The sequence below is a fragment of the Rhizobium sp. NZLR1b genome (assembly GCF_019685155.1).
Taxonomy (GTDB): domain Bacteria; phylum Pseudomonadota; class Alphaproteobacteria; order Rhizobiales; family Rhizobiaceae; genus Rhizobium.
In genome coordinates, this window is the sequence record NZ_JABDWC010000023.1 from 1 (window position 1) to 56,820 (window position 56,820).

The window sequence follows — 56,820 nt, forward strand, 5'->3', positions numbered from 1 at the left end:
TCCGAACTCCTCTGTGATGCACGGCATCTATCCGCAGCAGATTCCGGCAGCCACGCAAGGTGAATGAAGCCGCTCCTAAAGACTGCTCTCCGCCCCTCCCCACTTCGGCTTGTGTGTTCCGGTCGATCCATTATGCGAGATGTTATACTGTAGCCGCAAAGTTAGAATGTCCTGTTTCCGCAAAGTTGGAATGTCACACTCCCCGCGTTTGATGACGCGGAGACGAGCAGATGGGATTGATAGCGATGAGCGAGCGCGATCTGCAGCGGATCGAGGTTCTGTCGAAGGTTATGGCCGGCCGGATGACGATGGTCTCGGCGGTTTCCACCACAGGAGCTTCGAGAGCCCTATCTTGGGCGCGACCAACTGCTGCGCGGGCGGTGGCTAACGCGGCGATACCGGCCAACGCTCCGTACTTGAGCACTTCGCGTCTGGTTCCGAAAGCTTGTAGATGTGGTCTCACTTGGGTCCCCTCGAATCTTCATGAACTGTCGAACTGATTAGACGGTTAAAATGAGTAGACTATCAAAAAATAGTACGCACAAGTATGTAATCGTAGTTCCCCAAAGTTGACGGCGAACAAGTCGAAAATCCTGCTCTGGATGGAGGAATTTGCTACTTAGCGAAAATCCAGCTGCGCCCGTGCAAGGGGCGGGGATCGTCGAACCACGCGGACGGCCGCCATTAAAAGCGGTCTCTACGGCAGCCTTTTCGACTGTCGAGAATGCCACAGAGCTTATTGGAAAATGGGCGTTGCAAACCCCAACCAGATATGTCTTTATACTCGTACGTCAGTTTTTAAAACTCTCCGATCAGAAAAGAATAATCGGGACGAATGGGGAGTGACTGAAGGGAGTCGAATTTTGTCCGAAATCATCCGCCTCGAAACCAGTTCCCGCTCTCGTGGATCACATCAAGCAGGGCCCAATCGAAACGGGCAGGTCGAAAGAATGTCCCCGATGACCGAGCAATCCCCGACCGAGCAATCGCAACACGCAGAGGAAATCCTTCGTGTTTCGAACGTCGAAAAGTCCTTTGGAACGCATCGGGTCCTGGAAGATATCAACTTTGCCATGAAGACGGGTGAGGTCGTTGCCATCATCGGCCCGAGCGGCTCTGGCAAAAGCACGCTTCTACGATGCCTCAATCAGCTCGAGCCGCCGACACAGGGCTCGATCCGCATCGCCGGCATCAGCGTTGATGCCAAGCGTCCTGCCACGAAAAAGCAACTGACCGAACTTCGCCGCGCCGCCGGCATGGTATTTCAATCGTTCAATCTTTTCCCGCACATGTCGGTGCTGGCCAATGTCAGCCTGCCGCAGCAGCGTGTACTCGGCCGTAGCAAGGCCGAAGCCGACAGGCGCTCGCTTGCCCTTCTCAAACGTGTCGGGCTGGAGAACAAAGGCGATCAGTATCCCGTGCGGTGTTCGGGTGGTCAGCAGCAGCGTATCGCGATTGCGCGCGCGCTTGCTCTCGACCCGAAAATCATGCTGTTCGACGAGCCGACCTCCGCACTCGACCCGGAACTCGGTCTGGAAGTCCTCGCCGTCATGAAGGAGCTTGCCGAGGGTGGAATGACCATGATCGTCGTCACCCACGAGATGCACTTTGCGGAAACGGTCTCCGATCGTGTGATCATCATGGCCGATGGCCGCATCCTCGAAGAGGGTCCGAGCGAATCGCTAATGCGCAACCCTCAGACGGAGCGGGCGAAACGCTTTCTACAAGCGGTCAAGAACCGATGAACGCAGAATCATTCGCTATCATTTTGAGTGGCATTCCCTGGACGATCGCCATCACGATCGGGGCGTTCATGTTCGGAGCGCTGCTTGGGCTCCCCCTCTGCGCCATGAAAGTGTCGGGGTCGTGGTTGCTTCGCGCGCTTGCAACCGCACTCATTTTGACCTTTCGGTCGATCCCGCCCATCGTATGCCTTTTCTTCCTCTATTTCGGCATTGGCTCGGGATACCTTCAGGTCGGCCCGGTCGAGTCTGCGATCGTTGCGCTGGGCGTCATCACTGGCGCGAACATGGCCGAGATCTATCGCGGCGCGTTGAAGAGCATCCATGTCGGGCAGTGGGAAGCCTCACACGCGCTGAACATGCCGCGTTGGTCGGTATTTTTCGACATCATGGCCCCACAGCTGATCCGGGTCATCCTTCCGTCAGCGACGAGCTACATTATTGGGCTCCTGAAGGATTCAGCCATTGCCTCGACGGTCGGCGTCACAGAAGTCGCCTTCCAGGCCAGTTTCGTGTCGCGCCGCAATTTCGAAGGTCTGGAGGTCTTTGCAGTCGCCGGCCTTCTTTACATTCTCATCAGTCTGCCTGTTGCGGCTCTCGCCCGCTACAGTGACGGCGTCATGCGTGCAAAGGTGGCCCGATGAGCGATCTTATCGATTTCTGGCAAGAAAACCTGCCAACGATGGTCGACGGGCTTCTTGTGAGCCTTGAGGTGACAGGGGTCGCCTTGTTCATCGGCATTCCGCTGGGATTGATTCTGGCATTGGGCGTTCAGACAAAATCAATGTTTACTCGCGCGATATCGATTTTCGTGGTGGAGATCGGCCGCGGTGCACCAGCACTCATCCTACTGCAATTTGCCTATTACGGCCTTCCAAGCACTGGCATCAGTCTGACATCCTTTGCCGCTGCCGCGGCTGCCTTATCCTGGACGACCGCGGCCTATACCAGCGAGATCATTCGGGCCGGACTGCAGGCCGTTCCCCACGGCCAGAAGGAAGCCGCCGTGGCCGTCGGTTTCACGTCACTCGATGCGCTTCGCTATGTGATCGTCCCGCAAGGACTTCGCGTGGCGGCCCCTGCCCTGCTGGGCTTTGCGATCCTTATGCTCCAGGCCACGTCGCTTTGCTTTGCGATCGCTCTGCCGGAACTGCTGTCGCAGGCCTATATGATCGGCACGACCACGTTCCAGTATCTGCCAATCCTTCTACTTGCGGGCCTGCTTTATGCGTCCATCTGTATTCCGGCAACAATTCTCGTGTCGTCGCTTGAAAGGCGGCTTGGCCGGCACACGGCCTAGACCCTGGGAACCACCTCTCGAGGTGGCCTTCGCTTCTCGGCGACGAGTCCAAACGGGCTCCAAGACCGTCGGGATATCGAATATGTTGCTTTTGCGTGCGTTGCCACATGCAATCCGCCCAATTTTTAATCCGATCAGTCCGAATCAATTGACTGATTGGTCAAAATTTTTGTAAGTTTGCGTTGCGCTAAGTGGTTAATCACGCCACTGCCGCGACAGCCGGAATCAAGCCAACCCATCCGAAACCATTTGAGCTGGCGACGATCATTAGAAATTGAGCACGAGGCAAATATGAATTTGAAAGTGCGGGAAGAGTTGAAAGCGAAAAAGCAAGCCTATGTTCAGGAGGAAATCCTGACTGCTGCTGCTACGCTTTTTGCGGAGACCGGCATTCGCGCTGTCACCATCGACGATATCGCAAAAAGCCTGGGCTACACAAAGTCCGTCGTCTACTATTATTTCAAGAACAAGAATCAGGTCCTGTGGGAAATCTTCCAGCGTATCCACGAAGCTTGGTGGCAGGATATGGTCGCCATCATCGAGACGGACTTGCCAGCTGACAAGCTTCTGGGTGCAATGATCCGCAAGCATGCGCTGAACGTCATGGGCCGCGCGGCTTGGACTGCGATCTATTTCCGCGATCAGGGTGAACTAACCGATGATCAGCAGAAAATCATCGTCAAGCGCAAGCGGGAATATGACCAGCTTTTCAAGAACGCTTACGTCAAAGGCGTGGAAGCAGGCATCTTCCGCGACATCCCGACCTATCTGATCGTCAGTTCGATCATCGGCATGTGCAATTTCACGCACGCGTGGTTCAAGCCGAAGGGACAGCTTTCACCGGACGACATCGCCAGCCATTATGTCGAGATCATTCTCAATGGCTGCAAGGCGTAGAAGCCAATCCACCAACTAGCCAAGCTTTGTTCAACGCCCTAAAGCAGCATATCTTTGGCCGACCCGCGTCACTGCATGTGCTTGAGTTCTGATGGCTCACAATCAAACAGGCTCCGCTTCGAACGACGAAAGCGGAGCCTCGATTGTCAGATCAAGCAGCAGCCTTTGAGTGGAACATGACCTTCCACTCGCCTTCTTGGCAAACGGTGCCTTCCTGATTGCGGACCTCGACCCAGAAGTTGACGATGCCACGCGCCGGGTTGCTGGTGGCGCGAACGCCGGCGACCTTTTGATAGACATGAATGGTGTCACCGATCTTGACGGGAGCCTTTAGGTTCCAGGTCATGCCGAGGAAGGCGATTGCGGTTCCTTCCTTCAAGCCCAGACGAAATTCAAGGCCGGTCGCGATCGCAAAGACTGCGGGCCCATGCAGAATGCGTGTGCCGAACGGTGTTGTCTTTGCAAATTCCTCGTCTGTGTGGACCGGGTTAAAGTCACCCGTCATACCCGCGAACATGACGATGTCGGCTTCGGTAATCGTGCGTCGCGGCGTGATCCAGTTCTGATCGACCTCGAAATCGTCGAAGAATTTTGCGTTCGGCCCTACGTTGAGTTCGCCAGTCATAACCTCTCCTTAAGATTAGAATACTTGTTAGTCTTTTTTTCGACCTATTGGTCAAAATAGTCAAGCTATTGTTCTGATTTGACTTATTAAACCCGACCTCGATAGCGATCTATCCAGGGCTCGGCCTCTTCTAGCCTGGCCGAGAGGCGCAGGAGCTCGGATTCCTTGCCGAAATGACCGATGAACTGGATCCCGACAGGAATACCGTCCTCTGTCCAGTATAGAGGAACATTGGTGGCCGGCTGACCGGAGGCGTTGATGATCGCCAGGAACGTCGTGTATTCACCGACACGGTTGCGGAACGTCCTGAAGTCGCTCTCCATCGTCATTATGCCGAGCTTGGCCGGAAGTTGCGTCAGCGTCGGCGACAATACGAAATCGTAACCGGACATGTAGACTTCCATTTGCCGGGCAAGCGCATGAAAGCGGTTGATGGCAAGCGCGTATGTCTCCGCGCTCAAGGTGGTGCCGATGTCGTAGGCGTCGACGATCGCCGGCTCAAGCTTTTCGCGCCAGGCCGCGTCCGGACTCGACCGCAGCTTGCCGTTGACGGTCAATGTAACACTTGCGGCAAGGACGTCCTGATGGGCGCGAAGAAAGCTCTTGTATTTGAGATCTGGAAGCGGAGCCGACACCACCTCGTGCCCCATGGATGCCAAGAGCCTTGCGGCTTGATCGACGGCCGCTATGCATTCATCCGCGACGGGGATGTCGTCGAAAGCCTGCGTCCACGTGGCGATCCTCAGCGGCCGGTCGAACGCGACATCAAGCAGGTCCAGATACTTTCCCGGAACCTCCGGGGCAGCATAGGGGGCGCCGATCTCCATACCGACAATGCCGTCCAAAGCGGCCGCGGTATCGCGCACCGTCCTGGTCAGGACGCCGTCGGCAGCAAGGCCGCCCCAGGCCTCTCCGCGCGATGGTCCGAGCGGCACCAGCCCGCGTGACGGCTTCAGACCAAAGACACCGCAGCAGGCGGCAGGAATGCGGATCGAACCGCCCCCGTCACTGCCATGGGCGATCGGAACAACACCCGTGCTGACTGCGACCGCAGCACCACCGCTCGATCCGCCCGCCGACCGCGTCTTGTCCCAGGGATTGAGCGTGGGACCCGAGTTCTGCACGGCCTCCGTTGTCGGCGCCATGCAGAATTCCGGAACCGTCGTGCGGCCGAAGGAGATAAACCCATCGGAAATGAACCGCTCGTTCAGCGTCGCGTTGATCGGTGATTTGAGCCCAGCAAACAATCGGGAGCCTACACTGAACGGCAAGGTCGTCGAAGCAAGCCCAGAATCCTTCAACAGGAACGGCAGGGCACCAAACTGCCCCCTAAGCTCGGACGTTTCCGCCTGCGCCAAAGCCTCTTCGGGTCTGACATAGCAAAGCGCATTAAATTCGTTGTCGCAGTCTTCGGCCAGGACCAGCGCACAGCGCATCAGTTCTGCAGAAGAGACTTGCCGGGAATGAAGCAAAGAGGCAAGGCTCAGGCCGTCAAGGGATCGATATTGCAAACGGTCCATCGCATCACTCCAAGGGGTCGATCACTGGCTAGTCAGCGAGCTGCCAAAAGCGGCTCGAAACGCTCTTTCAGAAGCTTCTTGTCGGTCTTTCCAGTCTTTCCCTGGGGCAGGACTGGCTCGAAGAAAATCGTGCGTGGCACCTTGAAGTCGGACAAAGTGGCTTCGACATGCGCAATGAGCTCGTCCTGCGTCACCTTCGATCCGTGACGGCGCACGACAATTGCGACTGGGATCTCCCCGAAGATGCGGTCAGTCGCCCCAATGACGGCCGCATCCTGGACACCTGGATGAGCGATCAATACCTTTTCAACCTCGGAGGGCGAGATATTCGCCCCGCCGCGAATGATGATCTCCTTAATGCGGCCGGTGATGTAGAAGAAGCCGTCTTCGTCGCGCTTGACGAGATCCCCTGTTCTAAAGAGGCCATCCGTCATAGAGGCCTGCGTCATCTCAGGATTTTTCAAATACCGCTTCATCGTGGCGGCCGCCTGCACAAGGAGCTCGCCGTCCTCGTCCACGGCGCACTCGCTTCCATCTGAGCGAACAACCTTGACGATCGCGCCGGGCGCCGCCCGACCGATCGAGCCATCAGGGAGAGCGTGCGCTTCATCAAAATACCGTCCGAAGACCGGGGTGCATTCGGTCAGCGCGTAGTAATTTTCCAGCGTTCGCGCAAACTTGCCGTCGAAACGGCGGGCCATTTCGTCCGAGAGGGGTGCGCCGGCGCAGATCAATTTGCGCACGCCGCTCAGATCGAACTTGAGACCACGTTGCTCGCAATATTCAAGCATCATGGAAAACATAGTCGGCACACCGTGGAATACCGAAACCTTGTGTTCGATGAAGGCTTCCAGGACGTCGCGCGGGTGGAAGCGGCGAAGAATGATCACTGTCCCACCTGCCTGCAATCCCGCTGCAGCGGCGGTCGAGAGTCCATAGAGATAGCCGAGCGGCAGCGCGACAAGCGTCCTGTCGGCCGACGTCACGCCCCACAGCCTTGCCAGGGCGATCGGGCAATTGATCTGCGCCTTGTGATCAAGAATGATTGCCTTCGGCGCTCCTGTTGAGCCGGACGTGTAAATGATCAAGAAGTCGTCGTCTGGCTCGACCGATGGCGCGGCGATTTCCGTTGCGGGCAGAACGTTTCCTAACCGGCTCATGGGGACGAGCGCCTCTGCAGCGACTGCGCCCTTGGCGGTATCGGCGACCAAGTCGTCGTAGATCAGGATTTTTGCGTCGCTGTGTCGGAAGCTATATTCGACTTCGCTTTGCGTCAGGTTTGGATTGAGCGGCACGAAGATTGCTCCCAATCTGGCCGCAGCATAGTAGCAATAGATCAGCTCAGGGCGGTTTTGCGCAAATGCGGCAACGGTTTCGCCTTTGCCTATACCGAGCGCTAGCAGATGGCGCGCCGTGTTGTCGACCTTCTCGAGCAATTGCCGGTAGCTCAGGGACTGATCTTCAAAAATAACAGCCACCTTGTCAGGGTTTGTCCGAACCGAAGCCTCAAGGGCTGCAAAGACGGATGGAATTGGCGCTGCGGAATTGTCTGTCACGTTCAAACCCTCGTTTGCGATATCAGCCATATCGCTTTTTGTCGCTGGCCCTGAGGACCTGTCAGAAGAAAGACTGTCTCGTCGCGCCCAATTCGGCGGGCGCAACTGGCGCTTGGGCAGGCTAAAGAGATCGCGCCCGCCAATGTCGGGCCGCATCTGCAACCGTCGAGAACGTCGTGCCCGATGTCGATTTCATGTGGTCTATCAGGCGCGACAGCATTGCCATGCGCGGGCCGCGGCCGATGATTTCGGGATGCATGGTCAAGGTGAATACCGAACCTTCGATCGTGACCGAGAAATCGAATTCTTCGCGCCAGAGCTCGTAGACCTCAGCCGGGGTTCGCATGCCGAGATAGAGCGGCTTGTTCAAAAACATGAAGTGCGGAAAGTCGTCGAGCTCCCAGGCAACCGGAATCTCGACCACCTTTGAGGCTGGACCTGCCTGGTATGCTTCTTCCGAGACTTGAAAGCCTCTCGAGGCCCAATATGGCTTGTAGTCGTCGGCCATCAGGCTGCTGTCGTAGACAATGCCCCGCTCTTCGAGCAGCGCGATTGAATTCTCCGACAGATCCCAGGCGGGCGAGCGGTATCCGACCGGCGTGAAATCCTGGCCGAGCGCATTGCGTAGTTTGGCGATCGCTCTATCCAGGAGGGATGCCTCATCGGACTTACTCAAGCCAACCGGCGTTTCGTGACAGTATCCGTGGATCCCGATCTCATGGCCGTCGTCCAGAATGCGCCTCGTCTCGGCGTTGAACGAGACCGCGGTGTGCGCCGGCACGAAAAAGGTTGCCTTCACGCCCTTTTCCAACAGGAGCGCCAAGACCCTGGGCAACCCGACCCTCGGAGCAAACTCGCCGCGCGACATCGGATTGGCCGTGGTCTGCTTCAGCGAACTGATCCATAGCGAGACGGCATCGAAATCGAAGGTGAGGCAAACGGTGGTCATGGCACAAGTCCGAGATAGGTCTGCTCTTCGTCGCCATTGATGCGGCGAGAGATGACGATCCGGTTGATGTCGTTCGTGCCTTCCCCGATCGTATAAAGTAACGCCTCGCGGTAAAGCCTTTCGACCGCATATTCCTGGATGTAGCCGGCGCCCCCATGAACCTTGACAGCGTCGTGAACGATCTCCACCGCCGCGTCGCTGGCGTACATTTTCGCCATTGCGCTGATCATGTCGCAACGCCCGCCGCGTTCCTTCATCCAGGCTGCTTCCATGGTGATCAAACGCGCGGTCACGAGTTTCGTCGCCATGTCGGCCAGCTTGAACTGGATTGCCTGGTGCTTGTCGATCGTCACGCCGAAGGTGACGCGCTCCGATGCGTAGCGCCTTGCTTCAGACAGTGAATTTGCGGCAAGACCGACCGCGCTGATGGCAATCGCAATCCGGCCGATCTCAAGAGAATCGAACAATTGATGGAAACCCTTGCCTTCGGCAGCACCGAGCAGGTTCGCTTTGGGAACGGCGACGTTGTCCATTTCGATTTGCACGGTATCGACCAAGCCAAAGGCCATCTTGTGGAACGTCGTGGTCACGGTCACGCCGGCGGCGGCTTTATCGACGAGAAGCAGGCTGAACTTCTGTTTTGCCTCCAGGATCTCCTTTGGATGCTTGACCAGCGTCAGCAGGAGCGTCGCCTTGTCGCCATTTGTCACGTAGGTTTTGCTCGCCGTCAGATCGTAGGCCTCTCCCCGGTCGACCGCGTTCGCGCGAATGGCCTGGAGATCAGATCCGCAGCCCGGTTCCGTCAGGCAAAGCGAGCCCCTGAAATCGCCCGTCGCTAGACCCGGCAGGTATTTTTCCTTTTGCTCGCCGGTTCCGTGCGACGCTATCGCATAGGCCACTGTCGAATGGCTGTTGATATAGGCTGCAAGTGTGGTCCAGCCGCGCGCGACGATCTCCATAACGGCGGCAAAGACCGGAAGCCTGAGGCCGAGACCCCCAAACTCTTCTGGAACCGCGATCCCGAACAGACCAAGCTCTTTCATCTCCTCGACAATGGCCTGCGGGTAGATGCGGTCCCTCTCAAAGACCATGACATCTGGCCGGACGCGCTCTTCGATGAACCGCTCCACGGTGGAGACGATTTCGTTTTCTTCGGGCGTAAATTGCTCGTAGTTCATCTGCCGTCCACTGCCTCCCTATGGGCGAACCTTGGCCGGAAACGCCTTGCCGAGGTCCCGGAGAATTTCACGTGCCGCATTGTGACCGGGCACGCCGTTAACGCCGCCGCCCGGGTGGCAGGCTGCGCCGCACATGTACATCCCAGAAATCGGTGTACGATAGTCGGCGTAGTGCTGGATCGGTCGGCGGAAGAACACTTGGTCGAGGCTCATCTCACCATGGTGAACATGACCGTCAACCATGGCAAACATCTCCTCGATGTCCTTCGGCGTCAGGATCTGGGCGTGCAGGACTTCTTTTTCGAAACCCGGCGCATAGCGGCAAATCTGATCGATGACGATGTCGAGAAGTTCCTTTTTCGTCGTCTCGTCCCACTCACGTCCGTTGAGCTTGTAGGGGACGTGTCCGCCCATGATCTGAACGACGTGCTTGCCCTCAGGGGCGACGGTCTCGTCAAAGGCGCTCGGCGTGGTGATCCAGAGATATGGATGTTTGGCCATCTCACCGTTTTGAGCGGTGTGAAACGCATCTTCCAGCTCACCGGAATTTTCAGCAAGTGTGACAGAGCCTGGGTTCGGCTCGTTTAGTCTGCGGCTGTCGTAGGCCGTCCATCGCGGTAATGCATTGCAGGCGAGGTTGATCTTAAAGGCAATCGACTTGGTGCGATGGCGCTCGACCTGGCCCTTGACGGCGTCCGAAAGGTGTTCTGTGCCGATCAGGTCGAAGTAGGTCATCTTCGCGCCAGCGTTTGAGACGACCGTCTTGGCTATAAGATGCGGGCCGCTTTCGAGTTCGACGCCAACGGCTTTGCCATTACTGATATCGACTTTCCTAACCTTCTCACCGGTCAAGACCTCGACGCCGTGAGCCTTGGCGACACGCAGAAGCGCTTCAGATATCGAACCCATACCGCCTTTGATCAGCCCGCCTCCGCCAGCAGATGTCGAGTTGTCGCGCATGTAAGGTCTCGCGAGCACGTAGGCTGAGCCTTGGGTCTTCGGGCTGATCAGACCTGCCGAACCCGATGCATAACTGCCGAATGCCGTCAAAACCTCATCGCTTTCGAACCAGCGGCGCAGATAATCGTCAGCGCTGAGGGTGAGCAGGTCCCAGATGTCATAGACGCGGGCGCCGATGTCGCGTAGCCGCCAGGCAAGCGACATGGCCTTTGTGATGTCCTTGATCTTGCCGGTCATCGGGTCTACCGGAGTCTCAAACATCAGCCGGCGGATATAGGGAATGATGTCGGCCATATGGGCGGCAAACTTGGGATAGTTCGCGGCGTCCTTTTTCGAGAACTGTGCGAGTTCCTCGACGAAGCGCTGCTCATCGGGCCAATAGACGATGCTCTTTCCACTATCGAACGGATGAAAGCTCGGAGGGACAGAGATGACTTCAACGCCATTTTCCTGGAGCCTGAGGTCGAGCATGATCTTCGGCTGCAGCATGCTCATCCAGTAGGACGCGACAGAGATCGTAAAGCCCGGCCAGACCTCGCGGGAGATCGCAGCCCCGCCGACGAACGGCTGCCGTTCCACGACGCAAACCTTCAGTCCGGCCTTTGCGAGATAGCACGCACAGACGAGACCATTATGGCCACCGCCGATGACGATTACGTCGAACTTTCTCATCGAGACCTCCGGCATTACGGGACGACCGCGAGCACTTCGGCTTCGACCAGCAGGCGGGGATCGTAGAGGGCCGCCTGAACAATCACGCTTGAGGGCGGGCAGTCCTGGTTCCAGTAACGGGCTCTGACGGAACGCAAGGTCGCCATCGTCGTCTCGTCGAAGCTTTTGACATAGCAGGTCATCCGCGCAACGTTGCCAAACTCCAGGCCAGCGGCGGTCAGCGTCGCCCTTAGGTTGTCGAACAACGCGACGATCTGATCTTCCGGCGAAGATACGATGATCTCGCCGGCCGCGTCGGTTCCAACATGCCCTGTCGAAACGAAAACGCCGCTACCCTTAAGGATAACGCCTTGCGAAACGCCGGGCCACGCGCTTCCTGGCGGGTTCACTGCGGTCAACATCATGCAACTCCTTCAAGCCTGTCGGTGTTATCCTGACGATAATTCCGTTAGTCCCAGATGTACAGCAAATCTGACTGATAGTACAAATAAAAATACTTGATCGTCAGTTTTTCGAGCGAGCTAGTTTTGGAACGAAATCGCTCTGTTAAACGCGAATGTCTACGACCGAGACGCTGCCCACCAAGCCGCTGAAGAGGCAGCCCGCAGGGTCGGAGGCAAAGCGTCCGGCAGCGGCGGTCTTTCGAAGGAGAAAGCTGAGAGCCTTTAGGAGCAAAGTCGACCAGCGAATGTCATCGGGTGAGCCGGAGCTCCCGGGCCATATCATGCCGCGGCCATGGACAGCCTGCGTTTTGTTCTCGTCGATCTGCATGCGAGCCCCTTTTTTTGTTCTTATCGGCAGACGATACCACTTCGGTCGTGCCGGTCAAACATTGTGACGTCAAGGTATGCTTGGCGGACCAGCCGATCAAAAAAGGAAAAAGGCCGCTCAAGGGCGGCCCTCGCCCATGTCAGATGCTGAGGCAAAGATATTTGAGTTCGACATAGTCATCGATCCCATATTTCGACCCTTCCCGGCCCTGACCGGACTGCTTGATGCCACCAAAAGGTGCCACTTCCGTCGAAATAAGACCGGTATTTATGCCGACCATTCCGTATTCGAGTGCTTCAGCGACCCTAAAGATCTTGGAGACGTCCTTGGCGTAAAAATAGGAGGCAAGTCCGAATTCGGTGTCGTTGGCGAGTTCGATGACCTCCTCTTCGTCCTCGAACTTGAACAGTGGTGCGACCGGGCCGAACGTCTCTTCGCGTGCAACCTTCATGTCCTTCGTGACGCCGGTCAGAACCGTCGGCTCGAAGAAGAACGCGCCCTTGCTGTGCCGCTTTCCGCCCAAGGCAAGCTTTGCCCCTTTGCTGAGTGCGTCTTCGATATGCTCTTCCACCTTCTCAAGCGCCTTTTCGGAAATCAACGGGCCGGCCTGGACGCCGTCGTCGAATCCGTCACCGACCTTGAGCGCTTCAACCTTGGCGGCAAGCTTTTTGGAAAACGCGTCGTAGACGCCCGATTGAACATAGAGTCGATTCGCGCAGACGCAGGTCTGGCCATTGTTGCGATATTTCGAGATCATGGCGCCTTCGACCGCTGCATCCAGGTCAGCGTCATCAAAGACGATGAATGGCGCATTGCCGCCGAGTTCGAGGCCAAGCTTCATGATCTGGTCGGCGCCCTGACGCATCAGGATGCGCCCGACATCGGTCGATCCGGTGAAGGTGAGCTTGCGGACCTTCTCGTTCTCGGTGAACTCCTTGCCGATCGCAGCGGAATCCCTCGACAGGACCACGTTGAACACGCCGGCCGGCAGCCCGGCGCGTTCGCTGAGAACGGCGAGCGCCAGTGCCGAAAGTGGCGTCTCGCGGGCCGGTTTGGAGACCATTGCGCATCCGGCTGCAATGGCGGGCGCAAATTTGCGCGCAAGCATTGCGTTGGGGAAATTCCACGGTGTGATCGCGGCAACAACACCCACCGGCTGCTTGATGACGATGATGCGCTTGTCGGCCTGGTGACCAGGAATAGTGTCGCCATAGACGCGCTTTGCTTCTTCGCCAAACCACTCGACGTAGGATGCGCCGTAGAGTATCTCACCCTTAGCTTCGGCGAGCGGCTTTCCCATCTCGCTCGTCAGGATGACAGCAAGATCGTCGGCATTGGCGACCATAAGGTCGTACAGTTTGCGAAGGACCCCTGCCCGCTCCTTGCCTGTCTTCTTGGCCCATGGCTTCTGGGCCTTGTCGGCCAGATCGATTGCACGGGCAGTCTCGGCGCGGTTCATGTCGGGTAAGGTGGCGATCAGTGCGCCCGTCGATGGATTAAGGACATCGAACTGCTTGCCCGTCTCGCTTGTTGCGACCCACTCGCCGCCGATCCGCGCCTTATCCGTTACAAGGGTCTTGTCTTTCAGTTTGTTCAAGAGTTCGTCGGAAATCGACATGGCTCACGCTCCTTTTGCACAATCGCGCAATACGCTTTCGAGGATATCCAGGGCCTCGGCAAAAACCTCGTCCTGGATCGTGATTGGGGCCAGGAAACGCACGACGTTTCCGTAGACGCCGCACGTGAGAAGAATGAGGCCCTTTTCGAGGGCGCGGACACGTACCTTGTTGGTAAAGTCGGCGTCAGGCGTGCCCGAGCCTGGCACATTGAACTCAACCGCATTCATGAAGCCGGGTCCGCGGATATCGACGATCTGCGGCACCGTCTCGCGCAACGACTGAAGACGCTGCTTGAGGCGGGCGCCGAGCCTGTCTGCGCGTTCGCACAGATTCTCGCTTTCAATGACATCCAGGACGGCGTTGCCGGCGGCAATCCCGATCGGGTTGCCGCCATAGGTGCCACCAAGCCCGCCTGGGCCGGGTGCGTCCATGATGTCTGCTCGCCCTGTAACCGCTGCAATCGGGAACCCGCCGCCTAGCCCCTTTGCCATGGTCGTCAGGTCTGCGACAACACCAAAGTGCTCCATGGCAAACAGTTTGCCGGTTCGCGCAAAGCCCGTCTGAACCTCGTCGGCGATCAGAAGGATCCCGTGCTGATCGGCGATCTCGCGAAGTTTCAGCATGAACGCCTTCGGCACTTCGTAAAAGCCGCCCTCCCCCTGAACCGGCTCGATGAGGAAGGCTGCGACCCGGCTTGGATCGACATCGGCTTTGAACAGTTTTTCGAGCACCGATAAGGCGTCCTCGACCGAGGTGCCATGCAGCTCGACAGGAAACGGCACATGGAAGACATCGGGCATCATTGCGCCGAAGCCGACCTTATAAGGCTGCACCTTGCCGGTCAGCGTCATGCCCATGAATGTGCGGCCATGAAAACGCCGGTAAAGGCAATGACGGCAGAGCGGTTGGTGGCCGCCCGCGCAATCTTGACCGCGTTTTCTACCGCTTCCGCGCCTGTGGTGACGAACACTGTCTTTTTCTTGAAGTTGCCTGGAACGAGGTCGTTCAGGCGTTCGGCAAGGCGAACATAGTTCTCGTAAGGCACCTCCTGATGGCAGCTATGAGTAAAGCGATCAATCTGATCCTTCACAGCGGCGATGACCTTGGGATGGCGGTGGCCGGTGTTGACGACGGCAATGCCTGCGGCAAAGTCTATGTAGCGACGGCCCTCCACATCCCAAATTTCGGCATTCTCCGCGCGTTCGGCATAGACCTGTGTGGTGACGCCGACACCGCGGGAGACCGCTTCCGCGCGGCGCGCGGCAATTTGCGAGTTTTGCATCGAGATATCCTCTTAATGTGATCGTTGAAGGTCGCTTAGAACCGGGAAGCAACAGTGGGTTTGACGTTCACTGACAGTCGCACCGCGCTCAAGATGGCGTCGATCTGCTGGGACACGCGTTCGATACTGCCCATCCCGTCGATGGTATGCAGCAGACCAACCGTTTCGTAGAACTCCACGACTGGCTCGATCTTTTGACGAAATTCATGGATGCGCTTTTTTAGCACCTCCGGATCGTCGTCGTCGCGAACGGGCTGACCGCTGAGGCGCGCCTCTTCGGCCCGTCGCTCGATACGCGCGGCCAGAGCATTCTCATCGACCGAAATCGAAATGACGGCGTCGATCTGTGCATGCGACGAACGGAGAATTTTCTGCAGATCCTGCGCCTGCGCAATCGTTCGGGGAAAGCCATCAAGGATGAAGCCGGTACGGCAGTCTTCATGGAACAGGCGATCGGCGACAACACCGGTGACAATATCGTCAGGAACGAGCTCGCCCGATTGCATCAGGTCCGCTGCCTTTCTGCCGATATCCGATCCTGACGATACGGCGGCGCGTAGCATGTCGCCCGTAGACAACTGCGGGATCCGATACTCGGTGGCGAGATGACGGGCCTGCGTGCCCTTTCCGGCGCCTGGCGGTCCAAGCAAAATGATCCTCATAGACGGCATCCTCGTCGCTGGTTTGATGTTGCTTTGGTCACCAATCCACGGAGGGACCATTCCAGTTGCAAATGGCACAGACTAATCTTTCCGTTTTTTTGACCCATCCGTCAGTTACATCCAAATCGGCTGGCTGACAAGCTGATCCACTCGCATCCAAGCCGCAGAGTGCTGTGAAAAATTGAAATTCTGACCTTCCGGTCATTTGATTTGACTTATCGGTATGTTTTGCTAGCTTCGGTCCGCAGCGACGCTTTGCCCTCGGTTGGCGAGGCAGAAATCCCTTGAAGGTGAGCCATGAAGATTCTCGTTCCTGTTAAGCGGGTGGTTGATTACAACGTAAAGATCCGCGTCAAGCCGGATGGCACGGGTGTTGAACTCACCAACGTCAAGATGTCGATGAACCCGTTCGACGAGATCTCGGTGGAAGAGGCCCTGCGCCTGAAGGAAGCCGGCAAGGCCGAGGAAGTGGTCGTCGTCTCCATCGGCACGGCCAAGGCCGAGGAAACTTTGCGAACCGCGCTCGCCATGGGCGCCGACCGGGCGATTCTTGTTGAAACCGACGATGCCGTCGAGCCCCTCGCCGTCGCCAAGATCCTCAAGGCCGTCGCCGATGCTGAACAGCCGGGTCTTATCATCGTCGGCAAGCAGGCGATCGACGACGACAGCAACCAGACCGGCCAGATGCTGGCGGCCCTGATGGGCGTCGCCCAAGCGACCTTCGCCTCGAAGATCGAAATCGGCGACGGCAAGGCAACCGTGACCCGCGAAGTCGACGGCGGCCTGCAGACCATCGAGATCAAGCTGCCCGCGGTGATCACCACCGACCTTCGCCTCAACGAGCCGCGCTACGCATCGCTGCCGAACATCATGAAGGCGAAGAAGAAGCCGCTCGACAAGAAGTCACCGGCCGACTTCGACGTGACGACGACGCCGCGCCTGAAAGTGCTGAAGACCGAGGAACCCGGCGGCCGCAAGGCCGGCGTCAAGGTCAAGTCGGTGGCAGAGCTCGTCGACAAGCTGAAAAACGAAGCTGGCGTGCTTTAATTTACGGAAAGGAAGAACAGAACCATGGCCATTCTTCTTCTGGCTGACCACGATAACGCAAGCCTTTCCGACCAGACCGCCAAGGCGCTGAGCGCCGCGGCAAAGATCGGCGGTGACGTGCACGTGCTGGTGGCAGGCAAAGGCGCCAAGCCCGCTGCCGATGCAGCTGCCAAGCTCGCAGGCGTCTCCAAGGTTCTGCTTGCCGAAAGCGACGAACTCGCCAACAATCTGGCCGAACCACTCGCCGACCTGATCGTCTCGCTGGCAGGCAGCTACGACGTGATCATCGCCGCCGCCACCTCGACCGGCAAAAACGTGCTTCCGCGCGTTGCAGCCCTGCTCGATGTCGCGCAGATCTCGGAAATCATCGAGGTCGTCTCCGCCGACACGTTCAAGCGCCCGATCTATGCTGGCAATGCGATCCAGACGGTGCAGTCGACCGACGCCAAGAAGGTCATCACCGTGCGCACCGCTTCCTTTTCCCCGGCCTCCCAAGGCCCGACTGCTGCTGTCGAGCAGATCTCGACGGCAGCCCTTTCTTCACTGCTCTCGTCGTTCGTGTCCGAGGATGTCTCCGCCTCCGATCGCCCGGAGCTGACCTCTGCTAAGATCATCATCTCGGGCGGCCGCGCGCTCGGCTCGGCGGAGAAGTTCCGTGAAGTCATCCTGCCGGTTGCCGACAAGCTCGGTGCGGCCGTCGGCGCCTCGCGCGCTGCCGTCGATGCCGGTTACGCTCCGAACGACTGGCAGGTCGGCCAAACCGGCAAGGTCGTCGCACCGCAGCTCTACATCGCCGTCGGCATCTCTGGTGCCATCCAGCATCTCGCCGGCATGAAGGACTCGAAGGTCATCGTCGCCATCAACAAGGACGAGGAAGCGCCGATCTTCCAGGTCGCTGACTACGGCCTCATCGGGGATCTCTTCGAGATCCTGCCACAACTCGAAAAGTCACTCTAACGCCAGATGTCCCAAAGCTTCCGCAGGACGCCAGACCGCCGCGATGATCTATTGCTCCTTGGCGAGACGAGTGGAGCAAAGAGGGGAGACGGTCGCTCTGTCGGGCGGCCGGTTGCCCTGCAGAGCATTTTGAACGGGATGTACGGCGCAATGGTAGCTCCGGATACGCCGCTAATGCCGAAACGCATCGCGGGAAAGGTCTTCGAGAAGCTGATCAGGCCCGGCCGCTTCGCGCTCGCGGAGGCCTCGTCGGCACTGTCTGCGCAAATGAGCGAGACTTTTGACAGCGCATTGGGAAGTTTATCCCACAGCACTGGCATCCTCGGCGATTTAAGGCAAAACTTTCATGCATTGACACGAAATTTCGAATGGACGCGAAGCCCTTCGGGACCGTTCGCCAGCTGTAACTTTGACAGCGGGCACGCGCATGCGCTTCTGGTCGGTCCAGGTGGCATCGAAGAACGCAGCGATGTTCGCATCGGCCTGTTGCTGATGGCGCCGTTCACACGCTTTCCCGATCACATCCAGTATCAAGCGCGGTCGTTTCTCGCGCTTTCCCCGATGGAATTCTCTGCCACTCAGGAAGGATGGAAGCGTGTGAGCGTTGGAGAGCTCAGCTATTGCGGCGCCGGCGAGCTTGTGGCCCTCCGTTCCGTTTCAAAGCCCCTCCTTTGCCTCTGGTGCAACATGGAACGGCGGTAAGGAGGATTGATGAACGAGATGACTGATCTGCCCGAACGCGAAAGCATGGAATTCGACGTGGTGATCGCAGGAGCTGGCCCTGCAGGGCTTTCTGCGGCTATCCGGCTGAAGCAGGTCAATCCGGACCTGAAGGTTGTCGTCCTCGAAAAGGGTGCTGAAGTCGGCGCCCATATCCTGTCAGGCGCCGTTGTCGATCCGATCGGCATCGACCGGCTGCTGCCGGGCTGGTGCGAGGAGGAGGGGCATCCGTTCAAGACGGAAGTGAAAGACGACCAGTTCCTGCTGCTCGGCCCGGCCGGCTCGATCCGCCTGCCGAATTTCGCCATGCCGCCGCTGATGAACAATCACGGCAACTACATCGTCTCGCTCGGCCTCGTCTGTCGGTGGCTGGCCGAGAAGGCCGAAGCGCTCGGTGTCGAGATCTATCCGGGTTTTGCCGGAACCGAAGTGCTCTACAATGATCAGGGCGCCGTCATCGGCGTTGCCACTGGCGACATGGGCGTCGAGAAGAACGGTGAGCCCGGCCCGAACTTTGCCCGCGGCATGGAACTGCTCGGCAAGTATACGCTGATCGGCGAAGGCGTGCGCGGCTCGCTTGCCAAGCTGTTGATCGCCAAGTTTGATCTCTCGAAGGACCGCGAACCCCAGAAATTCGGCCTTGGCATCAAGGAGCTCTGGCAGGTCAAACCCGAGAACCACAAACAGGGTCTCGTCCAGCATTCCTTCGGCTGGCCACTCGGCATGAAGACGGGCGGTGGTTCGTTCCTCTATCATCTGGAGGACAATCTCGTTGCCGTCGGCTTTGTCGTGCACCTGAACTACAAGAACCCCTATCTTTACCCTTTCGAGGAATTCCAGCGTTTCAAGACGCATCCGGCGATCCGTGGAACTTTCGAGGGCGGCAAGCGGCTCTCCTACGGCGCTCGCGCCATCACCGAGGGCGGCTACCAGTCGGTGCCGAAGCTGACGTTTCCGGGCGGCGCGCTGATCGGTTGCTCGGCCGGTTTCGTAAACGTGCCGCGTATCAAGGGCAGCCACAATGCGGTTCTGTCGGGCATGCTGGCCGCCGAAAAGATTGCCGCTGCGATCGAAGCGGGACGTGCCAATGACGAGGTCGTCGAGATCGAGAACGAATGGCGTAAGGGTGATATCGGCAAGGACCTGAAGCGGGTTCGCAACGTCAAGCCGCTGTGGTCGAACTTCGGCACGCTCATCGGCATCGGCCTCGGCGGGCTCGACATGTGGACGAACCAGCTGTTCGGTTTCTCCTTCTTCGGCACGCTGAAGCACGGCAAAACCGACGCGCAATCGCTGGAACCGGCCGCACAGCATAAGCCGATCGCCTATCCGAAGCCGGATGGCGTGCTGACCTTCGACCGTCTGTCCTCGGTGTTCCTGTCGAACACCAATCACGAGGAGGATCAGCCGGTGCATCTGCAGGTCAAGGACATGGGCCTGCAGAAGCGATCCGAGCACGATATCTATGCCGGCCCGTCGACGCGTTACTGTCCGGCCGGCGTCTACGAATGGGTGGAGAAGAACGGCAAGGACACCTTCGTCATCAACGCCCAGAACTGCGTGCACTGCAAGACGTGCGACATCAAGGACCCCAACCAGAACATCAACTGGGTGCCGCCGCAGGGCGGCGAGGGGCCGGTCTATCCGAACATGTAGCCGTGGCCGTCCGGTCTCGAATTCGTAGGAAGCTCAAGTGAAAGATTTATGGTTTGAAGACCTGTCGATTGGCTTCGGTGTTCGTAGCGAGCCTATCTTGCTAACAAGGGACGCCATTATCCGATTTGCCGGCGAGTTCGATCCACAACCGTTTCACTTGAGTGAAGAAGGAGCAGCCAACAGCTTCTTCGCGACTCTTGTCGCGAGTGGGGCACACTCGTACGCGCTGACTATGCGGCTGGGCGTCAACGCTGGGGTCTTCACGGGCAATGCTATTGCAGGGCTGGGCGTGGATGAAATGCGTTTCCTCAAGCCGCTGCTTCCTGAAAGTAAGCTCAGCGCGACTTTCACGGTGAAGTCTTTACGCGAGTCTCGAAGCAAGCCTCACCTCGGCATTGTTCATTGGCTCGCAGAAACCTACGATGACAACGGCGTTCGGGTATTTTCAGCGATCATTAAGAACCTCGTCCTGCGCGATCCCCAACGGCAGATCGTATCCGAATAGAAATCCGAAACGGCTCACCGGCCTGCGCCGTGAACGCACCGATGCTCAACGAACAATTGTTTCCATGCGAATGGTCATCATTGGTCCTCATCTGGCAGGAATCGGCGCACAGGCATCGCTTCTTTCAAAAAGACTGTCTGTTCCGCATTTTTCTCCAGGAGAGATGCTACGCGCGGCCGTCAGAAACGGAACGGTAGGTGGCGCAGCCGCCCAGCAGGAGATGGAAGGCGGCGGTGTCGTCTTAGACGATACCACGCAAGGAGTAGTGATCGAGCGACTTTCTGAGTCGGATGCGCGCAATGGCTTTATTCTGCATGGTTTCCCAGAAACGATCCAGCAAGCTGTCGCACTGGATGAAACGCTCCGCCAGAAGCGCTTTAGACTGGATGCTGTCATCGAGCTGTGCCGAATTGAGCAGACCTCCGCCTTTCCTGCCAGCCTAAAAGAGCCTGCAGGCCCAAATGGAAGCGTTGGACCTGTAGCAATCTACTACTGGAACCAGCAGCGGCTCATCGTGCTCGACGCTCCGAGAGACGACAGCGCAATGTCAGAAGCAATCTACAAAGCACTTGCCCTACACGATCTCGTCTGAAGCTGCCAAGGCGACAGGCACAGCGCGATATGCGCTGTGCCGACCTCGTTACGATCCCACACCCACGTCAAGGCTCGCAAGGAGTTTGCGAACGTCGCCACCTAATGGATCGGCAATGACGACGGATTCACTGTCGAGCCGCATGACTTGTCTCGTCTTGGTGTCGTAGGCCGGCCATGTGGGCAACGCGTTTGCGGATGGCTTTCCATCTCGCGCAAAGCTCGACCACAAACCTATCACAGCGTCACGGAGCTTGTATCTATTCTCATTAGGATCGAGCTTCTGGCGAGCAGCGTCGAGATTTGGGTCTCCCCAAATCAGGTCGATGTCGAGATGGTCGAACAAGAACGGTAATTCGGCCGCATGCGTAGCCCATTCTCCACCAAAGCAAGGTTCCTTCCAGCCAAAGCGATACATGTAGACATCGGACGCACTGTGCTCGAAACGGGATTCTGCCTGTTCGATGGCATCACGCGTCATCCACAACTCAGTAGAGACCGCCACAAGCAGGTGGTAGGGATCAATGTCCGGGTTCTTTTTCTTTGTTGCGTCAATCAATTCGGCGAGTTTCGTCCGACCTTCATCTACAACCTTCGAAAACAGCTGCTCCAGAATTCCGCTGACCGACTTCTCATCGGCCGGAGCTTTAAGCAAGTCAGCAATCAAAAGCGGAAACGTGCCCTCGGCTTCGTTGGTGCCGACAAGGAGCGGAATGCTCTTCGAGTTGTCAATCGCTTCCGGTGAACCAGGGTGAAACGGCAGTGTGTCCGGGTCGAGTACCGGCGAGAAGGCAATGTCTGAAAAACCGCCACGAATGTTTGCTTCTGATACTTTGATGTAGGTATCCCAAATCGTCTGCGGCGGAATGCTCTCCAAGGCCTGGAGATTGTCTTCGGAGACGCCCAACAGCTTTAGAGCTGCTCTTGCATCCGCTGTTGTTTTTTCAGCAGAGCGTAAGCGCAACTGCGATCCGCTCTGAACAATCGCTCTATGGAAGAGCCCATTTGCCGCAGGCATTGCCATTAAGCAGCTGACTTTTCCGCCCCCACCCGACTCCCCGAAGATAGTGACATTCTCGGCGTCACCGCCGAAGGCGGCAATGTTTCTCTTGATCCATCGGAGCGCTTCAACGAGATCAAGCAGTCCAGCGTTGGAGCATCCCTTGTAATCTGCAGACAGACCTGCGAGGTGCATAAAGCCAAGCATGTGAATGCGATGGTTGACGGTCACTGCCAAGACGTCGCCACGTTCGGCAAGATGGGCAGCGTCATACATTGGCGCACCACCAGAACCGTACATGTAAGAGCCGCCATGGAAAAACACCATCACTGGCTTCTTCGTGCTACCGCGAGCACTCCAAATGTTCAGGACCAGGCAGTCCTCACTGCCGTTGTTATCCTCTTTCCAACCAACCCAATCTGGGTTGTTTTGGAAGCATGGATCGCCAAGCGCGGTCGCCTCTCGAATGCCGTTCCAAGGCTTTAGGGGCGTCGGCTGTCGAAAGCGGCCGTTCCCCTCAGTCGTTTCGCCATATCGGACGCCTTTGAAGATGTTGAGCTTGTCGGTGGATGTTCCCCGAAGCTTTCCCTCGTGAGTGGTCACGAGCGGCCCGTCTAACGCCGCGTCAGCGAACACAGGATATGCGAAATTCAGAAGTGCTCCTCCGGCCCCGACGGCGGCGCATTTCAAAGCGTTGCGGCGAGAAATAGTCAGGATGCGATTATCTATGCTCATTCGTTCCCTCCTGGTTCGGTCGCACAAGGCGACGCAAACTGAACTAACAATCAAAAATACATACTGACAAGTCTATAAAAGAGTCTATGCATTCAAATTGCAATAGAATGGATTTCGGATCGTGGAAGTGGCAGCCTCATCACTCGTCCTTGGCAAACTCCTTGATGGTTTCGCGTTGCGTAATGAGTCTGGCACTGTGCTGGCCGCTGATAGAAATCCAGAGCCAGCTCCAGGCGACAGCAAACCGCCAGCGGGTTCCAATGAGAAAATAAATATGGGCAAGACCCCATATCCACCACGCCAGCGAACCCTTAAGTTTGATACGCCCGAAATCGATGATGGCTGCACTGTTACCTATCGTCGCGAGGCTGCCTTGATGGCGATAGCGGAATGGTCCCGGCGGATTCTTTCCTGCTAGCCGGGCGCGGAGAACCTTGGCCACATAAGCACCCTGTTGCTTGGCGGCCGGCGCAATCCCTGGCACAGGCTTCCCCTCAGCTTGGATCACGCAAGCGGTATCGCCAATGACAAACACGTTCGGCTGGCCGGAGACGGTCAGATCCGGATCCACGATCGTGCGTCCCGCGCGATCGGAATTTGTACCCAACCATTTGGCCGCAGGCGACGCCTTCACACCTGCAGCCCAAATGATGGTCTTGCAGGCTATGAAATCGTCACCGACCGTGACCCCCTCGACGGAGCAATTGGTCACCGGCCGACCGAGTATGATTTCAACGCCGCGCTTACGCAGGCTATCGTGTGCATAACGCGCAAGCGCTTCGTCAAAACTTGGCAATATCCGTCCCCCTGCCTCAATCAGGAGGACGCGGGTCGCACGCGTATCGATACGGCGGAATTCCTGCGGAAGCGTTCTGTGGGCAAGCTCGGCGATGATCCCCGCAAGCTCAACGCCTGTTGGCCCTGCCCCGACAATCGCAAACGTTAGAAACGCTGCTTTCTCTCCTGACGACCGCGTTGCCTCTGCCCTCTCGAAGGCGAGCAAGGCTCGTCGACGGATTGTCGTCGCATCCTCCAGCGTCTTGAGTCCGGGAGCGACCGGCTCCCATTCATCCCGGCCGAAGTAGGCGTGCGTTGCGCCCGTTGCAAGCACCAGACTGTCGTATGAGATAGCCTCGCCATTGCTGAGCGACAGCTCATTGGCTTTCGCGTCCACGGAAACGACCTCGCCGAGCAGCGTCGTCACCTCCGACCGGTTCCGATAAAGAGAGCGGATCGGCCAGGCGATTTCCGATGTCGCCAAGAGTGTCGTTGCCACTTGGTAGAGCAGAGGCTGGAAAAGGTGATGGTTGCGCCTGTCGATGAGCGTTATCCGGGTCGGAACGCCCTTGAGGTCGTTGATCAGTTGCAGGCCGGCGAACCCGCCACCGACGACGACGAGATGATGATCTTTCATACGGGCCCTGCCTGTGGTTTGCGCGTCGGGTTAGAGCGGCTGAATGTCCTGGAGCCTGAAGAGCGACTGCTCTGCCTCCAATCTGATCACGTCAGGCAACGGCAAGCTTCTCCGCTCCTTGAGGTCGAAGTAGACCGATTTGATCTCGTTCGCCGCGGAGAGGTTGCCGGCCATATCGTAGAGCTTATGGAGCGTTGTCAGTGACGTTTGTCCCACGCGCCCGACGTTACTGTCGATGTAGAAGAGGCTGCCGATCTTAAGCTCCTTTGAAAAGCTCACCGTGTGCTGGACGTCCGCCCAGCCTTGGCTACGCTCTGTCTGCCACTCTGCGCGGTAGCCCAGGGCATGAACCAAGTGCCACATCGCTTGGTCGAAAGCGGCAACATAGTACTGGACGTTCATGTGGCCCATGGCATCACAATTCAAAGGATAAACCACGCCAGAGTAAGTTCTCAAAAGAGCCTCCAATGATGATGCCGCGATCAGCTCCGCGCGGGACGGATTCGCAACGATCGCCTCCAAAAGAAATTATACCATAAAATCCAAAAAACATACCCGCTGGACAAATATTTCGATCCTTGATAACTATTTTGGCGAGCGGCCAGTCGATGGTCGGAATACCAGTTCAGGAAGGACCGAGTAGATGACCACCGATGTGCGAAAGTCGTGGACTACCAGCGTGAGCGATGTCGAGGATGCAGATGTCTTCATCCGCGGCTACAGCCTGGGCGACATTATCGGCAACATGTCCTTTGCGGCGGCAACCTATCTGCTCATTCGCGGAAAGCTCCCGACACCGGGACAGACGAAGATGATCGACGCGGTCCTTTGCTCCGTCCTCGATTATTCTCTGAAGAAGCCGGGAACCGTGGCAGCTCGCTACTGTGTCTCCGGCAATCCCTCAATGGTTGCCGGTCTTGCGACGGCAATGCTTTCGGCAGGCGAATATACGCTTGCGCCTGATAGCGCCGGGACCTTCATCCGCAACACCTACGACACGCACCGCAAGCCCGGCGCATCCATCGACGAATGTGCGGAAGCCGCGGTCGACGAGATCCGCCAGACGAAGATGCGCGTTGGCGGCTTCGGCCATCCGAACTTCAAATATCTCGACCCGCGAGCGCAGAAGCTTAAGACGATTGCTGTCGAGGCGGGCGTGTGGGGCGATGTCTGCGACTGGTATGAAGCGGTTCATCGCGCTTTCATCAAGCGGGTGACCAAGCCCGAGATGGCCATCAACGAAGTCGGCATGATGGCTGCCATCCTCACGGAAATGTCGTTCACCCCCGACGAAATGACAGGTCTTGCCCTTCTGTCGACGTTCCCCGGCGTCGTTGCCCATATCTCCGAGGAGCTTCAGTCGAAGACCCGTATTCGCACGCTTCCCGACGATATTGTCGACTATGCGCGCGAGCGCAAGGAATTGAACAGGGATATGGCCGCCGCGGGCTGGACTGCTTGACCGATCAGGCGAGCGGGCGTCCCATCTGAGAGGCGCCCGGCTCATCGAAACACCAACACCGGATCAGCTATCCTCAGGCAAGGCGATGGATATCGCGGTCGCCGCCCCGATCGGTCCGGACCGCCGCTCCAGCATTTGAGCGACTTTTTCCTCTCGGCTCTCATCAAACTGCTGTCCGACATTGCATTTCAAAAGATCAACGACCCAGAATTCAAGGCGCCAATTGCCGGAAGCCTGCGCACAGTCGAGCTGAGCATATGTGGGCGATTCTCCCTCCTTGAGGGCTTCCAGCAACGTCTCGACGGCGCCCGTCGTCCGCACCCGGCAACCGACCGGAGCCTCTTCAAATCGGACATACTTACCGGGTCGATGACGGCACGGTCGGTGGATTATAAAGGAGGTAGTAGACGACCTCGCCAAAGACGTTGTTCATGTCCTTCATCGCCGCCACCTGCTTGCTGCCCGCTTTCAGGGCAGCGTATTTACAGCCGTCCACGAAATCATACTGGACGTTCAACTTGTGCAACGGTGAGTGAGGATCCCGACGCAGAAACTCGTTCATGCCATATTGAAATCCCACCGGGTCTTCGTCCTGGACATCATTGTTCTAGGGGTAGAGCCGCTTGGACTGTAATAGACCAATCTTTTGCGCAATAAGCGCCTCGGCCCGGTAGACGAAAACAAGGATTGCAATATCGGCTGTCTCCCAACTGTAGAGACGTCGCAGGCCACCAATATTGCGCACGTCCATTTGCACGACCGCTCCGGACGGCAGAAGTCTTGGGGCGCAAGAGGGTATGATTGCTTCGATGAGCCCGTCATCCAGGCTGGTTTCGCGCATGTTGGGAACATTGATCAATCGCTCCGACACGATGCGGTTCGCCTCGGCGAACACCTTGTAAAAGAACTCAATTGCATCATCGGGAATGCCAGGCCAGTTCAACATATAGCTCCTCCGCGGTCACGTCCCGTTCCAATCGACGCCGGACACGCAATGGTCTTGCCGACGACCTCACCCGAGATCCGTTGCCAGAAAAATAGAACCCGGACGTAAGCTCGCAAAGCCGTTCAAGCCACCAAGCATGGACGGCCGCAAAAACCAAAAGACCGCTTCGGCTGCCCGAAGCGGTCTTCACGGTAAAAAGGCTGAAAAGGACTACTTCACCATACGAGGCTCACCGACGTCTCCGACCTTCTTGTCAAAGCCGGCAGCTTCTAGTTCTTTTACAATCGTCCCATCCTTGTGCTGGCCTTCGATGCTTTTGTCGAGGGCGGCCCCGAGCGATTCATTCCCCTTCGTGTAGATCACGCCGGCCTGGGCGGGCAGGATCGAAGCCTGGATGCGCTCGTCAGGCTTTGCGAGCTTGATCTGGATGCCCTTGTAGCCGTCCGCCGTCTTCTGGATGTAAGCGCCTGAATTGTAACCGTCCGCGGCGATATCGATACGTCCGGCTTCTAGGTCCTGTGCGAGCGCCACAGGCGTCGGATAAAGCTTCAACTTGGGTCCGAGCATCGTCTGCATCTCGCCAACCCAAAGATAGCCCTGAACGGTACCGACATTCTTGCCGTCGAAGGCGGCCACAGTGTCTGCGCCATCCTTGGAGAAGATCCCCATTGGATCGAGATAGGTCGGCGCCGACATCGACACGGCCTTGGCTCGTTTTTCGGTGCGGTTCCAGCTTCCTATGGCAACGTCTGCCTTACCGCTGACGACCGCCTGGATTGTTGCTGCCGGATCGAGCACCATGGGAACGACCTCCAGACAATTTTCTTTGGCGGCGCGGGTGACAATGTCGACGTCGATGCCGGAAATGCCCTGGCCCGAGGTGACCGAGAAAGGCGGGTAGTCGTAGGCAGCAACGATCAGCTTACCTTCCTGGACGGTTTTGACCTTTGTCGCACAGTCGGCCGCGAAACTGGATGCGGCCTGGGCCAGCAGAGCCATTGCTGTAAATGCTAGAATACGCTTCATAGTTATTCCCTCTCTTTGCTTTTTGACGAAGGTGACTGGCTTGCCGGTCTCACCCTGTAACCGGATCTTGGAAAACACAGAGGCTTTCGAATTCTCGGACGGGCGGGGCTCAGTCCTGCAGCAGGCTCTCCATGCGCTCCATCGCGTCGACATATTCGGTCAACATGTCGTAGACGACCTGCTTGACGGTCTTCGGCTCGTTGACCTGGCCGACGACTTGACCTGCTGCATAGGTCATCCAGTCCTTTCGATGGGACCGCTCCGCCCTGCGGAAAGGCTCGCCCGACAAAATTGACTGGAGAGGGACTTTCAGAGGCTTGGGCGCGTCTTCAGCCGCCCAGGCCTCGGTGAACTTGCTTTTCAGCGCACGGCACGGCTTGCCGGTATAGCCGTAGGTGATGACTGCATCGGTGGATTTGGCCGCGTATAGGACGTCGCGCATATCCGGATTGAGCTCGCTTTCGACGGTACCGAGCCAAACCGTTCCGCACCAGACGCCCTCTGCGCCTAGGGCAAGTGCTGCCGCCATCTGGCGGCCGTTGCCGACGCCGCCGGCAGCCAAAACCGGGATCGGATGAACGCGATCGACCACTTCCGGCCACAAGACCATTGAAGCCACGGTTCCGGTGTGTCCACCGCCCTCTGTGCCCTGGGCAATGATCAGGTCCATGCCGGCTTCAACCTGTTTTTCGGCTTGGCGGGACGATCCGACTAGGGCGCCGAACTTGATCCCGGCAGCGTGAGCCCTGTCGATCACGCTTGATGGGGCAACGCCGAGTGCGCTGACAACCAGCTTGACGGGGTGGCGCATAGCGACCTCAAAAAGGGCGTCACTCTCCTCCTGCGTGAAGCTCAAGTTCGCGGCATAGTCCTCGTACCAGCCGTCGACATCTTCTTGCGGCAGTTCGGGCACACCATCCTGGGACATCAGGCCGTTGATATAGTCGACCTGCTCGCGTGGAAGGATCTTGCGGGGACTCTTGCCGCCTGAGATGTCGGAGGCGGTCGAGGTGAAGATCATGTCCACACCGTAGGGCTTGCCCTCAATGTGATTGTCGATCCACTTCAGTTCCTGCTCAAGATGCTCAGGCGTCATCCAGGCGGCTCCGAGAACCCCGATCCCACCGGCTTTTGACGTCGCGACGACGACATCGCGGCAGTGGCTGAAGGCAAAGATCGGGGCTTCGATGCCAAACATTTCAGTGATGGCCGTTTTCATCAAACCTCTCCGCCTAAATTAAAGACTTTTAATACGTTTAATTTGACTAGTGAGTATGTCAACAGAAATTTTAGTCGTCCGCGTCGTGCCCAGCCTGGCGATATGCGCTTGACAAGGCGCCGAAAGAGTAATCAAACTTTCGAGTCTAATTTACATTCCCTTTGGTCCGTTTTTGTGAGCGCCAATGACAAAACGCATCAATTTCATCAATCCGTTCGGGTCGGAAAGTTATGACGCGATCATCCTAAAGACGTTGTCGCACTACGCGTCCGAGGGCACGGCCCTTGACGTCACGCATCTCGACAATTCCCCGGCGGACATCGATTTCTTCTATTCAAAACACATGATCGAACAATCGCTCTTCGAGCAGATCATGGTCGCGCAGGAAGCCGGATACGACGCCGTGATCGTCGGCTGCCTCTACGATCCGGGCGTCAGGATCGCGCGCGAGCTCGTCGACATTCCGGTTATCGGCCCACTTGAAGCATCGTTTCAGATGGCGGCTTACTACGGACACTCAACGATGGTGCTGACTGATCACCGCAAGGCTGTTCCCTATATCTACGATCAGGCTCGCCTGAATGGCCAGGGCAACACGGTTCGCGGCGTCGATGCAATCGATTGGTTCGTTAAGGACATGATCCATGACCGCCAGGCCGTTGCCAAGGACGTGGTGCGCCTGTCCAAACAGGCCGCAGAGCGCTTCGGCGCCGAAACCGTCATCATGGGCTGCACCATAATCGCAGCGATCTACCAGGAGTACCTGATGGACGGCGGCAGTCCCTCGGAGGTGCCAATCATCAACCCCAACCTGATGGCGCTGAAAATAGCGGAAGGACTTGCCGATCTTCACAAGAAAGGCGGCTATCAGCTGGCTCGCCAGGGCTTCTACATGCAACCCACCGGGCATTTCAAGGACGAGTTCGATAATGCCCGACGCGTCTGGAATGCATCGAAGCCGCAATTTGCCAGATAGCTAGAGCCGCACCCGCGGCGACACTCGAAAACAGATCTATGATTGGAGAATGGTATGGAACTGAGCTTGTCGGGACGAACAGCAGTCATCACCGGCGGAGAAACCGGGATTGGCGCTGCCATCACGCGCGCCTTGGCCGAGGCGGGCGCAAACGTTGTCATCGGCGGGATCCTCGACCAAGTCGGGACGAAATTTTCCGATGAACTGGTCGCAGCTGGTTTGAAGGTCTCTTTCCAGAAGACCGACGTCCGCGTGGAAGGAGAGGTCAACGCTCTGGTGGAAGGCGCTGTCGAGCGATTTGGCGCAATCGACGTCATGGTGAACAATGCCGGCGTGTTCGACGGATTTGCCGATTGTCTGGAGACGACTGAAGCACTTTGGGACCAGATTATCGACATCAATCTGAAGGGTACCTTCTTCGGATGCCGGGCAGCACTGAAGCACATGATGGCAAAAGGCGCAGGCAGGATCATCAACACATCGTCGGTTGGCGGACTACGTGGTGCGGCGGATGGCGCCTCCTATACGGCGTCGAAATTTGGCGTTGTGGGCCTTACACGCCAGATCGCTGTCAGTCACAGCCAGTATGGGATCACGGTCAACGCAATTTGCCCGGGCGTAATCCAGACCGACATTCGCGGTAACTCTGCGGCCATCTTGGGTGCCGACGGTCCCGACATGCAAAAGGGCGTCGGCAGTGATCCGGAGGGATACAAGCGGCTAGTTCCGGCAAAGCGCAAGGGCTTGCCGCACGAAGTTGCTGCGGTTGCTCTGTTTCTGGCGACAGATGCCGGAAGCTACGTCTCCGGCCAGGCGATTGCCATTGATGGCGGGTGGACGGCCACCTAACAGATACGATCTCGGCAGCACCCCTTGCCACCGTTAGGGGTGCATATGCCGCGATCGAAACACGGCATACACGCCACTGGCCGGGCTGGGCACTCCCCTTATTAGTAAGTTCTCTTTCAGGGTTGACCATGCTGGCCAGGATCTCGCTGCGCCATCCCCCGTCCTTGAAACAAACGGCATTCCAGAACTGAAAAGGCCGCAGACGGGTTGTCCGTTGCGGCTTTATCGTTCCTCACCGAGTGATCGTCGGCTGTTCATTCGGCAATGTAGCTGCTCACGAGGTTCGACTTTGCGTTGCGCCACGCCTGACGGGTGACTTCTGTGACAGCCTGGAAGTGGGGGTCTTTCGGCTGACCGTAATAGCCAAGCCGTGAAACGTGGTAGTTCCCCTTCTGGTAAAGATTAGCAAGTGTTTCGGCCATGCCAAGCGCCATCAGATTGGGATTGAGGATCGGGAACGGTGCCGGCTCTCCGCCGTCCATCAAGAACTTCTGGTAGGAGGCTGCGATGATGGTGCAGTTCAAAATGACGGCTTCGGCTCCAGTGCGCTCGATCGACTTTGCGGTTTGTTCGACGACAGCATGGGCGACCGCCGAGGTGTCCAGTACCATGTCCTTGACGTACCAGTCGATCACATCAAGGCCAAGGATCCTATCCGAGGCACCGTAGAGCTTGACATTGTCCTTCATCTGCGAACCGGCTTTGACATGATCAGCCACAATGACGGCGGTGCGTCCATAGAAGGAAAGCATGTTCAAGCTTGCCTCGAACGGACCGATAACCGGAATGTTAACCAGCTCACGCGATACCATAACGCCCGGATCATAGCAGCAGCCGACGATCACAGCGTCAAATCCATCTTCCTCGGATTTCCTGACGGCTTCGAATAGAGCCGCTTCGACCATGTGCTTCGGATAAAAATAGTCCATATCCGCCGGGCAGCCTTCGAGATGGGTGACCTCGAGCTGCGTGTCCTGCATGGCGTAATGCGTCAGCGTTTCCTGGATGAGGTCGTCATAGGCTGTGGTCCCGAACGGGTTGATGAAATTGATCCGACGCGGCATCTGGATTCTCCGTCACGCTGTTTTTGATAGATCTGACCAATGGGTATTTTAAATTGTCCCTCTAGTCAATGTTTTGGAGACCTTTGCCAGCAATGTTGGCGTCCGATCGCACGACGATATGTAAAGGCCCAAGGCCGCTTGACCGGGAAGCTGTTGTTGCGATATTCTGACCCACGGGTTTATTTTTTTAACTCACAAGTCAGCACTTTCATCAGGAAGTCGAACTGACTTTCAGGAACTGAGGCTGTCAGAACTGGATCCCGGCGAAATGTACGTTGAGGTCACACGATCTGTAGGTCCCACGTCATCTATGGAACGATATCATGGCCGTAGCCGAACGATTTGACTATGTCATCATTGGAGCTGGATCCGCTGGGAGCGTCCTTGCCAATCGGCTTAGCGCCGACCCCGCCGTGAAGGTCTTGGTGCTTGAAGCTGGCGGTCCTGACCGTCGGTGGGACTTCAGGATTACCATGCCAGCCGCACTGGTCTATCCTCTTAACAGCCCGACCTATAACTGGCAGTTCCTGAGCGAGCCAGTGCAAGCGCTGAACAATAGGCAGTTGCCATTCTTCCGGGGAAAGGGTTTGGGCGGCTCTTCGACAATCAACGGCATGGTCTACGTGCGTGGAAACGCGATGGACTTCGACAACTGGGCTCTCGACGAGGGCTTGGACGACTGGGACTATGCGCACTGCCTACCTTATTTCAGGCGTTCGGAGACGTACTCGGAAGGCGGCGATGACTATCGCGGCTCTACCGGGCCGCTGCATGTGTCGCGTGGCAAGCCAGAAAGTCCCCTTTACGAGATTTTCCTGCAGGCGGCCTACGAGGCGGGGCACCAGCACACCCCCGACGTGAATGGCTTTCGCCAGGAAGGTTTTGGCTATTTCGACGCGACGATTCACAACGGGATCCGCGAAAGCGCTTCGCGCGCCTATCTGCACCCGATCATGAAAACCCGTCCCAACCTGACGGTCGTGACTGGGGCGATGGTCGGGCAGTTGAACTTTCAAAACCGCCGCTCCGAAAGCGTGGCCTACAGAAGCGAAGGGAAGACTCAGACCGCCCACGTCGAGCGCGAGATCATTCTCTGTGCCGGCGCAATCCAGTCACCACAGCTGTTGATGCTGTCGGGGATTGGCAACGCCGACGATCTGAGATCGAAGGGTATCGAACCGGTGATCGACCTTAACGGTGTCGGCAAGAACCTCGGCGATCACCTCGAATGGATCGTGTCATACAAATGCACGAAACCACTTTCCTACTATGGTGCAACCAAACCCTTGAAGCAGGCGATGATTGGCGCCCAATGGCTTGCCAACCAAACCGGGCTTGGCGCATCCAATTTCTTCGAGGCCGGCGGTTTCCTACGATCGACGCCGTCGAAAGCCTATGCGGACGTTCACCTGCATTTCGTGGCGCTCGCGGCCGAATATAGCGGTCGCGTTTCTGCTCCGGGCCATAGTTTCCAGGTTCATCTTAGCCCTGGCCTGCCTGAAAGCCGCGGATGGATCTCCCTGAAATCACGGAATCCCGAGGACCATCCCGTCATTCAACCGAATTACCTGTCGGAACAGCGTGACTGGGTCGAGGCGCGTGCAGCAATCCGGCGGTCTTTCGAAATCCTGGAAATGCCAACGCTCAGCGAATATCGCGGCGAACGCATCCATCCCAACAAGACGCTCGACGATGATACTCTCCTGGATGAATACATTCGCGCCCATGCCGAAACCGGGTACCACTACGCCGGGACCTGCCGAATGGGAGATGGGCCTGACTGTGTTGTGGATGGGCAATTGCGCGTGCACGGCATCAAGGGGCTGAGGGTCGTTGATGCATCGGTCATGCCGCGGCCGACAAACGGCAACACCAATGCCCCGACCATCATGATCGCGGAAAAGGCGGCCGACCTCATTCTGGGTCTTGGGCCCCTTGCACCTTCCGACGCGCCTTCCTTCCGACATACCTAAGGAAAAAGAACGGCGGCCAAAGCCGGATTTGGTCGCCGTTTGTGATCTTCGATACGTTATCGCGAAACTATCCGTGACCGACCATCGCCTTGATCTCCAAATATTCGCTCAGGGAATGGTGTCCGGCTTCCCGACCATTGCCCGATTGCTTGTAACCGCCGAAAGGTGCGACTGCATCCCAGTCGGGATAGTTGATGTAGACGGAGCCGGCCCGTAACTTCCGTGCGACTTTCCGTGCTCGTTGGATATCGGCCGATTGCACATAGGCTGCTAGGCCATAGGGGGTGTCGTTAGCGATGCGGATCGCGTCCTCTTCATCGTCATATGGCAAGATGCAAAGAACGGGACCAAAGATTTCCTCCCTGGCGATCGCCATGTCATTCGAGACATGACCGAAAATCGTCGGCCGGACATAGTATCCAACATCGAGACCGTCTGGTTTACCAACGCCGCCGCAGATGACCGTCGCCCCTTCCTCGATACCTTTCCCGATCAACGTCTGGATTTTCGAAAACTGCATTTCGCTTGCGACCGGACCGAGAATGGTTGCGGGATCGGCCGGATTGCCGACGGCCTGCCCGCGCGCTGTTGCCTCTGCAATATCGAGCGCCTCCGCGTAAGAGGACCGGTGCACCAGCATGCGCGTCGGCGCGTCACACGACTGGCCGCTATTTGCAAAGCAGGCTATGACGCCATCCCGCACAGCCGTTGATAGGTCGACGTCATCGAGCAGGATGTTGGCGGACTTGCCACCCAATTCCTGAGTCACACGCTTGACAGTGTCGGCGGCAGCTTTGGCGACACGCACGCCGGCACGGGTCGAACCGGTAAAGGAAACCATGTCGATATCGGGGTGAGAAGACATGGCTTCGCCGACGATCGGCCCCTCGCCATTGACTAGATTGAAGACGCCAGACGCGAGACCGGCCTCGTCGAGGATCTCGGCAAAAATCGTGGCATCCAGCGGCGCGACTTCGCTGGGCTTCAAGACGATCGTGCAGCCTGCGGCAAGCGCGGGAAGCACCTTGCAGATGACCTGATTGATCGGCCAGTTCCAAGGCGTAATGAGACCAACAACGCCTATCGGCTCCTTGGCGATCAGGGTCGTGCCACTTTGCTCTTGGAAGTTGTAATTGCCGAGGATCTCCATAATGGCTTCGAGATGTGCGACGCAGGTCGCCGTTTGAGCTTCGATGCTGAAAGTGATTGGCGAGCCCATTTCCCGCGTGACGATATCGGCGATTTCATGCTGACGGCGCTTGAAGATATCGAGCACGCGTTTGAAAAACGCAATTCGGTCCGAAACCGACGTTTGGGAATAGGCGTCAAAGGCGCGCCGTGCGGCCTTAACGGCGGCATCAACATCGTCTGCGGACCCGAGAGCGATGCGTGCGAAAGGTTTCTCGGTGGCAGGATCGATGACATCCATGAAGCGAGCGGAAAACGGCTCTATCCAGGCGCCATCAATAAAAAACTTCGAAAAATGATCCATCCTCATGATCCTCTTGTTTGCCGGCGCAAGGGTGGACATCTCCCCTGGACGGCGCCCTCAACTTAGCGGGAGGGCACTTTTACGCTTATCGTCCCTGCCATTGGTACCGGAGCATGAAAAATCTGTCCAGTGGGTCAGTTTTTTTGTTTAGTGCGTATGTCGCGTTTCAGCGCTGCGCGGTTTCCCAATTTGGATTGGTCCAGAAGGGGGCGGACTGCGGTGCAAGAGCCCCGCCGAGGATCAGGTCGGCGGCTTTTTCGCCGATCATGATGGTCGACGCATTGAGGTTGGCACTGACCTCAAGCGGCATGATCGAGGCATCAGCTATCCTTAATCCATCGACGCCTCGCACTTTGAGATCCGGATCGACGACACTTGCCGCGTCGTTGCCCATTCTGCACGTCCCAGCCGGGTGGTAGGCAGTCGCAACGTGATCCCTCAGCCAGGCGTCGATCGCGTCATCGGCCTGAACATCACGGCCCGGCGCAATCTCCGCCCTCGCCAGTCCCTGGAATGCCGGTTGAGCGACGATTTCCCGGGTAAGCCGGATGGCTTCGCGCAGGACCATGATGTCGCGGGGATCCTGGAGATAGTTGAACACCACTGATGGCAACTGTACGGGGTTTGCGCTCACGAGGGCGACACGGCCCCGGCTTTCGGCACGAAGCAGCGTCATGTGGATCTGGAAGGATGGTCCTGGATGCGGATCAAAGCTGTCATGCTGAAAGGCAAGCGGCAGCAACTCAAGCTTCAGGTTTGGATATGGGATGCCGGCACGGGTCCTCAGATAGGCGGCGGCTTCAAACTGGTTGCTCGCGGCAAGGCCGGATTTCAGCGAGAACCATTGCAGGCCCGTCATGATCTTTCTGACACCTCGTGTGGCGGAGAATAGACCGACCGAGCCTGCGGCCCAAAACTGAATCGTGACATCAGGATGATCCTGCAGGTTTCGACCGACGTCCGGCGAGGCAATCAGAGGATCGATGCCGAGGTCGCGCAACTCCTCGGCCGGTCCGATTCCTGAACGCAGCAGGATTGCCGGGGTGCCAAAAGACCCGGCCGACAAAATGATCTCTCGCCTTGCTCGCGCAACCGATCGCTGCTGGCCATTAAAATAGACAACGTCCGTGGCCCGGCCCCGTGTTAATGCAACCTTGTCAACCAGGACGTCGCGGACGACCTTAAGATTGCGACGCTTCCTTGCCCCGTCGAGATAGGCGCGCGCCGCGCTCCAGCGCCGGCCTTGAAAGATCGTCTGCTCATTGGGGCCAAAACCCTCCATCTGGTAGCCATTGCTGTCGGGCGTTGCCGGATACCCGGCCTCCTCTCCAGCTTTCATGAACGCACTGTTTAACGGCTCGCGGCTGAGATCAGGCTTGGTGACCATCAGCGGACCATCGCTACCGCGGTAGGTATCTCCTCCAGCGAGACAAGTTTCGGCGCGCTTGAAGTAGGGAAGAACGTCGGTATAGCCCCAGCCATGGCAGCCTGCCTCTTGCTTCCAGCTCTCGAAATCAAGCGGATGTCCTCTGGTATAGACCATGCCGTTGATCGACGAGGAGCCACCAAGCAGCCGGCCTCGCGGATGTACGACCCTTCGGCCGTTCAAATATGGCTCGTGTTCGGTCAGGAAATTCCAGTTGCGAGGATCTTCACCGAGCAGCCTCTCAACCGCGAGAGGCATGTCCACTGCCCAGTTGTTGTGATCACCGCCCGCCTCCAGCAAGAGAACCGAGCATGATGGATCCTGCGACAGCCGTGACGCCACAGCGCATCCGGCAGACCCCGCGCCAACCACGATGAAATCGAACTCCATACTCATCCTTCCATGTCTCCCTGACCTCACCGCGATCGTCATGCCGGCCCCGGCCCGTGCGAACTGCGCCATTCCGCCTCAAAGGGGCGTGTACTTTTGCGTTACGAATCCACTTGCGAATTCGACTGATTAGTTCATAATCTGACGCACCAGTCAAATTAACAGTACAGCTGGTCAATAAGATTGAAAATCAATTCAGAGGAGAGCACGTCTTGAGCAAGTCCCTTTCTTTAACCCGTCGCCAGGCCCTGATTTCGGCTGCGGCTGGTACTACACTGCTGGCAATGCCATCAATTTTGCGCGCTGCAGACAAGACCGTCAAAGTCGGCGCGCTGGTTCCCGAGACCGGTGACCTGTCCCTCTGGGGCCTGCCGGCCAAGAATGGCGCGGAAATCTGGGCCAATCGTCTCAACAAGGCCGGTGGCTTGACCGTGAAAGGTGAAAAATACAGCGTCGAGGTCGTCTCCTTCGATGGAGCCTACATTGCCGAGAAGACCCTGCAAGGTGCACGCGCCTTCGTGGATCAGGATGTGAAATTCACCATGGTCATCGGCGGCGACGACTGGTCGGCCCTTCAAGATTTTTCGAACCGCAACAAGATGCTGACGTCGACGCTCTACGTGTCGGACCTCAATGCCGACGCAAAGTATCTGATCGCACCGGTTGAAATTCATCCGTTTTATTTTGGTCTTGGCGTCCAATATCTGCGCAAGACAGAACCTGCAGCCAAGACGGTTGCGCTTTGCGCGCAGGATGACGTCACGGGACGCTCCTCGCTTGCGGCATGGCGCGCCGGCTTTGACGCCCACGATTTTCAGATCGTCGCCGATCAATATTTCGACAATTCCACGACGGACTTTGCGCCTGTCGTGAGTGCCATGCTTTCGGCCAAGCCAGATGTGGCCTGCATCGATACCACCTACCCCTCTGTCGCGCTTCTTCTCGTTGAGCAACTGTTCACGCAGGGCTTCAAAGGCAAGATCCTGCATGCAGGTTTCGAGCTTTTGCCCGACATGGTCGCGCGCACCAGCAAGGAGTTCATGGAGGGATCGATCGCATTCTTCCCGCGCTTCGACGATCCCTCGATCGCAAAAACGGCAAGCGGCTTCGACGACCCCGCCGGATTTTACCAGGATTTCATCAAGGCCTATCCGAAAGAATGGAACAACACGTCGTGGGAATTCCCTGCAGCGCTTCAGGTGTGGAAGCAGGGTGTTGAGGGCGCTGGTTCCTTCGATGCCGACGAGGTTCTTGCCAGCATGAAGGCCAACCCGCCGCAGCATATCTTTGGCAAGGCGCGGTGGTGGGGCAAGGAACTTTTTGGAGCCGACAGCGCACTGGTCGGAAACTGGCCGGTCGTCGCCGTCAAGGATGGCAAGGTCAACATCGTCGACGTCGGCGACCAGGTTGCATGGTACGATGCGCACAAGGACGTTTTCCTGAAGCGCTGGCGCGAAGAGCAACTCATGCCCGATCAGAAGCGATAAGACGGACTGGCGGTGGATTGACATGCAGTTCTTGATTGAGACTCTTCTCAATTCCGCTATGGCGAGCGCGGCTTCCGCGCTCGTTGTGGTCGGTCTTGCTCTGATTTTCGGCGTAATGCGCATCGAAAACTTCGCCCATGGCGAGCTTTATATGGTCGGCGCTTACGCCACTTGGTACTTCGGCACCCACCTTGGAGCCGGTTACGCGGTGGGTCTTGTCGCCGCCATTGTGCTCACCGCCGCCATTGGCGCGTTCATGGAGTTCTTCCTCTTTCGACGACTTAAGGGAAACCCCTTGGGGCCACTGATTGTGACCATTGGCGTTTTGCTGGTGTTGCAGACGGCAGCCGCCTGGCTCTTTGGCGTGAACGCGAATTACCTGGTCGATAGCCCGTTTACGGGCGTCGTAAAAATTGCCGGCGCCAATATGCCACTTCACCGCCTGTTCGTGATCGCGGCCGCGATCGTTCTGCTTGGCGGTCTGACAATTTTGTTGCGGACGACCCGGTTCGGCTGGGCGCTTCGCGCCGTTGCGCAGGACCGTGACGCCGCCTGCCTGCAGGGGATTTCGATCGGCACTATTTCGCTGATGGCGATGGCGCTCAGTGCAGCGCTTGCCGGTGTTGCCGGTGGATTGATGGCTCCGATCGTTCGGGTCAGCCCCTACATGGGTCAGCCCATCATCATCACCGCCTTCATTGTGATCATTCTTGGCGGGATCGGCTCCATGGAGGGTGCGATCCTGGCTGCAATCATCTACTCGACGTTCTTCACCTTCGTCTCAGCGTACTTTGACAGCACCATCGCCAGCATTGCGGGCCTGTGCCTGATGCTCGTCGTGCTCATCGTCATGCCAAGCGGACTGATGGGTAAGGCGCAGAAAGTTTAACTCATGGACGCTCGGAAAAAAATTGGTCTCGGTGCCGCGGTTCTAGCGCTTGCTGCGGCTGCCATGATCCCTGCGGTGACGGGAGACTACTACGTCTCCTTCTCCACCGAAATCGTGATCATGGTGCTCATGTTGTCGAGCTATCGCATTGTTGTGCTCACGGGCGAATGGTCCTTCGCCCACGTCGTCCTTCAGGGCGTGGGCGCCTATACAGCCGCGATCCTCGTCAAGGACTGGGGAGCACCCTTCATGGTGTCGCTTCTTGCCGGTGCTCTAGTGGCAGGCTTAGTTGCGGCAGTCCTCAGCTTTCCTCTCCTGAAGATGCGCGGCTTCTACTTCCTGATGGGGACGTTCGGCGCTGCGGAAGCCGTTCGCCTGCTCTGGCGCAAATTTAACTATTTCGGCGGCACGCGGGGCTTTTCGGGCATCTCTCCGCCCTTTCTGCGTATCGGCAATTTCGCCATCGACTTTGGGCACCCCGCAGCGTTCTTCTATCTTGCGCTGACGGTTTGCGTCGTCTCTCTCCTCGTCATCTGGAGCATCGAACAGTCGCGTTTGGGGCAAATCTGGCGGACGATTGAGCAGCAAGACGTGCTTGCTCAGGCCGTTGGGATCGACACCAGGAGATATCGCCGCATTGCCTTCGTCATATCAGCCGTATTTGCAGGCGTTGCTGGCGTCCTGCTTGCCTATGCCTTCGGAACCGTTACGCCCAACCGCTTCAACCTCAACTTCGCACTTTATCTGATGATCTGGGCAATCGTTGGCGGGACACGCTCCTTCTATGGTGTGATCCTGGGAGGCATCTTGTTGATGGGATTTGACGAGTCCTTGCGTTTTGCCGACGAATTGCGGCCTGGCGTTTACGGCGTCATTCTCATCTTGGTCATGCTCTTCTGGCCGCAAGGATTGGAACGACTGATCGGCTTTGCCGCAGTTCCGGTAGCCAAGCAAACGCCCGGCACTCCAAGTGGTATGGCAGCGCCTTCGAAAGGAGATGCGTGATGACAATCCTATCGTTACATGGAGTCACTAAAAAGTTCGGCGGGCTTACGGCTGTCAACGACGTGACGTTCAGTGTCCAGCGTGGAAGCATTCACGGGCTGATCGGGCCGAACGGTGCGGGTAAGACCACCCTATTTAGCCTCATTACGGGCTTTTATCGTCCGACCGCCGGCCGTGTCGAATTGGATGGCAAGGACGTCACGTCGCTATCGACCAGTCTTCGCGCACGCAACGGACTGGTGCGCACCTTCCAAGGGACCGTGCTTTTTCCCGAACAGACGGTGGAGCAGAATATTGGCAACGGCCTCTTGGCAAAGGCATCGAGCTCTTGGGTCGATTGGATTGTGGAGAGCAATGCCTATGCAAAATCAAGGCGCGACGAAGTCGAGCGGCTCCTTGTTTTCTCACGGCTGACGGACCTGAAACACAGTGCAGCACGCGATCTGTCTCACGGCCAACAGCGGGTTCTTGGCATTGCGATCGCGCTTGCCGCCAAGCCGCGCGTCCTTCTGCTGGACGAACCTTTTACCGGCATGACAGCCAGTGAAAAGGACCGCCTGGTCGAAATGCTTCGGGAAATCCGCAAGAGCGGCACGACGGTAGTACTGGTGGAGCACGATATGCGCACAGTCATGCGCCTTTGCGACGTCATCACTGTTTTAAACTTCGGTCGTGTGCTGACGGAAGGTACGCCTGAACATGTTCGACGCCATCCTGAAGTGATGTCCGCCTATCTGGGAACTACCGCATGATAGAGCTTCGCAACCTGGTCGTCCACTACGGTCGTGTCGCTGCGGTCCACGATATTTCGCTGTCCTTTGACCATGGCATCAATTGTATCATCGGCTCCAATGGCGCCGGCAAGAGCACGATCATGCGCTCGATCTCCGGTCTCGTCAGACCAAGTTCAGGGAGTATTTTGTTCGAGGGAGAGGCGATCGAGAGCCTTACGCCAAAGGCGATCGTCGAACGCGGTATCGCCCATGTCCCGGAAGGTCGTCACGTCTTTCCAGAGCTCACGGTCGATGAAAACCTCAAGATCGGCGCTTATCTCAGGCGTGATCACGTCGCGGTCAAGCGCGACTACGACAACATCTGTAGCGTCTTCCCAAGGCTTGCCGAACGGCGCAAGCAATACGCCAACACGTTAAGCGGCGGTGAGCAGCAGATGCTGGCGATCGGGCGGGCTATCATGGCTGCACCAAAACTCGTTTTGATGGATGAACCGTCGATGGGTCTTTCGCCAGTGATGGTCGCTGCGATGGCCGAGGTGATCAGGTCGATCAATGCCGAGGGCAAGTCGGTTCTTCTCGTGGAGCAGAATGCCAATGTGGCATTGGGTCTGAGCGCAAAGGCCGCAGTCCTGGAGCAGGGACGAATTTCTCTTCAAGGCATGGCTACCGACATGAAGGATAACGAACATGTCCGAGTCGCATATATCGGTGTCTAATCCGGACTACGAAGACACTATTGGTCTCCTCTGGAAATTGAGTGATCGTGCTCGCTCCGGGGTCGACATCAGAAGCGCACTCGGACGCGTCAGACTTGATGGTTTGAGCAAGCTCGAAACCGAGGTATGCTTTGCCGTCAGGTCGCACCTGGGGGCTATAGCTAAACTAACGGATGGTGTGTCTGAGGATGAGGCTCGGACGGGGGCACTTTCCAGGTGGGATGCAGTCCTGGCTGAGGTCCAGCATATGCGCGCATCCCTAACCCCCCAAGCACACGCGTTTCACATGCGTTTGGCGAGCAAATATGCCGAATACTATCGGGGCTTTGAGGAAAAATCCCTGACACAATGGGTCAATGCAAGCCGCCTCAAAAGCGCGTTTGTAGACGCCGTCGCCATCTATCGGCATGGCGATCTCGAAGGAGCCGCAGGGGCCGTCGCAAGATTATCTCATCTATGGCGAGAGAGTTTGCCAATCAGACTGCCCGGACTGCGGGAAATCGAGCAGGCCGGGCACGTCTGGGCGGATCGAGCAGGAAACAGCCCGCTGGCTGACAAGCTCGCAGCTAACGCCGACGAGCTAACGGGCCGCCTTTCACCTTATGCGGAGGACGATGTTTCCGTTTGGAGCGCACCACGTACAACGGAGCAAGTCGTGCGATTTGGTTTCGCCGCGACGATCTTGCCGCCGAAGATGCTGCTCAGCTGACACCGAGATCACAGGAACGATTGAAATGGTGGATCAAGAGCTCGCGTTCACGCTTGGGCAATGGGGATTGCATGAAATCCAGTCGGGCCCTCAAGGGCTGGCAACACTGCGACCATGGCGGTCCGACCCTGATCCAAGCGAAATAGGGCTCGATCAGCTGTCGGCGGAAGTCGATCGACTGCGAGTTCTCAGGCCAGCGTTTCGCGAAGGCTGGCTAACTAGAGGATCCGGAAACTCCAGTATCGACGGAGGGTCAGATCGGTTTGTCGAGCTGTGGAGCCCGATCGCCAGATGCCATTCCGTCCCGTCCAGCATCGCGCCTGCCGTGCGCACCGCATGGTCGAGCTGGGCGATCCCGGCCGACACCTCGGCGACGAAGTGACGCCCGGCTTCGGTCAGCCGGACACCGCGATGACGCCGCTCGAACAGCAGAACGCCGAGTGCGTCTTCCAGTCCCTTGATCCGGGCGCTGACGCTCGATTGTGTCGTGCCCAGCACATTGGCGGCGTGATGGAAGTTGAGCACTTCGGCGACGACGACGGCATGGCGAAGGGAAATCAGTGGAATGCCACGAAGATGGTCATTGCCCGCCGCCGACGCTTCCCGCCCATTCTTCCGCCCCCAGCGCATCTTCCCATCCAGCGCGTCAGCGCAGCCCGATTTGCGTCAGCTCCGCCGACAGATTCCACAATCGTTCGGCTTCGCCCGCGTCCGCCGCATAGGCTTTGACGCCGACAAACGGTTCGCCTGCCGCTTCCGCCCGGGCAGCGATATCGCAGTCCTCGCAATAAAGACCGCCAAGGCCATCGAGTTGCGACGACGTCGCGGCCCATACCTGCGTCGCAGCACCCTGCGCCGGCGTCTTGAAGGTCGGATCGGCCGGTGCGCCGCTTTCGTCGAGCCAGCCTGCGGCTGTCATCTCGGTTTGCGTCAGGTGACGCTGGAGCGGCGTGAAGATCTTGCCGGGATGGAGCGAGAAGGCCCGGATGCCGTGGTCCCGGCCGAGCCGGTCGAGCTGAACCGCGAACAGGGCATTCGCCGTCTTTGACTGCCCATAGGCCAGCCATTTGTCATAGCCGCGCGTGAACTGCACACCGTCCCAGCGGATCGGCGAAGCGTGATGGCCGGCGGAAGACACGGAGACGACGCGCGCGCCGCCTTCGAGCAACGGCCAGAGCAGGTTCGTCAGCGCAAAATGCCCGAGATGGTTGGTGGCGAACTGCGCTTCCCATCCCGGTCCCACCCGCGTCTCCGGGCAGGCCATGATGCCCGCGTTATTGATGAGCATGTCGATGTGGGAGCCGGAAGCGAGAATGTGTTTGGCGAACAGATCGACGCTGGCAAGGTCTCCCAAGTCGAGCGCCTCCGCCGTCACATTGGCAAGATCGCGCGTCGCCGCCCGTGCCGCTTCCGGGTTTCGCGCGGCGACGATCACCTCCGCGCCGGCCGCCGTCAGCGCCTTAGCGGTTTCCAGCCCGAGGCCGGAATGACCGCCGGTGACGATCGCACGTTTGCCGGTGAGATCGACGCTGGCCAGCACATCGGAAGCGGTGGTTCGCGCTCCAAAGCCCGAGCCCAAGGGTTTCTGACGATCGATCATGGTGGTTCTCCGATGTTGAGGACGGCCCCGCACGATGCGGCGGCGGTCGCGGTTGCTTCGGAGAAGATGAGAGATGGTGGCTGAACGATCCATACGGTATAGTCCGATTATCTTTGGCGATAATACGGACTTTCCCCTTTGGACCCTTTGTCGGACGTTCTTTCCCTGCTGAGGCCCAAGACCGCGATCAGCGCCGGCCTCGATGCTGGCGGTGAATGGGCGATCCGATTCCCGGCCCATGAAGGCATCAAGTTCAACACCGTGATAAAGGGGGCCTGCTGGGTGTCGGTGGATGGCGAAGCCGAACCGCTGCGGATCGAGGCCGGAGATTGTTTCTTGCTGACCCGTGGCCGGCCGTTCCTGTTCGCCACCGACAGGGCGCCGCCGGCCATCGACTCCGCGACGATCTACGACAAGGCGGCGGACGGGATCGCGACCTGCAATGGTGGCGGCGATTTCTTCCTGATCGGTGGGCGCTTCGCGTTCGAGGGCGATCATGCCGGGCTGCTGTTCGGTGCGCTGCCGGCCATCGTCCATGTCCGAGACGCTTCCAATCAGGCAGCGGTGCTGCGCTGGGCGCTGGAACAACTGGCGTTGGAACTGAAGCACGGATCGCCCGGCGGCACGCTGATGGCCGATCACCTCGCGCAGATCATGCTGCTTCAGGTCCTGCGGCTTTGGCTCGCCTCCGGCAAACATTCCGGCTGGCTGGGGGCGCTGGCCGACCAGCGGCTGACCCGCGCGCTCGGCGCGATGCACGCCGAGCCGGAGCGCCGCTGGACGCTGGTGGAGTTTGCTGATCTCGCCAGCATGTCGCGTACCACCTTCGCCGAACGCTTCCGCGATGTCGTAGGACAGACGCCGCTCGACTATCTGGCCGGCTGGCGGATGCGGCTCGCCGCCGATCGCCTGCATCGCAGCGGCGACAGCGTCGCGGCGATCGGCTTTTCCGTCGGCTATGAATCCGAAGCCGCGTTCAGCACCGCGTTCCGGCGCGTCATGGGTCGGACCCCAATGCAGCATCGGCGCATGGCCGTGGCGTGATCTTTTATTGCAGCCGCTCGTCACTCTTTCTGTAAACGGCATCCAACTGTGGAGGACGAACATTCGTTACCCCCTACGTTTCGGTGCTGGTCTTGCGGTCCGCACGTTGCGCTGACCGATCCAGACGATCGCTAGCGCGGCTGCGAGTGCGTAAACGGCGGCCGCCAGGACTGCCACGGTCCATAATGCGTTTGCGCCATGCAGCGTGAGAGCCACGGCGGCGCTCGCGACCGCGACGCCGAACAGGCTGCCGAGCTGACGCAAGGCATTCAACAGGCCGGAAGCAACGCCCGATGCGGTTTCGGGAACCTGTTCGAGCACGACCGCGATCATCGGCGGGACGGAGGCAGACGTGCCCATTCCGAAGACGGCAAGTGCAGCAACGATCGCAAGCCAGGATACATGAACGACCAGCAGTTCCGCGGCCAGCGGCGCCGACAGGGCCGCGAGGATCAGGCTGGTTGCGATGAGGCGGTGGGGCGACATACGCCCCTGAAGCCTGCCGGCGATCACATTGCCGACCGACAGGCTTGCCGCAACCGGCAGCAGGGCAAGGCCGGCCTGGCGCGCGTCGAGCCCGTAATCGCCATGCAGGTAAAGACTGAGGACGAACAGCATCCCGAAATAACCGACATAGACAAGGCACCCGACGAGATTGGCGGCAACGAACACCGGATTGCGGAACCAGACGAGCGGGATCATGGGATCACGGACCCGGCGCTCGATCAGGAACCAGAGCATTGAGGTGCCGGCCACAATGGCGCCCGCAAGCCAAACCGCCGGTGATGCAATGCCCCGTTCCGGGTACTCGATCGCAGCAAAGCAAAGGGCGCCCAGCATTATGATGCTGGTGAGTTGCCCGCCCCAATCGAACTGGTGCGCGCGATGCGCCGATCGATCGGGCACGATCCACGCCGCAAGGGCTAACGCCAGCAAGCCGGTGGGCAGGTTGACGAAGAACACGCTGCGCCAGCCGAAGCTGCCGACCAGGACGCCACCGGCAACGGGACCGAACGCTGCGGCGACGGACGCGATGCCGGCCCATGTCGCGATCGCCTTCGCGCGCTCTTCGTGATCGTTAAAGACGCTTCGCACGATGGCCAGAGAGGCAGGCAGAAACAGAGCGCGCCAGCGCCTTGCGCAAACCGCGCCGCGACGAGCCACGCGACCGTCCCGGCTCCGCCGCATATCGCGGAGGCCACGGCAAACACGGCAAGGCCGAAAAGGTAGATGTGTTTTGCGCCCCAGCGATCGGCGAGGATGCCCCCCGCAAGGATCAGGGCCGCCATGCTGAGTGTATAGGCATCGACAATCCAGGCGAGGCCGCTAACCGTTGCATGGAGATCGACGCGCATCGTCGGCAAAGCGACATTGACGATGGTGGCGTCGAGCACCGCCATGAACATACCTGCGGCCACCAGCCAGAGAGCCAGCTTGCGCCGCCTCGGCGAAATCGCCTCATTTCCCATGCCGATGCGATCGGCCTGGCTGCTGTTCAAAGTGTCGCATCTGGTCATCGGACATCTCCTGTCCGAGCCAATTCTATACATGGAAATGATGCAATAAAGCAGCGTATATGCTTTACTCCGATGCATAAATGCATCGTCAATTCTGGTTAGTGGAGGATGCCTGCATTGAACTGGGACCACGCCCGCTTCTTCCTGGCGGTGACGCGCGCCGGCACCTTGCGCAGCGCCGCCCGCCAGTTGAATGTCGATCAAGCAACGGTTGGGCGCCGATTGGCGGCGTTGGAAGATGAACTCGGCGCGCGGCTGTTTCTGCGCACGCCGTCCCTCTATGTGCTGACACCCGCCGGCGAGGCATTGGTCGAACCAGCCGAAGCGATCGAGCGATCCGTCGCCCAGATGGAGCGCCGGGTATTGGGACTGGATGAGCGGCTGACCGGATCGGTACGGATCGCGACCACTGATTCGCTCGCGAAGCGGTATGTGCTTCCCGCGATTGCCGCCATGCCCAGCGTGCATCCGGGCATAGAGGTCGTTTGCCTGACCTCGCAGGACATCGCCAACCTGACCCGGCGCGAAGCCGACATCGCCATCCGCACGTTGCGACCGGATGCGCCCGATCTGATCGTGCGTCGCCTCGCGACGTTGGAAACAGGCATTTATGCCTCGCGCGCCTATCTCGCCTCGCACGGCGCTCCGGTCGCCGGCGCCGAGTTCGCGGGCCATGATCTGGTCGTCTATCAGCAGAAGATCGCGCCGACAGGGCCGTCCGCGCTGTGCGGGGAATCTGCTGTTAACGGCAGGGTCGTATTGCGGGCATCGTCTTCCGTTACCCTCGTCGATGCGACGGCCGCCGGTATCGGCGTTGCCGAACTGCCCTGCTACCGTGCCGATGCCGAAACAGAACTGGTGCGGATCATGCCGGATCGTTCTGCCGATTTCGACGTCTGGCTCGTCACCCACGGCGATCTCTACAGGACTGCACGGATTCAGGTGACGATCGACGCCCTGGTTCGGCAGTTCTCGCCGGAAGCGTCCTGACTGGCGTGGTTGAGGTAGCGAAAAGCTCCCTTGCATCACGTTTCCCCATCTATGATGGCGGGGCGTTCCGGTCTCCGACAGCTTGCCTGGTTTTGTGCGACCGCGATGGAAATGACTGCCGTCACCGCCGCCAGCCTGGCCACGCATCCGCCGGGCGATTGGTCGCACGCCGATGCAGCATCGATGGACGGCCCTCGCTTGAAGCCGGTTTGATGCTCTTCCCAACCATCGGATGTGAGGACCGGCGTGCAATGGGAACCCCGTAGCGGGGTGATAGGCGTCGAAGAAGGACTCCACATCCTGATGGTTTAAGCCAAGCAACGATTGCTCAAACATGCTTGGTAGAAGTGGAGCGTTTCGCGGGGGAATTGCCCCCTGCAACCGCCTTCGACTTGCCAGATGGAATAGCCAAGGCTTGAGCCTATCAATGCAGAAAGAGCGGGTGAGCTAACGGGCTGCTCGCCCCTTATGCGGATGACAATTCCTCGACATGGAAAGGCTGTCCATATTGCTTCGCCGCAACGACAATTGCGAACCGGGATCTTCAGGCTCACTTGACGAGGCGCGGTTCTCCGACGTCAAGGATAGAAGTGTCGAATCCCGCATCGCTGATGGACTTTGCCATAGAGCGGTCTTCGTGCTGAATTTTGATACTCGCGTCGAGTGCCTGACCAAGAGATTCATTGCCCTTGGTATAGAGGATACTGATTTGAGGCGGCAAGACCGACGCATTCACCCGCTCGTCGGGTGTGGCCATCTTGATCTCGATGCCCTTGTAGGCGCCGTTGTTTCTCTGGTTGAAGATGCCGGTATTGTAGCCCAGGAAGCCGACGTCGATCCGCCCGGTCGCCAGATCCTGGCCCATCGCAACCGGAGTTGGATAAAGCTTCAGATTTGCGCCGAACAGCTTTTGCAGATCGGGAACCCAGAAAAAACCGGATACGGTGCCGGCCTGATGGCCGATGGTGGCTTCCAGACTATCGTACCCAGCCTTCGAATAAATACCCATGTGGTCAAGATACAAGGGTGCTGAAAGCCCGAGCACTTTCGTGCGCTTTTCGGTTCGATTCCAACTGCCGATGGCAACATCGGCTTTGTTGGCGACAACGGCTTGTACCGTTGCGGCTGGATCAGTCACTAAAGTTACTACCTCAAGGCAATTGTCCGCGGCCATCCGTTTGACGACGGCGGCATCAATGCCTGAAATCTGGCCGTCAGGGGAAGCGATCGAAAACGGCGGATAGTCGTACGCGGCTACCGTCAGCTTGCCCTGGGTCACGGTTTGGACATCGCCCTTGCACTCCGCACTGAATGCGACCGGCGTGTTGGCCAAAACGAGAATGGAAATAAGTGTCAGGAGGGATTTCATCTCCAACGCGTCCTTGTTGCTCTATTCTTCCCACTGACCCGAGAGTCAGTTTTCGTACGATACGTTCAGATTTTAGGTCTGCATAGCCCGTCAAAGCACTAAAATTACTCTCCTGCTGAACGCGAGCGCTTCGGGAGGGTGTCATACAGCACGCGAGCCGGCGGTCGAAGCGTCGCTCTGTGCAATCGGCAACTTCGATGAGGAGGAGTCCTTGCTGAGCAGCAGTGCACCAGGGGGCGATATGATCGCAAGACAGGGAAGCTACAGATGCGGGCAAGGTTCGCTACCATGTCCGTGAGGCGCCAATCGGAATGGATCTGTCATTGCACGGATTGCCGGCAGGAGGGCGAATCGGCGTTCACCTACTTCGTAGTCTGGACGCGTGACGCCCGCAATGACGAGATAGACCGCCGCGCGCGACGGCAGGAGCTCTCGCCCCGCCTGCGGCCGCGGCTGTTCTCGTTCGACGCCCACAAGGCCGAGGTGACGCTCGGTTTGGTTCGGACAATAAAAAGATCATAAGGTCGTATTTTTAGACTTGTCGGTCTGTTTTAAGCGAGCTATCGTCTGACTGCTGGCTCAAGTGCTCCCCTCGACGAGAGGAATCACAACATCGGTTCGGGTAACGAGGCTTTCACCATCTGCCGCACGTGGAATGGGGCAACCCTCGAACATGCCAGGCTTCTGAAGCTCCAGGGCCGCATCGACAAAGCCTGATCGGGAAGGGAGACGGCTATGTTAGGGAAAATCGTCGTTGTAGGAGCAAGCGCTGCTGGATGCAGACTTGCGCTCGCGGCTCACTCGGTCGGACAAGACGTCACGCTCGTCGACGAGCATCCACAAGCAATGAAAGAGATGAGCTTCGATGCTCCATGGTTCTACGGGGCTGGTCTCCCCTCGGCACTCTTGAACGACAACTCGATTGCGCAAACCCTACTTGAAGGAAGCCCCGAGCTCGTCGAATGTCTGGAGGCAGGTGTCGATGTTCGCGTTTCCACCATCCTGTGGGGCGCATTCCGGAACGGTCCGAATTGCGTCAACGTTGGAAGACCAAAGGTCGGGTTGGTCACCCGGGACGGAAACGAAATCCTTGAGCACGACTCTCTGATCATCGCCACGGGCGTTCGCGACTTTGTCCCTTCGTTCAAGGGTTGGGAGTTGCCTGGCGTCTTCGGAGGCAAGGCTGGTATCGCGCTGCTCGACCTCTATCAGGTTTTCGAGGGTCGGAAGGTGGTCGTACTGGGCACCTCCGAGCTCGCGTTGCGTTTCATTCGGTCCGCGTTGTCACGTGGAGTGGAGATCGTCGCTGTTATCGAAGCCGGCGACGAGGTCGCTGCAGGTATCGAGGCAGCTGAATGGCTGTCGCAACAGACTATCCCCGTACACCTCGGTCATGTTCTGCAGGAAGCGAAAGGTTCAGTCGCTGTCACCGGAGCTCGATGCGCGTCGCTCGATGGCAGCTCGACTTTCGATCTCGATTGCGATTCCATTGCGGTGGCAATTGCAACTTTGCCCAATATTGAATTGCCGGCGGCCATGGGCTGCAAGATGCAATATGACCCGAACGTTGCCTCTTGGGTCCCGGAAATCAACGCTCAGGGCGAAACCAGCCTTGAGAACGTCTTCTGGGCAGCCAATGATCGAGCGGTTGACGCTCTTCTTGAGCGGATCAATGGCGCGGAGCCGGATGCGCCTCCAGGACTACCTCCCGCCGCCTCAACCTCTACGTTGGACTACATCAAGACGTGGATAAGCGCCTTGCACCAGAGCGGCGGTGACGCAGTCACCCTCTGCCAATGCGAGTCTGTCAGCCGAGGCGAATTCTGTGGGATCGCCCCACCTGCGTACCTGGGTAAGGAGCTGCGCAACCAGCAAACGCCTGTTAATCACAGTGACAGTGCCGATGCTCCTCGTATCAATCAAGACTTTATGAAGCGGATGACGCGTGTATCGATGGGCCATTGCCAAGGCAAGCGTTGTCGCGATGAAGCAGTTGTGGCGCTGTCGCTCCGCTTTGGTTGTGACGTCGAGGCGATCCGCCCGGCTAGCTACCGCTTCCCTCTGCGCCCAATTGACCTTGGTCTTATTGCGGACGACGACGAGAGCGACGAAATTCGTCTAAATTGGCAGATGTGGCCTTACGAAACCCGCCAAGACTGATCAGATTGCCAACCTGGGTAAGACAATGAAAAACTTCGATATAATTGTTGTTGGCGCCGGGATATTGGGACTGGCAACCGCTTACCAGGCGCAAAAAGCAGGCGCTAAGGTGCTGGTTCTGGATGCAGGCGCGACTGCCTATGAAGCGTCGTCGCGCGCAACGGGTTATCTCAGTCTGCGGGGTGAAACGCCCGCAGAAAGTCCGCTTGCCCAGGAAGCCGAAAAGCTCTGGGACAGCCTGGACGATGAACTGGGTTACCCGACCGAGTGGACACAGAAAGGGCGAATCTGGGCCGCACTGGATGAACGCGAACTGGACGAACTTAAATCGCTGTATGGCACCTTCCAGAAAACAGACATCCCGTTCGAATTCCTGGACGGTGACGCGATGCGAAAGCTGATCCCGTGCCTGAGCCCGAATTGTCTCGGGGGCATCTGGACGAGCCGGTCGGGGCACGCCAATCCGCAACGGACGTCCCAGGCATTTGCCTGGGCTTTTAACGATCTTGGCGGGGAAATACGCGAGTATACCCCCGTCCTCGAGCTGCTCGCCGAAGGCGGTAAGGTGAAGGGTGTTCGCACCCCGCAGGGTGAACTTCATTGTGACAAGTTGGCTCTTTGCGCTGCTGCTCACAATTCCTTGCTCCTTGCGCCGCTGGGCATCCATTTCCCACTTGCTCCGGTGAGACTGGAAGCGCTCGTCACAACACCGATGCCGCCTCTGTTTGAGCAAGCGTTTATCGGCAATGGTCTCTCGATCCGCCAAACGAAGCGAGGAAACCTTCACATGAACGGCGGACCGTATGAGTGGGTTGATCTGGAAATCGGGAAAGAGCCGGCAAAGCCCAACACACAAATCGTCCGCAATATTCTGCGCAGGGCGATCGAGACGATGCCTGTCCTCAAGGGCGCGCAGTTCCTTCGCAGTTGGGCGGGTATCGTCGACATGGCACCTGACCAAATGACAACGATTCATCGATTTGAAGGCCCCGCGGGCCTCGTGACCGCAGCATGCTCGGGCCACGGCTTCGGTATGGCACCTGCAGTGGGAATTGCCGTCTCTCAGTTGCTGATGAATCGTGAAACGGCGATGCCGGTCGGCCAGCTCTCGCTTGACCGCTTCAAAAATGTAGCTCCCGATTGGCGGGTGAGAAGAAACTGGCAAGCGGGGCGGTACAACAGCTAATTAAGGAACTGGGGCCTAAGTCCGCAGTGCGGCGTCGGCGTTTTCAGTGGGTTTCTGGATTGAGCGCCTCGAGCTAAGTTAGATCCAACCTCATCGGCAGCCACAACAACAATCGGCGTTCCCTACTTGCCTCGCGTCTCCAAACGCCGATGTCGTTAGCATCGCAGCGTTGACCTGGAATTTGCATAGGCCTCCGTAGGAAGGATAGCGAAGACCTTCCTCGTGCTGTTAGCCAAGAAATTGAATGTCATCGCTTAAATCGCTGCAGGTGCCGACACCGAGGCGCACTCCGATGCCCATCGGTGGTCTATGCCTTGGTCTTGATGGGATACGAACCGTCGATCTGTCTCCACCAAAATCTATGTAATTGAAAATCATAGAGATTCGCGTGGAGTGCGAGGTCACACCTATCTGATCATCTCTGCTGAATAGCAATCGTGCTCCCACTGGCGGCTTCGCTTTTGGAGTAGCTTGTCGAAAGTTCTGCATCGGTAGCAGTCGCTGCGCCAACGCTTAGGCCTGTGGATCCGATGCAATCGAGCGGCAAGGCTGTTGGAAACTTCGCCGCCTTGTTCCGGCGGCGCGTCTCAGTTGAAATCGCCGTTTGGCTTTAGGCATCTGCTCCCGAACCAACATGACCCTATTTATCAGGCTGATCTGCTCTAATGAAACCAGCGCAACAGCTAAGCTGTGTCAGAGCTCAAGCATTTGCACCTCCGTCAACGGTAAGGGTTGCGCCTGTGATCATATCTGCGCTAGGGCTCGCCAGAAATGCAACAACACCTGCGATCTCGCGAGGATCTGCAAAACGCCCGATCGACGAAAGGCTTCGCTGGAAATCTGCGCCAGCACCGTCTGCCGGATTTGCCTCTGTGTCGGTTGATCCGGGTGCGACCAGGTTGACGGTAATGCCTTGTGGTCCAAGTTCACGCGAAAGACCACGCGTGAACGAATGCAGTGCCGACTTCGACATTGCGTAGGCTGTCACACCCGCAAACGGGACGCGGTCACCAAGCGCCGAACCGATCGAAATGATACGACTGCCCTTGGTGAAGTGTGGGATGGCAGCTTTTGAAAAAGCGACCGGACCGCGCACGTTGACGTCCATCAAGGCCTGGAATTGCTGCAAATCGAGGTCAGCTATTGGTCCGGCCAGTCCGATGGCCGCACTGTTCACCAGAATGTCAATGCCACCGAGCTTTTCGACAGTCTTGGCAACGGCCAACTCGGCAGCGTCCTCTTCCGCGCTGTCCGCTTTTACTGCAAGACCAAGGCGGCCCAGCTTTTCGATCGATGCGACGATTTCGTCCGCTCGCTCGGGCGACTTGTTGTATGTAATCGCAACGTCAGCACCGTTCTCAGCTAACACCAGCGCGATTGCGGCGCCAATACCCCGCGAGCCTCCCGTGACGAGTGCGCGCTTTCCCTTGAGATCAATCATATTCCATCCTCACGCTGTATGGTTCAGGCCCAGGCTTGGGCCGAAAGAACGTATTTTGTTAGCTTCGACCTCTAGATAAGAGGTCAGGCCAGAATCGACATCCACGATCGCACCAGAGACTTGCCTGATCCTACCAAATATCTAATGTCTTTTAGAATGAGCTCGATTGGAAATATTACAGATCGCTTGTTGAACGATGTTGCTTCTCTTGTTGCCGGTCGCACGGGATTGGCCGGAATTGCGACGCCTGTCCCGCGTCTGACTGTCTGGACAAGCACAGTAACAACTTTACCCACGCCAGCCGTCTTTGAGCCGATGCTCTATGTCGTCCTGCGTGGTACCAAGCTGCTGATCATGGGAGCCAACCGCTTTGAGCTAGAGGCAGGTGCTTGCGCGGCTTCATCATTTGGTCTGCCCTTCCTCCATCAGTTCACCGCCGCCACGCCGGATCTGCCTTACGTCGCAATCAGCCTTCACCTCGATACCACTCTGCTTACGCGCGTCATGCTTGATATGCCCAAACGGGAAGATCGTTGGACCTGTGCGGTGGCAGCGGGGGATTTGAGCGGTCCGGTGGGCGAGCCTTTGGCCCGGCTTGTCGGACTCTTGCACACTCCGGAAGACATCGGAATGCTCGGGCTGCATTATGAGAGTGAACTTTACTACCGCCTGCTCCAGAGTCCAATGGGCGACACGCTACGTCAGATCCGTCAGCGAAACGAGCGGTTCCAGCAGCTCAAGACGGCCGCCGACTGGCTTGCTTCCAACCATAACGAGGCCGTCAATATTCGCGATCTGGCAGCGTCCGCGGGGATGAGCGTCACTTCGTTTCATCGTCACTTCAAGGGGGTGACCGGGTTCAGCCCGCTCGCTTTTCAACGCCATATCCGTCTTCTGGAAGCTCGCAAGCTCCTGGCCAGTGGCTCGGCCAACGTATCGGATATCGCTTATGACGTAGGCTACGTCAGCCCATCGCAGTTCAGCCGGGAGTACAAAAACATGTTCGGCAACCCGCCAGTAGCCGACTTACAACGGTAGAGATCCGCCGCATTCCTTAGAGGAAAGGCTATCGTCCGCTTCTCTCAGCTATTCAGCGACATCGGCTTTTTTCCGCCCTTGGGCAGACCGAAAAAATGCCTTACCCGATTGAGGAATACCCCGTAAGGCCGCCCCAGAACGAGCATCATGACCGTCGCGCCAGCAATACCACTCAGCAATCCGCCACCTTCTGCGCCGCTCACCGCGATAATGGCTGCGTAAATCGGCACCTGGAACGTCATGAGAGCGGCACAGTCCCAGAACAGTTGCGAAAGCTCAGTCTTTCTTGCGCGCTGCACGAGCCAGTCACGCCAAAGGCCATCAGGGCGCGCAACCGGTACCATAAGGACTGCTCCCAGCAACCGGGCATGAAAGACCTACTCCCATGTCATTCCGGCAATCATCCGCTCGTTGATTGCACCTGTTGTGGTAAAGAACAAAACAAGCGCCAGTGTGTCGGCAATAAATGATCGACGACGGACTGATTTTTCCTCCGGACGGACAGCCATAACGTAGTCTTTTCCTGCCTTCTCATATCGTGGCTGCCCATTGCCTAGGCCGGAAGCCGCGTTCTGAACCGGTTCAAATTATTTTGCGGCTTCCTCGATCAGATCCGCCACGACCTCTGGTTTTGAAACCATGACCACGTGCGACGCTCCTTCAACGACAACCGTGCGCTTCGAGCCCGCTCGATCGGCCATGAACCCGAGCGCCTTGGCCGGTATGTTCTTATCGCCGTCACCGTAAACAAAGTAGGATGGGAGTGATTTCCAAGCCGGTTCACCGGATTTCTCCGTTAGTGCGGCTTCGGCGATAGGTCGTTGACCAACCGCCATCAATGCAGCAGCTTCGGCTGGAACGTCGTGAGCAAATTGCTCGTGGAATTTCGCCTGATCAATGTAGAGATCGACTCCACCCCCAGACAGCTTGACCGGAGGCGCTAGCGCTTCCCCGAGCGTTCCGCCTGGAAACTTGCCCGCCAGGTCAGCCGCCGCTTCGCCAGCATCTGGTGCGAAGGCCGCCACGTAGACGAGCGACTTGACGTTATCGTGTCCGTTCGCGGCATTTGAAATAACCTGGCCACCATAGGAATGTCCGACGAGAACCACCGGTCCGTCGATCCCGTCGACAACATCAGAAACGAAACGCGCGTCGCCCGAGACGCTGCGCAGCGGATTGGCAACCGCAACGGCTTTGTATCCGTCTCGCTGAAGTCGGGTAATCACGCCGTTCCAGCTTGATGAGTCAGCGAATGCCCCATGCACGAGAACGATGGTAGGCTTTGCTTGTTGCGCAACAGCGGTCCCGGACAAAAGAGCGCTTGCAACGACTGCCGTGACGGCAAAATTGGACATGAAATTCTCCTTGCTGAGCTTATGGTTCGAATGCGAGAGGCTGCATCTGCTGAGGCACGAATGGGTGCTAAGAGATTGAAGCTAGGGTTTCATTAGTTCGCAGAATTTCGTCAGAGCAGCCAGAGATTTGGCGTTCCTCTATTCGCGACAGTCTTTTGCAATCCAGGCGTCTATCCAGGCAATCCCCGCAACGGTACGAATGGCGATCAGGGAACTCAACGGCGAACACCCCCAACTGTTCGTTGTTGGCTACTTGTCGAATTCCAGCCCGACAAGAGGGCAAAATGGCGCAATCGGAGGGTCCCAGTGGCCCGGGTGACAAATCGGGAGGTGAACGATTGGCTGAAGTGGGTTTGGGGCAGACAGTCGGACCTGCGATCGTCCTGATGGGGGCCGCTG

The 56,820-nt window shown here is 58.0% G+C and carries 51 protein-coding genes and 4 pseudogenes (1 of these 55 only partly in view); 27 read left to right on the forward strand and 28 right to left on the reverse strand.

Translation table 11 applies throughout. The annotated features are described in order from the left end of the window. Positions 1–230: 230 nt before the first annotated feature. The 5 genes and pseudogenes from HJB84_RS34175 to HJB84_RS26080 form a co-directional block, all read left to right on the forward strand. A pseudogene (locus tag HJB84_RS34175) lies at positions 231–407 on the forward strand (ISNCY family transposase); the annotation flags it as partial. Between the two features lie 339 nt (positions 408–746). Continuing rightward, positions 747–1,745: an amino acid ABC transporter ATP-binding protein gene (locus HJB84_RS26065; protein ID WP_311044129.1), complete on the forward strand. Its 999-nt coding sequence runs from the start codon at positions 747–749 to the stop codon at positions 1,743–1,745. Next, the gene (locus HJB84_RS26070; protein WP_221117299.1) at positions 1,742–2,386 is read left to right on the forward strand and encodes an amino acid ABC transporter permease; all 645 of its coding nucleotides are present in this window, start codon (positions 1,742–1,744) and stop codon (positions 2,384–2,386) included. The genes HJB84_RS26065 and HJB84_RS26070 overlap by 4 nt, the downstream gene beginning before the upstream one ends. After that, positions 2,383–3,042, forward strand: a complete 660-nt coding sequence (locus tag HJB84_RS26075; RefSeq protein ID WP_221117300.1) for an amino acid ABC transporter permease — start codon at positions 2,383–2,385, stop codon at positions 3,040–3,042. Before HJB84_RS26070 ends, HJB84_RS26075 begins: the two co-directional genes overlap by 4 nt. Positions 3,043–3,333: 291 nt before the next feature. Next, positions 3,334–3,939 (forward strand): TetR/AcrR family transcriptional regulator, encoded by a 606-nt coding sequence (locus HJB84_RS26080; RefSeq protein ID WP_221117301.1) that lies wholly within the window; start codon positions 3,334–3,336, stop codon positions 3,937–3,939. 151 nt (positions 3,940–4,090) lie between these two features. Here HJB84_RS26080 and HJB84_RS26085 read toward each other — a convergent pair whose 3' ends face one another. The 10 genes and pseudogenes from HJB84_RS26085 to HJB84_RS26130 form a co-directional block, all read right to left on the reverse strand. Next, positions 4,091–4,564, reverse strand: coding sequence for a MaoC/PaaZ C-terminal domain-containing protein (locus HJB84_RS26085; protein WP_221117302.1), 474 nt, complete (start codon positions 4,562–4,564; stop codon positions 4,091–4,093). An 86-nt stretch (positions 4,565–4,650) separates the two neighbouring features. Beyond that, a complete protein-coding gene (locus tag HJB84_RS26090) occupies positions 4,651–6,084 on the reverse strand; it encodes an amidase (protein WP_221117303.1) in 1,434 nt (477 codons plus the stop codon). A gap of 32 nt (positions 6,085–6,116) precedes the next feature. Next, positions 6,117–7,796, reverse strand: coding sequence for a class I adenylate-forming enzyme family protein (locus HJB84_RS26095; protein WP_259671173.1), 1,680 nt, complete (start codon positions 7,794–7,796; stop codon positions 6,117–6,119). Then, positions 7,762–8,589, reverse strand: coding sequence for a polysaccharide deacetylase (locus HJB84_RS26100; RefSeq protein WP_221117304.1), 828 nt, complete (start codon positions 8,587–8,589; stop codon positions 7,762–7,764). Before HJB84_RS26100 ends, HJB84_RS26095 begins: the two co-directional genes overlap by 35 nt. Next, entirely contained in the window at positions 8,586–9,767 is a 1,182-nt protein-coding gene (locus HJB84_RS26105) for an acyl-CoA dehydrogenase family protein (protein ID WP_221117305.1), read from the reverse strand. The genes HJB84_RS26100 and HJB84_RS26105 overlap by 4 nt, the downstream gene beginning before the upstream one ends. Positions 9,768–9,785: 18 nt before the next feature. Continuing rightward, entirely contained in the window at positions 9,786–11,399 is a 1,614-nt protein-coding gene (locus HJB84_RS26110; RefSeq protein WP_221117306.1) for an NAD(P)/FAD-dependent oxidoreductase, read from the reverse strand. Positions 11,400–11,413: 14 nt separating this feature from the next. Next, positions 11,414–11,800 carry a RidA family protein gene (locus HJB84_RS26115; protein WP_207585978.1) on the reverse strand — a complete coding sequence of 129 codons (387 nt, stop codon included), beginning with the start codon at positions 11,798–11,800 and terminating at the stop codon, positions 11,414–11,416. A 509-nt stretch (positions 11,801–12,309) separates the two neighbouring features. Continuing rightward, complete coding sequence (locus HJB84_RS26120; protein WP_221117307.1) at positions 12,310–13,788, reverse strand: NAD-dependent succinate-semialdehyde dehydrogenase; 1,479 nt, start codon at positions 13,786–13,788, stop codon at positions 12,310–12,312. A 3-nt stretch (positions 13,789–13,791) separates the two neighbouring features. Further along, positions 13,792–15,071, reverse strand: a pseudogene (locus HJB84_RS26125) (4-aminobutyrate--2-oxoglutarate transaminase). Positions 15,072–15,106: 35 nt separating this feature from the next. Continuing rightward, entirely contained in the window at positions 15,107–15,733 is a 627-nt protein-coding gene (locus tag HJB84_RS26130; protein ID WP_221117308.1) for an adenylate kinase, read from the reverse strand. A 297-nt stretch (positions 15,734–16,030) separates the two neighbouring features. On the opposite strand from HJB84_RS26130, the gene HJB84_RS26135 reads away from it, so the two are divergent. From HJB84_RS26135 to HJB84_RS26160, 6 genes are all read left to right on the forward strand, one after another. Continuing rightward, on the forward strand, positions 16,031–16,780 hold the full coding sequence (locus HJB84_RS26135; protein ID WP_221117309.1) for an electron transfer flavoprotein subunit beta/FixA family protein: 750 nt from the start codon (positions 16,031–16,033) through the stop codon (positions 16,778–16,780). Between the two features lie 24 nt (positions 16,781–16,804). Beyond that, positions 16,805–17,737, forward strand: a complete 933-nt coding sequence (locus tag HJB84_RS26140) for an electron transfer flavoprotein subunit alpha/FixB family protein (RefSeq protein ID WP_221117310.1) — start codon at positions 16,805–16,807, stop codon at positions 17,735–17,737. 174 nt (positions 17,738–17,911) lie between these two features. Then, a complete protein-coding gene (locus HJB84_RS26145) occupies positions 17,912–18,439 on the forward strand; it encodes a dimethylsulfonioproprionate lyase family protein (RefSeq protein ID WP_221117311.1) in 528 nt (175 codons plus the stop codon). Positions 18,440–18,448: 9 nt separating this feature from the next. Then, positions 18,449–20,113, forward strand: coding sequence for an electron transfer flavoprotein-ubiquinone oxidoreductase (locus HJB84_RS26150; protein ID WP_221117312.1), 1,665 nt, complete (start codon positions 18,449–18,451; stop codon positions 20,111–20,113). Positions 20,114–20,150: 37 nt separating this feature from the next. Next, positions 20,151–20,618 carry a MaoC/PaaZ C-terminal domain-containing protein gene (locus tag HJB84_RS26155; protein WP_221117313.1) on the forward strand — a complete coding sequence of 156 codons (468 nt, stop codon included), beginning with the start codon at positions 20,151–20,153 and terminating at the stop codon, positions 20,616–20,618. Next, positions 20,536–21,210 carry a nucleoside monophosphate kinase gene (locus HJB84_RS26160; RefSeq protein WP_221117314.1) on the forward strand — a complete coding sequence of 225 codons (675 nt, stop codon included), beginning with the start codon at positions 20,536–20,538 and terminating at the stop codon, positions 21,208–21,210. Before HJB84_RS26155 ends, HJB84_RS26160 begins: the two co-directional genes overlap by 83 nt. Positions 21,211–21,258: 48 nt before the next feature. Here HJB84_RS26160 and HJB84_RS26165 read toward each other — a convergent pair whose 3' ends face one another. The 3 genes from HJB84_RS26165 to HJB84_RS26175 form a co-directional block, all read right to left on the reverse strand. Continuing rightward, positions 21,259–22,944, reverse strand: a complete 1,686-nt coding sequence (locus HJB84_RS26165; RefSeq protein ID WP_221117315.1) for a carboxylesterase/lipase family protein — start codon at positions 22,942–22,944, stop codon at positions 21,259–21,261. Between the two features lie 139 nt (positions 22,945–23,083). Next, complete coding sequence (locus HJB84_RS26170; protein ID WP_221117316.1) at positions 23,084–24,358, reverse strand: NAD(P)/FAD-dependent oxidoreductase; 1,275 nt, start codon at positions 24,356–24,358, stop codon at positions 23,084–23,086. A 30-nt stretch (positions 24,359–24,388) separates the two neighbouring features. Further along, positions 24,389–24,880, reverse strand: a complete 492-nt coding sequence (locus HJB84_RS26175; protein ID WP_221117317.1) for a thioesterase family protein — start codon at positions 24,878–24,880, stop codon at positions 24,389–24,391. A 121-nt stretch (positions 24,881–25,001) separates the two neighbouring features. Between HJB84_RS26175 and HJB84_RS26180 the strand changes: the two genes are divergently transcribed. Continuing rightward, positions 25,002–25,820, forward strand: a complete 819-nt coding sequence (locus tag HJB84_RS26180) for a citryl-CoA lyase (RefSeq protein WP_221117318.1) — start codon at positions 25,002–25,004, stop codon at positions 25,818–25,820. Between the two features lie 63 nt (positions 25,821–25,883). Here the strand turns inward: HJB84_RS26180 and HJB84_RS26185 are convergent, their stop codons facing one another. The 5 genes from HJB84_RS26185 to HJB84_RS26205 all read right to left on the reverse strand — a co-directional run bounded on the left by HJB84_RS26185 (position 25,884) and on the right by HJB84_RS26205 (position 29,011). Next, on the reverse strand, positions 25,884–26,114 hold the full coding sequence (locus HJB84_RS26185) for a hypothetical protein (RefSeq protein WP_221117319.1): 231 nt from the start codon (positions 26,112–26,114) through the stop codon (positions 25,884–25,886). A gap of 64 nt (positions 26,115–26,178) precedes the next feature. Then, on the reverse strand, positions 26,179–26,382 hold the full coding sequence (locus HJB84_RS26190) for a hypothetical protein (protein WP_221117320.1): 204 nt from the start codon (positions 26,380–26,382) through the stop codon (positions 26,179–26,181). A gap of 45 nt (positions 26,383–26,427) precedes the next feature. Further along, complete coding sequence (locus HJB84_RS26195) at positions 26,428–26,766, reverse strand: hypothetical protein (RefSeq protein ID WP_221117321.1); 339 nt, start codon at positions 26,764–26,766, stop codon at positions 26,428–26,430. 210 nt (positions 26,767–26,976) lie between these two features. After that, a complete protein-coding gene (locus HJB84_RS26200) occupies positions 26,977–27,792 on the reverse strand; it encodes an ABC transporter substrate-binding protein (protein WP_221117322.1) in 816 nt (271 codons plus the stop codon). A gap of 109 nt (positions 27,793–27,901) precedes the next feature. Beyond that, positions 27,902–29,011, reverse strand: coding sequence for a nitronate monooxygenase family protein (locus tag HJB84_RS26205; RefSeq protein ID WP_221117323.1), 1,110 nt, complete (start codon positions 29,009–29,011; stop codon positions 27,902–27,904). Between the two features lie 184 nt (positions 29,012–29,195). On the opposite strand from HJB84_RS26205, the gene HJB84_RS26210 reads away from it, so the two are divergent. Together HJB84_RS26210 and HJB84_RS26215 are read left to right on the forward strand one after the other, a co-directional pair. Beyond that, the gene (locus tag HJB84_RS26210; protein WP_221117324.1) at positions 29,196–29,987 is read left to right on the forward strand and encodes an aspartate/glutamate racemase family protein; all 792 of its coding nucleotides are present in this window, start codon (positions 29,196–29,198) and stop codon (positions 29,985–29,987) included. A 54-nt stretch (positions 29,988–30,041) separates the two neighbouring features. Beyond that, positions 30,042–30,836: an SDR family NAD(P)-dependent oxidoreductase gene (locus HJB84_RS26215; RefSeq protein WP_207585961.1), complete on the forward strand. Its 795-nt coding sequence runs from the start codon at positions 30,042–30,044 to the stop codon at positions 30,834–30,836. A 254-nt stretch (positions 30,837–31,090) separates the two neighbouring features. Here HJB84_RS26215 and HJB84_RS26220 read toward each other — a convergent pair whose 3' ends face one another. Next, positions 31,091–31,900 carry an aspartate/glutamate racemase family protein gene (locus tag HJB84_RS26220; RefSeq protein ID WP_221117325.1) on the reverse strand — a complete coding sequence of 270 codons (810 nt, stop codon included), beginning with the start codon at positions 31,898–31,900 and terminating at the stop codon, positions 31,091–31,093. Positions 31,901–32,223: 323 nt separating this feature from the next. Here HJB84_RS26220 and HJB84_RS26225 point away from each other — a divergent pair, with 323 nt between their 5' ends. Then, positions 32,224–33,873, forward strand: coding sequence for a choline dehydrogenase (locus tag HJB84_RS26225; protein ID WP_221117326.1), 1,650 nt, complete (start codon positions 32,224–32,226; stop codon positions 33,871–33,873). 67 nt (positions 33,874–33,940) lie between these two features. On the opposite strand, the gene HJB84_RS26230 is transcribed toward HJB84_RS26225, so the two are convergent. Then, positions 33,941–35,365 carry an aldehyde dehydrogenase family protein gene (locus HJB84_RS26230; RefSeq protein WP_221117327.1) on the reverse strand — a complete coding sequence of 475 codons (1,425 nt, stop codon included), beginning with the start codon at positions 35,363–35,365 and terminating at the stop codon, positions 33,941–33,943. Between the two features lie 166 nt (positions 35,366–35,531). After that, positions 35,532–37,181, reverse strand: coding sequence for a choline dehydrogenase (locus tag HJB84_RS26235; RefSeq protein ID WP_259671174.1), 1,650 nt, complete (start codon positions 37,179–37,181; stop codon positions 35,532–35,534). A gap of 212 nt (positions 37,182–37,393) precedes the next feature. On the opposite strand from HJB84_RS26235, the gene HJB84_RS26240 reads away from it, so the two are divergent. From HJB84_RS26240 to HJB84_RS26265, 6 genes are read left to right on the forward strand one after another with little or no spacing between them, the layout of a single operon-like run. After that, entirely contained in the window at positions 37,394–38,668 is a 1,275-nt protein-coding gene (locus HJB84_RS26240) for an ABC transporter substrate-binding protein (RefSeq protein WP_221117328.1), read from the forward strand. Positions 38,669–38,690: 22 nt separating this feature from the next. Beyond that, complete coding sequence (locus HJB84_RS26245; RefSeq protein ID WP_221117329.1) at positions 38,691–39,557, forward strand: branched-chain amino acid ABC transporter permease; 867 nt, start codon at positions 38,691–38,693, stop codon at positions 39,555–39,557. A 3-nt stretch (positions 39,558–39,560) separates the two neighbouring features. Then, complete coding sequence (locus HJB84_RS26250) at positions 39,561–40,562, forward strand: branched-chain amino acid ABC transporter permease (RefSeq protein ID WP_221117330.1); 1,002 nt, start codon at positions 39,561–39,563, stop codon at positions 40,560–40,562. Then, entirely contained in the window at positions 40,562–41,314 is a 753-nt protein-coding gene (locus tag HJB84_RS26255; protein ID WP_221117331.1) for an ABC transporter ATP-binding protein, read from the forward strand. The genes HJB84_RS26250 and HJB84_RS26255 overlap by 1 nt, the downstream gene beginning before the upstream one ends. Further along, a complete protein-coding gene (locus HJB84_RS26260) occupies positions 41,311–42,012 on the forward strand; it encodes an ABC transporter ATP-binding protein (RefSeq protein WP_221117332.1) in 702 nt (233 codons plus the stop codon). Before HJB84_RS26255 ends, HJB84_RS26260 begins: the two co-directional genes overlap by 4 nt. Further along, positions 41,984–42,721, forward strand: a complete 738-nt coding sequence (locus HJB84_RS26265; protein ID WP_221117333.1) for a hypothetical protein — start codon at positions 41,984–41,986, stop codon at positions 42,719–42,721. The genes HJB84_RS26260 and HJB84_RS26265 overlap by 29 nt, the downstream gene beginning before the upstream one ends. A 153-nt stretch (positions 42,722–42,874) precedes the next feature. Here HJB84_RS26265 and HJB84_RS26270 read toward each other — a convergent pair whose 3' ends face one another. After that, positions 42,875–43,351 (reverse strand): LysR family transcriptional regulator, encoded by a 477-nt coding sequence (locus HJB84_RS26270; protein ID WP_221117334.1) that lies wholly within the window; start codon positions 43,349–43,351, stop codon positions 42,875–42,877. Positions 43,352–43,367: 16 nt separating this feature from the next. Continuing rightward, positions 43,368–44,321: an SDR family NAD(P)-dependent oxidoreductase gene (locus tag HJB84_RS26275; RefSeq protein WP_221117335.1), complete on the reverse strand. Its 954-nt coding sequence runs from the start codon at positions 44,319–44,321 to the stop codon at positions 43,368–43,370. Between the two features lie 138 nt (positions 44,322–44,459). On the opposite strand from HJB84_RS26275, the gene HJB84_RS26280 reads away from it, so the two are divergent. Further along, a complete protein-coding gene (locus tag HJB84_RS26280; RefSeq protein WP_221117336.1) occupies positions 44,460–45,365 on the forward strand; it encodes an AraC family transcriptional regulator in 906 nt (301 codons plus the stop codon). 66 nt (positions 45,366–45,431) lie between these two features. Here the strand turns inward: HJB84_RS26280 and HJB84_RS26285 are convergent. Next, positions 45,432–46,960 (reverse strand): annotated as a pseudogene (locus tag HJB84_RS26285) (MFS transporter). Positions 46,961–46,990: 30 nt separating this feature from the next. Between HJB84_RS26285 and HJB84_RS26290 the strand changes: the two are divergent. Continuing rightward, complete coding sequence (locus HJB84_RS26290) at positions 46,991–47,872, forward strand: LysR family transcriptional regulator (protein WP_405049247.1); 882 nt, start codon at positions 46,991–46,993, stop codon at positions 47,870–47,872. Positions 47,873–48,422: 550 nt separating this feature from the next. Here the strand turns inward: HJB84_RS26290 and HJB84_RS26295 are convergent. Further along, positions 48,423–49,241 carry an ABC transporter substrate-binding protein gene (locus HJB84_RS26295; protein WP_221117338.1) on the reverse strand — a complete coding sequence of 273 codons (819 nt, stop codon included), beginning with the start codon at positions 49,239–49,241 and terminating at the stop codon, positions 48,423–48,425. Positions 49,242–49,976: 735 nt separating this feature from the next. Here HJB84_RS26295 and HJB84_RS26300 point away from each other — a divergent pair. Together HJB84_RS26300 and HJB84_RS26305 are read left to right on the forward strand one after the other, a co-directional pair. Then, positions 49,977–51,401, forward strand: a complete 1,425-nt coding sequence (locus tag HJB84_RS26300) for an FAD/NAD(P)-binding oxidoreductase (RefSeq protein ID WP_221117339.1) — start codon at positions 49,977–49,979, stop codon at positions 51,399–51,401. 25 nt (positions 51,402–51,426) lie between these two features. Further along, positions 51,427–52,587, forward strand: a complete 1,161-nt coding sequence (locus tag HJB84_RS26305; protein ID WP_221117340.1) for an FAD-binding oxidoreductase — start codon at positions 51,427–51,429, stop codon at positions 52,585–52,587. 700 nt (positions 52,588–53,287) lie between these two features. Here the strand turns inward: HJB84_RS26305 and HJB84_RS26310 are convergent. After that, a complete protein-coding gene (locus tag HJB84_RS26310) occupies positions 53,288–54,028 on the reverse strand; it encodes an SDR family NAD(P)-dependent oxidoreductase (RefSeq protein WP_221117341.1) in 741 nt (246 codons plus the stop codon). A gap of 156 nt (positions 54,029–54,184) precedes the next feature. Between HJB84_RS26310 and HJB84_RS26315 the strand changes: the two genes are divergently transcribed. Continuing rightward, positions 54,185–55,066: an AraC family transcriptional regulator gene (locus tag HJB84_RS26315; protein WP_221117342.1), complete on the forward strand. Its 882-nt coding sequence runs from the start codon at positions 54,185–54,187 to the stop codon at positions 55,064–55,066. Positions 55,067–55,110: 44 nt separating this feature from the next. On the opposite strand, the pseudogene alaE reads toward HJB84_RS26315, so the two are convergent. Together alaE and HJB84_RS26325 are read right to left on the reverse strand one after the other, a co-directional pair. Further along, positions 55,111–55,575 (reverse strand): annotated as a pseudogene (gene alaE, locus HJB84_RS26320) (L-alanine exporter AlaE). 78 nt (positions 55,576–55,653) lie between these two features. Further along, positions 55,654–56,421 carry an alpha/beta fold hydrolase gene (locus tag HJB84_RS26325; RefSeq protein WP_221117343.1) on the reverse strand — a complete coding sequence of 256 codons (768 nt, stop codon included), beginning with the start codon at positions 56,419–56,421 and terminating at the stop codon, positions 55,654–55,656. A 386-nt stretch (positions 56,422–56,807) separates the two neighbouring features. Between HJB84_RS26325 and HJB84_RS26330 the strand changes: the two genes are divergently transcribed. Next, positions 56,808–56,820, forward strand: the 5' end (the start) of a protein-coding gene (locus tag HJB84_RS26330) for a monovalent cation:proton antiporter-2 (CPA2) family protein (RefSeq protein WP_221117384.1). The gene runs 1,709 nt beyond the window's last position; the window shows 13 of its 1,722 coding nt (coding positions 1–13); its start codon is at positions 56,808–56,810; its stop codon lies beyond the right edge, outside the window.

What these genes read in the sequence shown, in the direction of transcription:
- HJB84_RS26065 (WP_311044129.1), top strand. Translation starts at nt 747, where the DNA reads ATGGGCGTTGCAAACCCCAACCAGATATGTCTTTATACTCGTACGTCA.
- HJB84_RS26070 (WP_221117299.1), top strand. Translation starts at nt 1,742, where the DNA reads ATGAACGCAGAATCATTCGCTATCATTTTGAGTGGCATTCCCTGGACG.
- HJB84_RS26075 (WP_221117300.1), top strand. Translation starts at nt 2,383, where the DNA reads ATGAGCGATCTTATCGATTTCTGGCAAGAAAACCTGCCAACGATGGTC.
- HJB84_RS26080 (WP_221117301.1), top strand. Translation starts at nt 3,334, where the DNA reads ATGAATTTGAAAGTGCGGGAAGAGTTGAAAGCGAAAAAGCAAGCCTAT.
- HJB84_RS26085 (WP_221117302.1), bottom strand. Translation starts at nt 4,564, where the DNA reads ATGACTGGCGAACTCAACGTAGGGCCGAACGCAAAATTCTTCGACGAT.
- HJB84_RS26090 (WP_221117303.1), bottom strand. Translation starts at nt 6,084, where the DNA reads ATGGACCGTTTGCAATATCGATCCCTTGACGGCCTGAGCCTTGCCTCT.
- HJB84_RS26095 (WP_259671173.1), bottom strand. Translation starts at nt 7,796, where the DNA reads ATGCGGCCCGACATTGGCGGGCGCGATCTCTTTAGCCTGCCCAAGCGC.
- HJB84_RS26100 (WP_221117304.1), bottom strand. Translation starts at nt 8,589, where the DNA reads ATGACCACCGTTTGCCTCACCTTCGATTTCGATGCCGTCTCGCTATGG.
- HJB84_RS26105 (WP_221117305.1), bottom strand. Translation starts at nt 9,767, where the DNA reads ATGAACTACGAGCAATTTACGCCCGAAGAAAACGAAATCGTCTCCACC.
- HJB84_RS26110 (WP_221117306.1), bottom strand. Translation starts at nt 11,399, where the DNA reads ATGAGAAAGTTCGACGTAATCGTCATCGGCGGTGGCCATAATGGTCTC.
- HJB84_RS26115 (WP_207585978.1), bottom strand. Translation starts at nt 11,800, where the DNA reads ATGTTGACCGCAGTGAACCCGCCAGGAAGCGCGTGGCCCGGCGTTTCG.
- HJB84_RS26120 (WP_221117307.1), bottom strand. Translation starts at nt 13,788, where the DNA reads ATGTCGATTTCCGACGAACTCTTGAACAAACTGAAAGACAAGACCCTT.
- HJB84_RS26130 (WP_221117308.1), bottom strand. Translation starts at nt 15,733, where the DNA reads ATGAGGATCATTTTGCTTGGACCGCCAGGCGCCGGAAAGGGCACGCAG.
- HJB84_RS26135 (WP_221117309.1), top strand. Translation starts at nt 16,031, where the DNA reads ATGAAGATTCTCGTTCCTGTTAAGCGGGTGGTTGATTACAACGTAAAG.
- HJB84_RS26140 (WP_221117310.1), top strand. Translation starts at nt 16,805, where the DNA reads ATGGCCATTCTTCTTCTGGCTGACCACGATAACGCAAGCCTTTCCGAC.
- HJB84_RS26145 (WP_221117311.1), top strand. Translation starts at nt 17,912, where the DNA reads ATGCCGAAACGCATCGCGGGAAAGGTCTTCGAGAAGCTGATCAGGCCC.
- HJB84_RS26150 (WP_221117312.1), top strand. Translation starts at nt 18,449, where the DNA reads ATGAACGAGATGACTGATCTGCCCGAACGCGAAAGCATGGAATTCGAC.
- HJB84_RS26160 (WP_221117314.1), top strand. Translation starts at nt 20,536, where the DNA reads ATGACAACGGCGTTCGGGTATTTTCAGCGATCATTAAGAACCTCGTCC.
- HJB84_RS26165 (WP_221117315.1), bottom strand. Translation starts at nt 22,944, where the DNA reads ATGAGCATAGATAATCGCATCCTGACTATTTCTCGCCGCAACGCTTTG.
- HJB84_RS26170 (WP_221117316.1), bottom strand. Translation starts at nt 24,358, where the DNA reads ATGAAAGATCATCATCTCGTCGTCGTCGGTGGCGGGTTCGCCGGCCTG.
- HJB84_RS26180 (WP_221117318.1), top strand. Translation starts at nt 25,002, where the DNA reads ATGACCACCGATGTGCGAAAGTCGTGGACTACCAGCGTGAGCGATGTC.
- HJB84_RS26190 (WP_221117320.1), bottom strand. Translation starts at nt 26,382, where the DNA reads ATGAACGAGTTTCTGCGTCGGGATCCTCACTCACCGTTGCACAAGTTG.
- HJB84_RS26195 (WP_221117321.1), bottom strand. Translation starts at nt 26,766, where the DNA reads ATGTTGAACTGGCCTGGCATTCCCGATGATGCAATTGAGTTCTTTTAC.
- HJB84_RS26200 (WP_221117322.1), bottom strand. Translation starts at nt 27,792, where the DNA reads ATGAAGCGTATTCTAGCATTTACAGCAATGGCTCTGCTGGCCCAGGCC.
- HJB84_RS26205 (WP_221117323.1), bottom strand. Translation starts at nt 29,011, where the DNA reads ATGAAAACGGCCATCACTGAAATGTTTGGCATCGAAGCCCCGATCTTT.
- HJB84_RS26210 (WP_221117324.1), top strand. Translation starts at nt 29,196, where the DNA reads ATGACAAAACGCATCAATTTCATCAATCCGTTCGGGTCGGAAAGTTAT.
- HJB84_RS26215 (WP_207585961.1), top strand. Translation starts at nt 30,042, where the DNA reads ATGGAACTGAGCTTGTCGGGACGAACAGCAGTCATCACCGGCGGAGAA.
- HJB84_RS26220 (WP_221117325.1), bottom strand. Translation starts at nt 31,900, where the DNA reads ATGCCGCGTCGGATCAATTTCATCAACCCGTTCGGGACCACAGCCTAT.
- HJB84_RS26225 (WP_221117326.1), top strand. Translation starts at nt 32,224, where the DNA reads ATGGCCGTAGCCGAACGATTTGACTATGTCATCATTGGAGCTGGATCC.
- HJB84_RS26230 (WP_221117327.1), bottom strand. Translation starts at nt 35,365, where the DNA reads ATGGATCATTTTTCGAAGTTTTTTATTGATGGCGCCTGGATAGAGCCG.
- HJB84_RS26235 (WP_259671174.1), bottom strand. Translation starts at nt 37,181, where the DNA reads ATGGAGTTCGATTTCATCGTGGTTGGCGCGGGGTCTGCCGGATGCGCT.
- HJB84_RS26245 (WP_221117329.1), top strand. Translation starts at nt 38,691, where the DNA reads ATGCAGTTCTTGATTGAGACTCTTCTCAATTCCGCTATGGCGAGCGCG.
- HJB84_RS26250 (WP_221117330.1), top strand. Translation starts at nt 39,561, where the DNA reads ATGGACGCTCGGAAAAAAATTGGTCTCGGTGCCGCGGTTCTAGCGCTT.
- HJB84_RS26255 (WP_221117331.1), top strand. Translation starts at nt 40,562, where the DNA reads ATGACAATCCTATCGTTACATGGAGTCACTAAAAAGTTCGGCGGGCTT.
- HJB84_RS26260 (WP_221117332.1), top strand. Translation starts at nt 41,311, where the DNA reads ATGATAGAGCTTCGCAACCTGGTCGTCCACTACGGTCGTGTCGCTGCG.
- HJB84_RS26265 (WP_221117333.1), top strand. Translation starts at nt 41,984, where the DNA reads ATGTCCGAGTCGCATATATCGGTGTCTAATCCGGACTACGAAGACACT.
- HJB84_RS26270 (WP_221117334.1), bottom strand. Translation starts at nt 43,351, where the DNA reads ATGCGCTGGGGGCGGAAGAATGGGCGGGAAGCGTCGGCGGCGGGCAAT.
- HJB84_RS26275 (WP_221117335.1), bottom strand. Translation starts at nt 44,321, where the DNA reads ATGATCGATCGTCAGAAACCCTTGGGCTCGGGCTTTGGAGCGCGAACC.
- HJB84_RS26290 (WP_405049247.1), top strand. Translation starts at nt 46,991, where the DNA reads ATGCCTGCATTGAACTGGGACCACGCCCGCTTCTTCCTGGCGGTGACG.
- HJB84_RS26295 (WP_221117338.1), bottom strand. Translation starts at nt 49,241, where the DNA reads ATGAAATCCCTCCTGACACTTATTTCCATTCTCGTTTTGGCCAACACG.
- HJB84_RS26300 (WP_221117339.1), top strand. Translation starts at nt 49,977, where the DNA reads ATGTTAGGGAAAATCGTCGTTGTAGGAGCAAGCGCTGCTGGATGCAGA.
- HJB84_RS26305 (WP_221117340.1), top strand. Translation starts at nt 51,427, where the DNA reads ATGAAAAACTTCGATATAATTGTTGTTGGCGCCGGGATATTGGGACTG.
- HJB84_RS26310 (WP_221117341.1), bottom strand. Translation starts at nt 54,028, where the DNA reads ATGATTGATCTCAAGGGAAAGCGCGCACTCGTCACGGGAGGCTCGCGG.
- HJB84_RS26315 (WP_221117342.1), top strand. Translation starts at nt 54,185, where the DNA reads ATGAGCTCGATTGGAAATATTACAGATCGCTTGTTGAACGATGTTGCT.
- HJB84_RS26325 (WP_221117343.1), bottom strand. Translation starts at nt 56,421, where the DNA reads ATGTCCAATTTTGCCGTCACGGCAGTCGTTGCAAGCGCTCTTTTGTCC.